At 63.9% G+C, this 54,762-nt stretch carries 55 protein-coding genes, 1 tRNA gene, 1 pseudogene and 1 riboswitch (1 of these 58 only partly in view); of the genes and pseudogenes, 31 read left to right on the top strand and 26 right to left on the bottom strand.

The window, feature by feature from the left end; all coding sequences use genetic code 11:
- The 4 genes in view from AC0L2L_RS27855 to AC0L2L_RS27840 are tightly spaced (at most 35 nt apart) and all read left to right on the top strand, a layout consistent with a single transcriptional unit that may run on beyond the window.
- Positions 1-99 carry the end of an HK97 family phage prohead protease gene (locus AC0L2L_RS27855; protein WP_473583058.1) on the top strand. Its footprint begins 456 nt before the window's first position, so the window shows 99 of its 555 coding nt (coding positions 457-555); its start codon lies beyond the left edge, outside the window; the stop codon is at positions 97-99.
- A gap of 2 nt (positions 100-101) precedes the next feature.
- A complete protein-coding gene (locus tag AC0L2L_RS27850; protein ID WP_473583056.1) occupies positions 102-635 on the top strand; it encodes a hypothetical protein in 534 nt (177 codons plus the stop codon).
- Between the two features lie 35 nt (positions 636-670).
- Positions 671-1,723, top strand: a complete 1,053-nt coding sequence (locus AC0L2L_RS27845; protein ID WP_473583054.1) for a phage portal protein — start codon at positions 671-673, stop codon at positions 1,721-1,723.
- 18 nt (positions 1,724-1,741) lie between these two features.
- Positions 1,742-2,656 carry a hypothetical protein gene (locus AC0L2L_RS27840; RefSeq protein ID WP_473583052.1) on the top strand — a complete coding sequence of 305 codons (915 nt, stop codon included), beginning with the start codon at positions 1,742-1,744 and terminating at the stop codon, positions 2,654-2,656.
- Here AC0L2L_RS27840 and AC0L2L_RS27835 read toward each other — a convergent pair whose 3' ends face one another.
- From AC0L2L_RS27835 to phaC, 5 genes are all read right to left on the bottom strand, one after another.
- A complete protein-coding gene (locus AC0L2L_RS27835; protein ID WP_473583050.1) occupies positions 2,657-2,923 on the bottom strand; it encodes a hypothetical protein in 267 nt (88 codons plus the stop codon).
- Between the two features lie 27 nt (positions 2,924-2,950).
- Positions 2,951-3,184 carry a hypothetical protein gene (locus AC0L2L_RS27830; protein WP_473583048.1) on the bottom strand — a complete coding sequence of 78 codons (234 nt, stop codon included), beginning with the start codon at positions 3,182-3,184 and terminating at the stop codon, positions 2,951-2,953.
- Positions 3,185-3,339: 155 nt separating this feature from the next.
- Positions 3,340-3,414, bottom strand: a tRNA-Glu gene (locus AC0L2L_RS27825).
- Positions 3,415-3,568: 154 nt separating this feature from the next.
- Complete coding sequence (locus AC0L2L_RS27820; protein ID WP_473583183.1) at positions 3,569-4,726, bottom strand: YcbK family protein; 1,158 nt, start codon at positions 4,724-4,726, stop codon at positions 3,569-3,571.
- A gap of 325 nt (positions 4,727-5,051) precedes the next feature.
- On the bottom strand, positions 5,052-6,887 hold the full coding sequence (phaC, locus tag AC0L2L_RS27815; protein WP_473583046.1) for a class I poly(R)-hydroxyalkanoic acid synthase: 1,836 nt from the start codon (positions 6,885-6,887) through the stop codon (positions 5,052-5,054).
- A gap of 97 nt (positions 6,888-6,984) precedes the next feature.
- On the opposite strand from phaC, the gene AC0L2L_RS27810 reads away from it, so the two are divergent.
- From AC0L2L_RS27810 to recJ, 6 genes are all read left to right on the top strand, one after another.
- The gene (locus AC0L2L_RS27810; protein WP_473583044.1) at positions 6,985-7,392 is read left to right on the top strand and encodes a hypothetical protein; all 408 of its coding nucleotides are present in this window, start codon (positions 6,985-6,987) and stop codon (positions 7,390-7,392) included.
- 41 nt (positions 7,393-7,433) lie between these two features.
- Positions 7,434-8,651 carry an LL-diaminopimelate aminotransferase gene (locus tag AC0L2L_RS27805; protein WP_473583042.1) on the top strand — a complete coding sequence of 406 codons (1,218 nt, stop codon included), beginning with the start codon at positions 7,434-7,436 and terminating at the stop codon, positions 8,649-8,651.
- 144 nt (positions 8,652-8,795) lie between these two features.
- Positions 8,796-10,109 (top strand): homoserine dehydrogenase, encoded by a 1,314-nt coding sequence (locus AC0L2L_RS27800; protein WP_027167328.1) that lies wholly within the window; start codon positions 8,796-8,798, stop codon positions 10,107-10,109.
- A 179-nt stretch (positions 10,110-10,288) separates the two neighbouring features.
- Entirely contained in the window at positions 10,289-11,272 is a 984-nt protein-coding gene (glpX, locus tag AC0L2L_RS27795) for a class II fructose-bisphosphatase (RefSeq protein WP_027167329.1), read from the top strand.
- Between the two features lie 99 nt (positions 11,273-11,371).
- Positions 11,372-11,596, top strand: coding sequence for a DUF6434 domain-containing protein (locus AC0L2L_RS27790; RefSeq protein WP_473583040.1), 225 nt, complete (start codon positions 11,372-11,374; stop codon positions 11,594-11,596).
- 5 nt (positions 11,597-11,601) lie between these two features.
- Positions 11,602-13,386: a single-stranded-DNA-specific exonuclease RecJ gene (gene recJ / locus AC0L2L_RS27785; RefSeq protein ID WP_473583038.1), complete on the top strand. Its 1,785-nt coding sequence runs from the start codon at positions 11,602-11,604 to the stop codon at positions 13,384-13,386.
- A 16-nt stretch (positions 13,387-13,402) separates the two neighbouring features.
- On the opposite strand, the gene AC0L2L_RS27780 is transcribed toward recJ, so the two are convergent.
- The 3 genes from AC0L2L_RS27780 to folE all read right to left on the bottom strand — a co-directional run bounded on the left by AC0L2L_RS27780 (position 13,403) and on the right by folE (position 15,657).
- Positions 13,403-14,368, bottom strand: coding sequence for a patatin family protein (locus AC0L2L_RS27780; protein ID WP_473583036.1), 966 nt, complete (start codon positions 14,366-14,368; stop codon positions 13,403-13,405).
- A gap of 84 nt (positions 14,369-14,452) precedes the next feature.
- Positions 14,453-14,911, bottom strand: a complete 459-nt coding sequence (hisI, locus tag AC0L2L_RS27775) for a phosphoribosyl-AMP cyclohydrolase (RefSeq protein ID WP_473583182.1) — start codon at positions 14,909-14,911, stop codon at positions 14,453-14,455.
- Between the two features lie 116 nt (positions 14,912-15,027).
- On the bottom strand, positions 15,028-15,657 hold the full coding sequence (folE, locus tag AC0L2L_RS27770; RefSeq protein ID WP_473583034.1) for a GTP cyclohydrolase I FolE: 630 nt from the start codon (positions 15,655-15,657) through the stop codon (positions 15,028-15,030).
- 236 nt (positions 15,658-15,893) lie between these two features.
- On the opposite strand from folE, the gene AC0L2L_RS27765 reads away from it, so the two are divergent.
- The gene (locus AC0L2L_RS27765) at positions 15,894-16,340 is read left to right on the top strand and encodes an iron-sulfur cluster assembly scaffold protein (RefSeq protein WP_040981567.1); all 447 of its coding nucleotides are present in this window, start codon (positions 15,894-15,896) and stop codon (positions 16,338-16,340) included.
- Here the strand turns inward: AC0L2L_RS27765 and AC0L2L_RS27760 are convergent.
- Positions 16,337-17,245, bottom strand: coding sequence for a LysR substrate-binding domain-containing protein (locus tag AC0L2L_RS27760; protein ID WP_473583032.1), 909 nt, complete (start codon positions 17,243-17,245; stop codon positions 16,337-16,339). The two genes, AC0L2L_RS27765 and AC0L2L_RS27760, sit on opposite strands and share 4 nt — an antisense overlap.
- Positions 17,246-17,558: 313 nt before the next feature.
- Here AC0L2L_RS27760 and yidD point away from each other — a divergent pair, with 313 nt between their 5' ends.
- Both yidD and blaOXA read left to right on the top strand, forming a co-directional pair.
- The gene (yidD, locus tag AC0L2L_RS27755) at positions 17,559-17,933 is read left to right on the top strand and encodes a membrane protein insertion efficiency factor YidD (RefSeq protein WP_473583030.1); all 375 of its coding nucleotides are present in this window, start codon (positions 17,559-17,561) and stop codon (positions 17,931-17,933) included.
- 145 nt (positions 17,934-18,078) lie between these two features.
- Positions 18,079-18,891: a class D beta-lactamase gene (gene blaOXA, locus AC0L2L_RS27750; RefSeq protein WP_473583028.1), complete on the top strand. Its 813-nt coding sequence runs from the start codon at positions 18,079-18,081 to the stop codon at positions 18,889-18,891.
- Positions 18,892-18,897: 6 nt separating this feature from the next.
- Here blaOXA and AC0L2L_RS27745 read toward each other — a convergent pair whose 3' ends face one another.
- Entirely contained in the window at positions 18,898-19,791 is an 894-nt protein-coding gene (locus tag AC0L2L_RS27745) for an SAM-dependent methyltransferase (RefSeq protein ID WP_473583026.1), read from the bottom strand.
- Positions 19,792-19,956: 165 nt separating this feature from the next.
- Here AC0L2L_RS27745 and thrS point away from each other — a divergent pair, with 165 nt between their 5' ends.
- Together thrS and AC0L2L_RS27735 are read left to right on the top strand one after the other, a co-directional pair.
- Entirely contained in the window at positions 19,957-21,930 is a 1,974-nt protein-coding gene (thrS, locus tag AC0L2L_RS27740) for a threonine--tRNA ligase (protein ID WP_473583024.1), read from the top strand.
- 82 nt (positions 21,931-22,012) lie between these two features.
- On the top strand, positions 22,013-22,954 hold the full coding sequence (locus tag AC0L2L_RS27735) for a lysophospholipid acyltransferase family protein (protein ID WP_473583022.1): 942 nt from the start codon (positions 22,013-22,015) through the stop codon (positions 22,952-22,954).
- 10 nt (positions 22,955-22,964) lie between these two features.
- On the opposite strand, the gene AC0L2L_RS27730 is transcribed toward AC0L2L_RS27735, so the two are convergent.
- Entirely contained in the window at positions 22,965-23,930 is a 966-nt protein-coding gene (locus AC0L2L_RS27730; protein ID WP_473583020.1) for a hypothetical protein, read from the bottom strand.
- Between the two features lie 162 nt (positions 23,931-24,092).
- On the opposite strand from AC0L2L_RS27730, the gene AC0L2L_RS27725 reads away from it, so the two are divergent.
- Complete coding sequence (locus tag AC0L2L_RS27725; RefSeq protein WP_027167343.1) at positions 24,093-24,677, top strand: nitroreductase family protein; 585 nt, start codon at positions 24,093-24,095, stop codon at positions 24,675-24,677.
- On the opposite strand, the gene AC0L2L_RS27720 is transcribed toward AC0L2L_RS27725, so the two are convergent.
- Positions 24,674-25,411, bottom strand: coding sequence for a TetR/AcrR family transcriptional regulator (locus AC0L2L_RS27720; RefSeq protein ID WP_473583018.1), 738 nt, complete (start codon positions 25,409-25,411; stop codon positions 24,674-24,676). The genes AC0L2L_RS27725 and AC0L2L_RS27720 overlap by 4 nt on opposite strands.
- 140 nt (positions 25,412-25,551) lie before the next feature.
- Here AC0L2L_RS27720 and AC0L2L_RS27715 point away from each other — a divergent pair, with 140 nt between their 5' ends.
- On the top strand, positions 25,552-26,226 hold the full coding sequence (locus AC0L2L_RS27715; RefSeq protein ID WP_473583016.1) for a methyltransferase family protein: 675 nt from the start codon (positions 25,552-25,554) through the stop codon (positions 26,224-26,226).
- Positions 26,227-26,232: 6 nt separating this feature from the next.
- On the opposite strand, the gene AC0L2L_RS27710 is transcribed toward AC0L2L_RS27715, so the two are convergent.
- Both AC0L2L_RS27710 and AC0L2L_RS27705 read right to left on the bottom strand, forming a co-directional pair.
- A complete protein-coding gene (locus AC0L2L_RS27710) occupies positions 26,233-27,114 on the bottom strand; it encodes an HpcH/HpaI aldolase/citrate lyase family protein (RefSeq protein WP_473583014.1) in 882 nt (293 codons plus the stop codon).
- A complete protein-coding gene (locus tag AC0L2L_RS27705; RefSeq protein ID WP_027167347.1) occupies positions 27,114-27,566 on the bottom strand; it encodes a MaoC family dehydratase in 453 nt (150 codons plus the stop codon). Before AC0L2L_RS27705 ends, AC0L2L_RS27710 begins: the two co-directional genes overlap by 1 nt.
- Before the next feature lie 151 nt (positions 27,567-27,717).
- On the opposite strand from AC0L2L_RS27705, the gene AC0L2L_RS27700 reads away from it, so the two are divergent.
- Genes AC0L2L_RS27700 through AC0L2L_RS27690 form a run of 3 tightly spaced genes read left to right on the top strand, consistent with a single transcriptional unit; the run spans position 27,718 to position 29,693 of the window.
- Positions 27,718-28,839: a DUF2336 domain-containing protein gene (locus tag AC0L2L_RS27700; protein WP_473583012.1), complete on the top strand. Its 1,122-nt coding sequence runs from the start codon at positions 27,718-27,720 to the stop codon at positions 28,837-28,839.
- A gap of 58 nt (positions 28,840-28,897) precedes the next feature.
- Positions 28,898-29,239 carry a nucleotidyltransferase family protein gene (locus AC0L2L_RS27695; protein ID WP_473583181.1) on the top strand — a complete coding sequence of 114 codons (342 nt, stop codon included), beginning with the start codon at positions 28,898-28,900 and terminating at the stop codon, positions 29,237-29,239.
- The gene (locus AC0L2L_RS27690; protein ID WP_473583010.1) at positions 29,232-29,693 is read left to right on the top strand and encodes a HEPN domain-containing protein; all 462 of its coding nucleotides are present in this window, start codon (positions 29,232-29,234) and stop codon (positions 29,691-29,693) included. Before AC0L2L_RS27695 ends, AC0L2L_RS27690 begins: the two co-directional genes overlap by 8 nt.
- Position 29,694: 1 nt before the next feature.
- Here the strand turns inward: AC0L2L_RS27690 and AC0L2L_RS27685 are convergent, their stop codons facing one another.
- Entirely contained in the window at positions 29,695-31,779 is a 2,085-nt protein-coding gene (locus AC0L2L_RS27685; protein ID WP_473583008.1) for an FUSC family protein, read from the bottom strand.
- Between the two features lie 39 nt (positions 31,780-31,818).
- A complete protein-coding gene (gene parE, locus AC0L2L_RS27680) occupies positions 31,819-33,873 on the bottom strand; it encodes a DNA topoisomerase IV subunit B (protein WP_473583007.1) in 2,055 nt (684 codons plus the stop codon).
- A 254-nt stretch (positions 33,874-34,127) separates the two neighbouring features.
- Here parE and cpaB point away from each other — a divergent pair, with 254 nt between their 5' ends.
- From cpaB to AC0L2L_RS27635, 9 genes are all read left to right on the top strand, one after another.
- Complete coding sequence (gene cpaB / locus AC0L2L_RS27675) at positions 34,128-35,042, top strand: Flp pilus assembly protein CpaB (RefSeq protein ID WP_473583005.1); 915 nt, start codon at positions 34,128-34,130, stop codon at positions 35,040-35,042.
- Between the two features lie 107 nt (positions 35,043-35,149).
- Positions 35,150-36,517, top strand: a complete 1,368-nt coding sequence (locus AC0L2L_RS27670) for a type II and III secretion system protein family protein (protein WP_473583180.1) — start codon at positions 35,150-35,152, stop codon at positions 36,515-36,517.
- Between the two features lie 4 nt (positions 36,518-36,521).
- Complete coding sequence (locus tag AC0L2L_RS27665) at positions 36,522-36,797, top strand: hypothetical protein (RefSeq protein ID WP_473583003.1); 276 nt, start codon at positions 36,522-36,524, stop codon at positions 36,795-36,797.
- Positions 36,798-36,810: 13 nt separating this feature from the next.
- Positions 36,811-38,025, top strand: a complete 1,215-nt coding sequence (locus AC0L2L_RS27660) for a CpaE/TadZ family protein (RefSeq protein ID WP_027167354.1) — start codon at positions 36,811-36,813, stop codon at positions 38,023-38,025.
- Positions 38,022-39,443, top strand: coding sequence for a CpaF family protein (locus AC0L2L_RS27655; protein ID WP_473583000.1), 1,422 nt, complete (start codon positions 38,022-38,024; stop codon positions 39,441-39,443). Before AC0L2L_RS27660 ends, AC0L2L_RS27655 begins: the two co-directional genes overlap by 4 nt.
- Before the next feature lie 4 nt (positions 39,444-39,447).
- Positions 39,448-40,413 carry a type II secretion system F family protein gene (locus tag AC0L2L_RS27650; RefSeq protein ID WP_473582998.1) on the top strand — a complete coding sequence of 322 codons (966 nt, stop codon included), beginning with the start codon at positions 39,448-39,450 and terminating at the stop codon, positions 40,411-40,413.
- 1 nt (position 40,414) lies between these two features.
- The gene (locus tag AC0L2L_RS27645) at positions 40,415-41,377 is read left to right on the top strand and encodes a type II secretion system F family protein (protein WP_473582996.1); all 963 of its coding nucleotides are present in this window, start codon (positions 40,415-40,417) and stop codon (positions 41,375-41,377) included.
- A gap of 440 nt (positions 41,378-41,817) precedes the next feature.
- Complete coding sequence (locus tag AC0L2L_RS27640; RefSeq protein WP_473582994.1) at positions 41,818-42,291, top strand: tetratricopeptide repeat protein; 474 nt, start codon at positions 41,818-41,820, stop codon at positions 42,289-42,291.
- 175 nt (positions 42,292-42,466) lie between these two features.
- Complete coding sequence (locus AC0L2L_RS27635) at positions 42,467-43,642, top strand: GGDEF domain-containing protein (RefSeq protein WP_473582992.1); 1,176 nt, start codon at positions 42,467-42,469, stop codon at positions 43,640-43,642.
- Between the two features lie 14 nt (positions 43,643-43,656).
- Here AC0L2L_RS27635 and gcvP read toward each other — a convergent pair whose 3' ends face one another.
- From gcvP to gcvT, 3 genes are read right to left on the bottom strand one after another with little or no spacing between them, the layout of a single operon-like run.
- Positions 43,657-46,464: an aminomethyl-transferring glycine dehydrogenase gene (gene gcvP / locus AC0L2L_RS27630; protein WP_473582990.1), complete on the bottom strand. Its 2,808-nt coding sequence runs from the start codon at positions 46,462-46,464 to the stop codon at positions 43,657-43,659.
- A gap of 16 nt (positions 46,465-46,480) precedes the next feature.
- On the bottom strand, positions 46,481-46,849 hold the full coding sequence (gcvH, locus tag AC0L2L_RS27625) for a glycine cleavage system protein GcvH (RefSeq protein WP_473582988.1): 369 nt from the start codon (positions 46,847-46,849) through the stop codon (positions 46,481-46,483).
- A gap of 7 nt (positions 46,850-46,856) precedes the next feature.
- Positions 46,857-47,957: a glycine cleavage system aminomethyltransferase GcvT gene (gene gcvT / locus AC0L2L_RS27620; protein ID WP_473582986.1), complete on the bottom strand. Its 1,101-nt coding sequence runs from the start codon at positions 47,955-47,957 to the stop codon at positions 46,857-46,859.
- Between the two features lie 149 nt (positions 47,958-48,106).
- Positions 48,107-48,193, bottom strand: a riboswitch (glycine riboswitch).
- Positions 48,194-48,403: 210 nt separating this feature from the next.
- Between gcvT and AC0L2L_RS27615 the strand changes: the two genes are divergently transcribed.
- Positions 48,404-49,408, top strand: coding sequence for a hypothetical protein (locus AC0L2L_RS27615; RefSeq protein ID WP_473582984.1), 1,005 nt, complete (start codon positions 48,404-48,406; stop codon positions 49,406-49,408).
- 47 nt (positions 49,409-49,455) lie between these two features.
- Here the strand turns inward: AC0L2L_RS27615 and AC0L2L_RS27610 are convergent, their stop codons facing one another.
- Entirely contained in the window at positions 49,456-50,346 is an 891-nt protein-coding gene (locus tag AC0L2L_RS27610) for a transporter substrate-binding domain-containing protein (RefSeq protein ID WP_473582982.1), read from the bottom strand.
- A gap of 87 nt (positions 50,347-50,433) precedes the next feature.
- On the opposite strand from AC0L2L_RS27610, the gene AC0L2L_RS27605 reads away from it, so the two are divergent.
- On the top strand, positions 50,434-50,997 hold the full coding sequence (locus AC0L2L_RS27605) for a DUF3011 domain-containing protein (RefSeq protein WP_473582980.1): 564 nt from the start codon (positions 50,434-50,436) through the stop codon (positions 50,995-50,997).
- Between the two features lie 50 nt (positions 50,998-51,047).
- On the opposite strand, the gene AC0L2L_RS27600 is transcribed toward AC0L2L_RS27605, so the two are convergent.
- The 6 genes and pseudogenes from AC0L2L_RS27600 to AC0L2L_RS27575 all read right to left on the bottom strand — a co-directional run.
- Entirely contained in the window at positions 51,048-51,479 is a 432-nt protein-coding gene (locus AC0L2L_RS27600) for a GNAT family N-acetyltransferase (protein WP_473582978.1), read from the bottom strand.
- On the bottom strand, positions 51,476-52,267 hold the full coding sequence (locus AC0L2L_RS27595) for a molybdopterin-binding protein (RefSeq protein ID WP_473582976.1): 792 nt from the start codon (positions 52,265-52,267) through the stop codon (positions 51,476-51,478). The genes AC0L2L_RS27600 and AC0L2L_RS27595 overlap by 4 nt, the downstream gene beginning before the upstream one ends.
- Before the next feature lies 1 nt (position 52,268).
- The gene (locus tag AC0L2L_RS27590; RefSeq protein WP_473582974.1) at positions 52,269-53,141 is read right to left on the bottom strand and encodes a cytochrome b/b6 domain-containing protein; all 873 of its coding nucleotides are present in this window, start codon (positions 53,139-53,141) and stop codon (positions 52,269-52,271) included.
- Positions 53,142-53,243: 102 nt separating this feature from the next.
- Complete coding sequence (locus AC0L2L_RS27585) at positions 53,244-53,921, bottom strand: DUF1345 domain-containing protein (protein WP_473582972.1); 678 nt, start codon at positions 53,919-53,921, stop codon at positions 53,244-53,246.
- 27 nt (positions 53,922-53,948) lie between these two features.
- Positions 53,949-54,416 carry a YaiI/YqxD family protein gene (locus AC0L2L_RS27580; protein WP_473582970.1) on the bottom strand — a complete coding sequence of 156 codons (468 nt, stop codon included), beginning with the start codon at positions 54,414-54,416 and terminating at the stop codon, positions 53,949-53,951.
- A gap of 64 nt (positions 54,417-54,480) precedes the next feature.
- A pseudogene (locus tag AC0L2L_RS27575) lies at positions 54,481-54,762 on the bottom strand (S-(hydroxymethyl)glutathione synthase); the annotation flags it as partial.

Genomic DNA, 54,762 nt, shown 5'->3' with positions numbered 1-54,762 from the left:
GATCAAGCCCAGATCGCGGCCCGCAACTGGCAGCCGGTTCCCGTCTCCGAGCCTTCCGACGCCGGCTTGCGGCGCGCGCTCGTCCGGTGGAGGGCATGACCATGGCCGAGACGTTGAAGCAAACGGAGAGCGCACCGGAGGCCTATCCCGTGCCCCCGGACGGTCTTTCTGCCGCCGCCGCGGCGATCGACGCGGACGTTATTTGGCAGCGGCTCGAAGCCTACACGGCATGGCGTTGGAGCGAGCGCGCGGTTGAGTGGATTGTCGAGGGCTGCGGCGAGTGGAGCCCGCCCTTGGCGCCGGCCACCATCGCCACGGTAGAAGTCTGGCAGGGCGATGCCTGGGAAACCGCGACGCTCTCCCCGTCGCCTGTGGGCGGCTACTGCCTCCCAGGCGGCACCTATCGCTTAGTCGGCACCGTGGGCGGTGATGTTCCCGCTGCCGTTCTGGAGGCCTTCCGGCGCCTCGCCGAATACATGGCCGCCGATCCTGGCACTGCCGGCGCCACTTCGGAGCGCATCGAGATACCCGGCGTGCAAACCACGGAAGTGAGCCGCACGGCGTCATGGATGGCCCGAGCGATGCAGAATTCAGGCGCTGGCGACCTCCTGCGCAACTACAGGAGGGCCGCTTGATGCTCGGATGGCTGTTCAAAAAACAAACGGCAAATTTGCCAGTTGAAGCTCGCTCCAGCGCGTCCGGCCTGACGGCGGAAATCATCGCGGCGCGCGAATCCTACATTTCCGGCCGGCGCGGCCTCGCCGAACTGACCGCCACGGCACAGTCATGCGTAAGCCTGTGGGAGGGCGCCTTCGCCCTTGCCGACGTGTCCGGCACTGATCTGCTCGACCGGCGCACATTGGCGCTCACGGCTCGTTCCGTGGCGCTGCGGGGCGAGGCGCTGTTCCTGATCCGCGACACCGGGCTTGTCCCGTGCAGCGATTGGGATTTGAGCACTCGAGGCGGCGTTCCTCGAGCCTACCGGGCCAGCGTATCCGAGGCGGGCGGCGGCACGACGCAAACCGTCCTGGCTGGCGAAGTTCTGCATCTGCGCATCGGTTCCGATCCGGCGGCGCCCTGGCTCGGCTCGGCTCCTTTGAAGCGGGCAAGCCTCACGGCGGGATTGCTCCATGCGGTCGAGAGTGCGCTTGCCGAAGTGTTCGAGAATGCGCCGATCGGCTCGCAGATCGTGCCGTATCCTGAGAGCGCTGAAACCGACATGACGACGCTTGGCCGATCCTTCCGTGGCCAGCGCGGCCGTGTCCTGTTGCGCGAGAGCGTCAACGTCTCGGCCGCCGGCGGACCGGCTCCCGCCGTCGACTGGAAACCGGCCGACGTGACGCCGGACCTGGAGCGGAGCATGAGCATAGAAAGCCTTGCAGCGGGCCGGGAAGCGATTGCAGGCGCGTTCGGAGTGCTCCCGGCGCTGTTCGCCGCTGCTGCGCAAGGTCCGCTTGTGCGGGAAGCGCAACGGCATCTGGCAAGCTGGACGCTCCAGCCTATTGCGATGCTGCTTGCCGAGGAAGCGAGCGCGAAGCTCGGCGCCGACGTGGCGATTGACGTGCTGCGGCCTGTCCAGGCGTTCGATGCCGGCGGCCGGGCGAGGGCGCTTGCGACGATCGTCGGGGCGCTCGCCCAAGCCAAGGAAGCGGGCCTCGCGCCGGGCGATCTGAACGCCGCGCTTACGCTGGTGAACTGGGGCAACAACGACAAAGCAGCCTGAAAATAGCGGGGACCGGCCATGCTCGCGCGGACGCCTTACACCGACCTCTACCTTCGGAAGATCCAGGCCGAGAGCGACGAGAAGATGCGCCGCCAGCGCATCGCCGCCGCAAAGCCGAAGCTGCGGCAACTCAATCGCGATCGGTATAAGCACCTAGTCGAGAGCGTCGCGGACATCCTGCGGACCGGCTTGCCGACGCATTTTGCTTTCGAAGGCCCGTGTCGACATGGCATCCGCAGTGCGCTTTGCATCGATGGCTGGGACTGGACCTCCGCCGACACTGCCGCCGCTGATGTCGTGGGCGCCGCGTTGCGCCAGATCGGCGCCATCCGCCCGACCTGGCAGGCGGGGCAGATTTCCTACACCGAGGAGGCCACGGCCGAGCACACGCGGTGCGCCAACACCGACTGCGGCCGGCCTGTCATCATCGGCCTGAACGGCAGGCCGCGCAAATACTGCTCGTCCGAATGTCTGGGTCGCCACCATGCCAAAATGGGCTCCAGGCATGGCTTCCAGCGCAGCAAGGCCGAAATCATGGCGCACTGGGCCGCGCTGCGGGAAAAGAAGGCCACCGCACAACGCGATTGCGCTTGGTGCGGCAAGATGTTCATTCATCTCGACCGGCGCGCCGAGCCTATGTCCTACTGCAGCGATCCCTGCCGCAATGCCGCGCGGGCCATGGCGCAACGGCGTCTCCGGGATCGCCCCTGCCTCCAGTGCGGCGAGATGTTCTACCCTCGCTATGCAGATGCGAAATTCTGCGGCCGCGCCTGCACGGCGCTGGCGTTCAGCCGGCCGGAAAAGCAGTGCGAGTGCTGTCAAAGGATGTTCCGACCGAAATCCCGCAACGCGCAGCGCTTCTGCGGCGATGAGTGCAAGTACCGCTCCTATAGCCGCAAGCCGCGCAGTTTCCAGTGCGAGGCGGCGGAGTAGCTATTGCGGTGTTGTCGGGTGTGGAGTGGCTTCTAGCTTCTCCGCTCCTCGCAACAGCGAAGCGCTCAGTTCGCGCAACTGAACGGGCGTGAGTGTCAACTGAACAGCCGACAGATTGCCCGACTTCATGTCGGCCGGCGTCTGCGGGTATTCCAGTCTAGCGATGCAGAACATGCCATCTACCTGCACGAGGCTGAAACCCATAAGCGGTCGGACACTGATGTTCCCGTCGTCGCCGATGTCAAAGCCGTTTCGATCTTTCTTCATTCTTCCCCATCTCTCCGGTGGAATGACCTAGCCGGTGAAGCTTTGGCTAAAGGCAATCGCGCTCTTCACCGATTGAATCGCGCTCCCATGAAGGGCGAGCTTTTCTAGGTCTCGATCGTCGTAGCCCTTGTCGCTTTGGGCGATGATCGCTTCGACCAGTTCTAGGCGAGCGTGCTCAAGCATTTCCAGAAAGCCCTTCATTTCCTCGATGTCGGCTATCGGCGGTCGTGGCATTGTTCCCCCTTCTATGTCGCGTTTCATGTCGCGCGGACTAGCCGAGTGTCGCAGGAAACCCTTGGGAAAATCAACGGTTTGCAAGGCGGCTGCGGCATGCTTTGTCCACCAAAGTTCGCAGGCGTTTATTCGTCCAATATTCGATGATTTGAGATAGACAGCAGCTAAGTGCTTGAAAAGACTGGTACGCCCAAGGGGAATCGAACCCCTGTTACCGCCGTGAAAGGGCGGTGTCCTAACCGCTAGACGATGGGCGCGCTCAGACGAAGCGGCTTATAATTGCGTTGTTGCCAACCGGCAACCCATCCGCAGCCACATGCGACAACTTTTTTCACGGCGCCGTGAAACGTGTGACTTTTAGACGAAAAATTGCGTTGCGCGCGTGCGGAGGCGGCCGAAGGGCAGGCGGGCTCAGCCGTCCTCGCCACCGCCGCTGCGCCGGCGGCAACGCCAGTTCCAGTCGCGCTCGGGGCCGACGTCGACATGGATGGATTCGGTGTGGCAGTAGGTGCCGACGCCGCCGCGACCGGGCATCGAGCGGACATAGCTTGCCAGCTCCCACTTCGACACGCCGGGCAACTGGATGTCGGCGGCGGCGCAGTACATGTGCAGCGAATTCTTGGCGCCGTTGGCGCGGCGGTTGCGCGAGGGATCGCGATAGCCGGAGGTGACGATCATCTTGCGGCCGAAATGGCCCTCGATCGTCTTCAGCACCCGCACCAGCGACGGCTTGAGGCAAGCGACGTCGACGCTTTCGTTCTGCTTCAAAAGGCCGTTCGGCGCGAGCCTTGCCATGCCGGCGGCCGACGCCACCTGGTAGGACCCGCCGCTGCCCTCATCCTCGTTGAGGTCGACGTCGCTCTCGTCGTCGATGCCGGACTTGCGCTTGATCTCGAACAGCGCGGTCTGGCGTACGCCGGGCAGGGCGTCGGCGCCGGTGATGTGATAGCTTGGGTCGTCGAGCGAGGCCAATTGCGCGGGCTTTTCGCCCGGCGTCGCCGAGGCCAGCGTCACGATCGGCTTGGCCGGCGGCGTGGTCTTGGCCTGCGCGGCGGGCTGGTCGCCGGAACGCGCGTTGTTGATCAGCGGCGCGGGCGCGGCGGAGGCCGGCGTGGTGCTGAACAGCGAGGCGAACAGGCTCTTCTTCGGCGCGGCGATCTGCGGCTGCGCCGGTTCGCTCGCGGTCACATAGACGCCATTGCTCATGGCCTGCGTGGTCGCCTGCGCCTTCGATGCAACGGCGGCGGCATCGCCGGCGCCGGCCCGCTGGGCGACGGCTTGTGTCTGTTCCGCGGTTTGCGCCTGCTGAACCAGCGGTTGCGGCGTGCTGCCGGCAATGGCCTGGGCGCCGGCAGGGATGGCGACGGGGAAGGTGCCGCCCGGCCGCGTCTCCGGCACATAGGCGACCTTCTCGGGCAGCGGCTTGTCGCCCTCGCTCATCACGGTCGAGGCCGCTTCGGCGGGCGCGGATGCCTGAAGCGACGAATCGGCCGCGGTCGCGGTCTTGGCGCTGGATGTCGCGCTCATTTCGCTGGCGGTTGAATTGTAGGCGGGCGAAACGACCGACATCGTCGGGTCGCTGGTCGAGGTGCAGGAGGCCAGAAGCACGGAGAAAAGCGCCGCCGCAATGCTGCGACTTTCCCTTCGTGCAAGACGCCAACCTGCTGATTTCAAAATAAATTCCCCCTCGATATCCGGTCGGTTCGTCATCGCTACGCCGCTTCAGCACCGCGTCGCGATAACCCCCCAGTTCCCAACCGGAACGGGACGTGTGTCGAATCTGCAAGCCTCGGAATTATTCAGCGTCGGAACGTGATTTGAGGCCGTGAAACGATTGACGCCTCCATTTCGCCCTGTTTTGGCGGCCCGTCAACTCACCAGACATTACAGTCCGTTACACACGCACCTTGACATAGGTGCCCGGCGCATCTCCCAAGGTTTTCATACGCTTGCCGGGTTTGCGGGCAGGTACGTGGATGTTGTCTTGGTTCTCGATCCAGTGCTGCCAGTGCGTCCACCAGGAGCCCTGGTGTTCGTGAGCGGCAGCAAGCCAGGTGCTGAAGTCGCCCACCGGCTTGCCGCCGGTCCAGTACTGATATTTCTTGGCGGCAGGCGGGTTGACGACGCCGGCGATATGGCCGGACCCCGTCATTACATATTCAACGTCGCCGCCGAAAAACTGCGATCCCTGGAACACCGAAAGCGCCGGCGCGATGTGGTCCTCTTTCGTGGCCAGGTTGTAGACAGGGATCGTGATGTCGGCCAGCGAGACGGTGCGCCCGGCAAGCTCCATCGTGCCGCGCGAGAGATTGTTCTCGAGATAGCAGTTGCGCAGATAGAAGGAGTGGTTGGCCGCCGCCATGCGCGTGGAATCGGAATTCCAGTAGAGCAGGTCGAAGGGCAGGGGCTCCTTGCCGCGCATGTAGTTGTTGATGACATAGGGCCAGATCAGGTCGCCCGAGCGCAGCATGTTGAAGGCCGTCGCCATCTTGGTGCCGTCGAGATAGCCTTTTTCGCTCATCGAGCGCTCGACGGCGGCGATCTGGTCCTCGTCGACGAAGACCTTGAGATCGCCGGCATAGGTGAAGTCGACCTGTGTGGCGAAGAAGGTGGCCGATTTGATGCGGCGGTCCCCTTCTTGCGCCAACAGCGCGAGGGCCGCGCCAAGCAGCGTGCCACCGACGCAGTAGCCGATGGCGTTGACTTCCTTTTCGCCGGTCGCCTTCTCAACCATGTCCAGACCGTATTGCAGGCCTTCCCGGATGTAGGCTTCCCAACCCTTGGCTCCGTGGCGCTCGTCCGGGTTGATCCAGGAGATGACGAAGACGGTGTGGCCCTGCTCGATCGCCCAGCGGATGAAGGATTTCTGCGGGTTGAGGTCGAGGATGTAGAATTTGTTGATCCATGGCGGACAGATCAGCAGCGGCCGCTTCAGCACGGTTTCGGTCACCGGATCGTATTGGATGATCTCGGCGACATCGCTGCGGCCGATGACCTTGCCGGGCGTGGTGGCGATGTTCTTGCCGATCTCGAAGGGCGCGTAGTCCGCCTGGCGCAGCTTCAGGTCGCCGCGGCCGGCGGCGATATCCTCGGCCAGCATCTTCATGCCGCGCACCAGGTTCTCGCCGTTCGAGGCCACGGTCTCGCGGAACAGCTCCGGATTGGTCAGGATGAAGTTTGACGGCGCAATCGCGTTCGACACCTGCTTGACGTAGAAGCTCGCCTTGTGGCGGGTGTGCTCGTCCAGGCCCTCGGCGTGCTCGACAAGCTCGTTCGCCCAGCGCGAGGTGACGAGATAGGCCTGCTTCAGGAAATCAAAGAAGGCATTGCGGCCCCATTCAGGGTCCTGGAAGCGCTTGTCGCCGCGCTCCGGGCTGACCGCGTCGCCGGGAGCCTCGGCGCTAGGCGTGACCTTCTGGATGGCGTTCGCCCAGACGGTCATATAGCCGGCGAACAGCCGCGTCTGCGCCTCGAGCGCGCGTTGCGGGTCGCCCAGCCAGTACTCCGAGAGCTTGGAGAAGGTCTTGACCATGTCGACGACGGGTTCGGCGACATGATCGCGTACTTCGCCTTTCTCGCGCGGTTCGGCCCAGGCGGAAGCCGCCTTGCCGGCCTGCTCGATCATGCGCGCCATGTTCAGGGCGAAGCGCTCGGGGTCCTTCACCAGATATTGCTCGACGGTCGAAGGTCCGCCATTCTCCGCTTTGTCCGAATCGTCAGGTTTGGACATGGTTCGCGGGGTTCCTCCCGGAGCGTTTTCTTGACATATTACCATGGGACATCTGACCGGGTCCAATTCGCTCTAACCCGGCTGCCAGGAAAACAATATGACGATTAATGTCGGCGGGACTTTTTTTCTCGGCGTGGGTTCGATTTGCCGCATGGCCGCAGTGGCGGGGCTGGTTGGCGTGCTGCTGCCCACGGGCGGCTGCACGAGCACCGGCACGAACAACGCGGCGCCGACGGCCTTGAGCGATGGTCCGAAGGACACAGGCTCCTATCCGAACCTCAACGTCCCCCCGCAGGTGGCCGCCAAGCAGCTCACCAAGGAAGAGACCGCGGCGAACCTCGCCCAGCTCAAGGCCGAGGAACAAGCGCAGATTGCCAAGGGTGGCAGCGTCAAGGCACCGGCGAATTCGGCGGCGCTCAACACGCTCGCCAAGACGCATGGCGCCGACACGCTGAAGCAGATCGAGGGCAAATGCGACCCTGCCCTCGACCCTAGCTGCAATTAGGTTTATATCGCGCGCCGAAACTTTGATGGTCTGGAACTGAAATGGAAGAATTTCACAAGGTCCGCCGGCTTCCGCCTTACGTGTTCGAGCAGGTCAATCGGCTGAAGGCCAGCGCCCGCTCGCGCGGCGCCGACATCATCGACCTTGGCATGGGCAATCCGGACCTGCCGACGCCGAAAGCCATCGTCGACAAATTGTGTGAGGTGGTGCGCGATCCGCGCACCCATCGCTATTCGTCCTCGCGCGGCATTCCGGGCCTGCGCCGCGCCCAGGCGAACTATTACCAGCGCCGCTTCGGCGTGAAGCTCAACCCCGACACGCAGGTGGTGGCGACGCTTGGCTCGAAGGAAGGCTTCGCCAACATGGCGCAGGCGATCACCGCGCCCGGCGACGTCATCCTGTGCCCCAATCCGACCTATCCGATCCACGCCTTCGGCTTCATCATGTCGGGCGGCGTCATCCGCTCGCTGCAGGTCGAGCCCGACGATGGCTTCATCCCTGCGCTCGAACGCGGTGTTCGCCACTCGATCCCGAAGCCGCTGGCGCTGATCCTCAACTATCCGTCGAACCCGACGGCGCTCGTCGCCTCGCTCGACTTCTACAAGGACGTGGTCGCCTTCGCGAGGAAGAACGACATCATCATCCTGTCCGATCTTGCCTATTCCGAGATCTATTTCGACGGCAATCCGCCGCCTTCGGTGCTGCAGGTGCCGGGCGCAATGGATGTCTGCGTCGAGTTCACCTCGATGTCGAAGACCTTTTCCATGCCCGGCTGGCGCATGGGCTTCGCGGTCGGCAACGAGCGGCTGATTTCGGCGCTGACGCGCGTGAAGTCCTATCTCGACTATGGCGCCTTCACGCCGATCCAGGTTGCGGCGGCGCATGCGCTCAATGGCGACGGCGCCGATATCGCCGAGGTGCGCGAGGTCTACCACAAGCGCCGCGACGTGATGGTCGATTCGTTCAGCCGGGCCGGCTGGACCATTCCCGCGCCGGCCGCCTCGATGTTCGCCTGGGCGCCGATCCCCGAACAGTTCCGCCATCTCGGTTCGCTCGAATTCTCCAAGCTGCTGATCGAGCATGCGGATGTCGCGGTGGCGCCGGGCGTCGGCTTCGGCGAGCATGGCGACGACTATGTGCGCCTGGCGCTGGTCGAGAACGAGCACCGGATCCGCCAGGCCGCGCGCAACATAAAGCGCTTCCTGACCTCGACCGCCAAGCAGCCCAACAATGTGGTGCCGCTTACCGTTCGGCGTTGAGTTTGCCTGACATTTTTCGCTAGGGCAGCTCAGCGTTTGCCGGAATCACCGGCCTGCTCTAACTATTTGTTTTTATGCAATTCCGAACGGAAAACCGCTTCGCGCTTTTCCCGGAATTGCTCTGGTTGAGGGGCGTCGCCGGACATGGCTGAAGCGTTGCGTATTGGAATTGCCGGCCTCGGCACGGTTGGCGCCTCGGTGGCGCGCGTGCTGCGCGACAAGGCGACCGAGCTCACCCGCCAGTGCGGCCGCGACATCGTGGTGACTGCCGTTTCGGCCCGCGATCCGAAGCGCGATCGCGGCATCGATCTGAGCGCCGCGAAATGGTTCGACGATCCCGTCAGGATGGCTGAAAAGGCCGATATCGATGTCTTCGTCGAGCTGATCGGCGGTGACGAAGGGCCGGCGCGGCTGTCGGTGAAGGCGGCGCTCGAGGCCGGGCGCCATGTCGTCACCGCCAACAAGGCGCTGCTTGCCAAGCACGGCGTGCAGCTGGCCGAGATCGCCGAGAAGAAGGGTGTGCTGCTCAACTACGAGGCGGCGGTGGCCGGCGGCATCCCGGTCATCAAGACGATGCGCGAGGCGATGGCCGGCAATGCGGTGACGCGTGTCTTCGGCATCCTCAACGGCACCTGCAACTACATCCTGACCCGGATGGAAGCCGAAGGCATCTCCTTCGACGCCTGCCTGAAGGACGCGCAGCGGCTCGGCTATGCCGAGGCCGATCCGACCTTCGATATCGAAGGCCACGACACCGCGCACAAGCTGTCGATCCTGACCAGCCTTGCCTTCGGCACGAAGATCGCCGCCAACGACATCTACATGGAAGGCATCTCCAACATCACCCAGGCCGACATCCGCGCGGCCGGCGATCTTGGCTATCGCATCAAGCTGCTCGGCGTCGCGCAGCGCACCGACAGCGGCATCGAGCAGCGTGTCCATCCCACGATGGTGCCGACGGCGTCAGTCATCGCGCAGGTGCATGGCGTCACCAACGCCGTGGCGATCGAGACGGACATTCTGGGCGAGTTGCTGCTTTCAGGCCCCGGCGCCGGCGGCAACGCCACCGCGTCGGCGGTGATCGGCGACATTGCCGATATCGCCAAGAGCCGGCCTGGCTTCCAGCACGCTCCGGTGTTCGGCTGGCCGGCGAAGGAACTGAAGCCTTACAAGAAGGCGCGGATGCGCAGCCATGCCGGCGGCTACTTTATCCGCCTTACCGTGCATGACCGCACCGGTGTCTTCGCGGCCATCGCCAAGCGCATGGCCGACAACGACATCTCGCTGGAATCGATCGTGCAGCAGGCGGCCGGCACCGAAACACAGGCGCAAAAGACGGTGATCCTCGTCACCCATGAGACGACGGAAGCGGCGGTGCGCAAGGCCGTCGAAGGCATCACCAAGGACGGTCATCTGACCGACAAGCCGCAGGTGATCCGCATCGAGCGGGCGGAATAAAACCAGTCCGATTCCACCTTCAATCGATTGATTTTGCTGTCATTTCGAAAAATCACCCGGCAAGTCTTGCCGTTGTCATGGAGCTTTGCCAGAAGAAGCCGGCCTCTGGCGGGAGGCGGATCAATTCCGATGCTCAACCGTTCTGGAATTGCTCGAAGCAAACAGAGGAATGCCCATCCATGAACATCGCCCAAGACATCGCCGCCGGTCTCGACCGGATCCTGACCATGGAAGTCGTGCGCGTCACCGAGCGGGCCGCGGTCGCGGCTGCAAGGCTGCGCGGGCGCGGCGACGAGAAGGCCGCCGACCAGGTGGCGGTCGACGCGATGCGCCAGGAGCTCAACCGGCTGGCCATCAAGGGCACTGTGGTGATCGGCGAGGGCGAGCGCGACGAGGCGCCGATGCTCTATATCGGCGAAGAGGTCGGCAGCGGCAAAGGCCCGGCCGTCGACATTGCGCTCGATCCGCTCGAAGGTACGACGATCTGCGCCAAGAACCTGCCCAATGCGCTAGCGGTCATCGCCATCGCGGAAAAGGGCAGCCTGCTGTTCGCGCCGGACGTCTACATGGACAAGATCGCCATCGGCCCAGGCTATCCTGAAGGGCTGATCGACATCGACGCTTCACCGGCCGAGAACCTCGCCAACCTGGCCAAGGCCAAGGGGGTGGCCGTTTCCGACATCACCGCCTGCATCCTCGACCGGCCGCGTCACGCCAGGCTGATCGACGCCGTGCGCGCTACGGGCGCCGCGATCCGGCTGATCGGCGACGGCGACGTCGCCGGCGTCATCCACACCACCGATCCGGACGAGACCGGCATCGACATCTATCTCGGCACCGGCGGCGCGCCGGAGGGTGTACTGGCTGCCGCTGCTTTGCGCTGCACCGGCGGGCAGATGCAGGGCCGGCTGATCCTCGACACACCGGAGAAGGTAGCGCGGGCCGAAAAGATGGGCATTTCCGATCCGAAGCGCGTCTATCGCGCCCAGGACATGGCGCGCGGCGACGTGCTGTTCGCGGCGACTGGTGTCACCGACGGCAATCTGCTCGACGGGGTGAAGTTCGGCCGCACCTTCATCACCACGCACACCATCGTGCTGCGCTCGTCTTCGCGCACGGTGCGCGAGATCAAGGCCAGACATCAGGATCTGGATAAGTTCTAAAGGGCTCATCGTTTCACGGAAACGGTGAACCCCTTGCGAGGCCGGACCGCAGTTGTTAGCCATTTCGGCGACAACGATACTGGCCGCAAGGATCTGACGATGAAGGCGTTCGACTGGCACGCGGATCCGATTTCGCGTGCCACTCCCATCACGAAATCCTATCGCAACACCCAGAATGTGCGCCGCTTTCTCACGCGCGAATGCGGCAGTGCATTCAGGTTCGACCGCCCTTTCATGGCCTGGCTCAAGGATGGTACGGAAAGGACCATGGGTGATGCGGCGGACGAATGGCTCCGCCGCCAGGCTGAAAAGCGGAAAGCGTAGTTTTCTTGGCGGGCGAGAAACGGTTCTTCCTCGATGTCAGGCAGTCGGCGACCGGTGTTTCCTGGGAACACCGGCTGACTGAGCGGCAGGATATGGCCGCTTTGGCCATCGCGCAGGGCCATGGCGTGCCCGATATCGTGGCGCGGGTGCTGGCCGGGCGCGGCGTCAGCGTGGAGCAGACCGAGAGCTTCCTCGATCCGACCATTCGCGAGCTTCTGCCGAATCCGGCATCGCTGACCGATATGGACAAAGCGGCGGCGCGGCTGGCGGATGCGATTGTGGCCGGCGAAAAAGTGGCGATCTTCGGCGACTACGACGTCGACGGCGCCGCCTCGTCGGCGCTCATCAAGCGCTTTCTCACGCATTTTTCGGTGCCGTCCGAAATCTACATCCCGGACCGTATCTTCGAAGGCTACGGACCCAATCCGGAAGCGATGCGGGAGCTGATCTCGCGCGGCGCGAAGCTGATCGTCACCGTCGACTGCGGCACCAATAGCGCGACCTCGATCGACGCGGCCAGAGAAGCCGGCGCCGATGTCGTGGTGCTCGACCATCACCAGGTAGGCGGCCCGCTGCCGGCGGCGCACGCCGTGGTCAATCCCAATCGCGAGGACGACCTGTCGGGACAGGGGCACCTGTGCGCCGCCGGCGTCGTCTTCCTGTGCCTTGTCCAGACGGCAAAGGTGCTGCGCGAAAGGCTTCCGAGCGCCGCGCCGGTCGATCTGCTTTCGCTGCTCGACCTCGTCGCGCTGGCGACGGTCTGCGACGTGGTGCCGCTCACCGGGGTCAACCGCGCCTTCGTCGTCAAGGGGCTGCAGGTGGCGCGCCAGCAGAAGAATGAGGGGCTGGCGGCGCTGGCGCGGGTCTCGCGCATCGGCGAGCCGATCAACACCTTCCATCTTTCCTTCCTGATTGGACCGCGCATCAATGCCGGCGGCCGCATCGGCGATGCAGCGCTCGGCGGCCGGCTTTTAGCCACCGACGATCCCGTCGAGGCGGCGAGCATTGCCGAGACGCTCGACCGGCTGAACCAGGAACGGCAGCAGATGGAGCAGGAGATGCTGGCGCAGGCGCGCGCCGAAGCCGATGCGGAGCTTGCCGGCGGCAATGGTCCGGCCGTCATCGTCACCGCCAGCAACACCTGGCATCCAGGCATCGTCGGGCTGATCGCTTCGCGGCTCAAGGACCATGCGCGCCGGCCCGCCTTTGCCATCGCCTTCAATTCGACCGGCATCGGCACGGGGTCAGGGCGTTCGGTGACCGGCTTCGACCTCGGGCGGCTGGTGCGCGAGGCGGCCGATGCCGGGCTGATCGTCAAAGGCGGCGGCCATGCAATGGCGGCCGGCATCACCGTCGAGCGCGCCAAGCTCGGCGAGCTGCGCGCCTTCTTCGAGGAGCGCGCCGCGGCCGACGTTTTCCGGCTGCAGAACGAGGAAAGCCTGGCGATCGACGGCGCTTTGGCGGCCGAGGGCGCCACGATCGCGCTGCTCGACGCGCTGGAGAAGGCCGGCCCGTTCGGCGCCGGACACATTGCGCCGGTGTTCGTGCTGCCGCGTCACCGGCTCGCCGACGCACGTGCGGTCGGCACCAACCACATTCGAGTGGACCTGCAGTCGCAAAGCGGCGGCAACATCCAGGCGATCGCCTTCCGTGCCGTCGACACGGCGCTCGGCGAATTCCTGTTCAGGAACAGGGGCAGGACGGTGCACATCGCCGGCTCGCTGTCGGGCAATTACTGGAACGGCAACCGCACGGTGCAGTTTCGCATCAGCGATGCGGCGCTGGCGTAACAACGAACTGGGAAAATCACACCAGAACGGACTGCAGCCGGGTCAGCTCGTTGATCTGCGCTTTGGTCGCCTGGTAGCCGAGGCTGATCGCCTCGTCGGCGCGATGGAATTCGGTCAGGCCGATATGGCTGAGCTTCGGCTGCAGCGACATATCGGGCGGATCGCCGGCGAGCCTTGCCCGCGAAATCCGGTCCTGGATGATGTTGAAGGCCTCGACCATGACGCCGGTGATGCCGAGGCGCGTCTGGTGCGATTGGGGATTGACCTGGCCGGGGCGCGGCGCATCGCTCTCGACGAGAAGCTCGCCGGCGCTATGCTTGATGACGGCGGCGCGTCCGAACAGGTCGTAATGCAAGTTGACCGCCACGACGAGCGGCTGCTCGTAAGCGCGGCAGACCGAGACCGGCACCGGATTGACCAGCGCGCCATCGACCAGCATGCGGCCATTGCAAGCTACCGGCTCGAAGACGCCCGGCAGCGCATAGGAGGCGCGCATCGCGGTGACCAGCGAGCCGCTCGACAGCCAGATCTCATGGCCGGTGCGGATTTCGGAGGCGACGGCGACGAAGGGTTTCGGCAAATCCTCGAAGCGGGCACCATTGAGGTGCTCGCGCAGGCGCTGATCGAGCCTCAGGCCGCCGAACAGGCCGCTGCCGCGCAGATTGAGATCGAGAAGGCCGAAAATGCGCCGCTTGGTCAGGCTTCTGGCGAACTCTTCCAGCTCGTCGAGCTTGCCGGCGAGGTAGCAGCCGCCGACCAGGGCGCCGATCGAGGTGCCGGCAATCATCGACACTTCGATGCCGGCCTCGTCCAGCGCGCGCAGCACGCCGATATGAGCCCAGCCCCTGGCGCAACCGCCGCCGAGCGCCAGCGAAATGCCGGTTTTCTTCTGAGATTTCTGCTCAGACGCGCCGCCGGACGATGCGGGGCCGTTGGCCTCCCGAACGTCAGGTCTGCTGCGCAATGACGCCCATTCGAGCATCATGATCTCCCTTGTCCCATATCCCTTCTACCGCAAGGATATTTGAGAATAGTGAATGTGAGTGGTTTGTGAATATTGAATGGTTCACACCGGCTTCCGATACGTTTGGTCCGCATCGAACAGCGGCTTGCTGCCGTCGTCGGCAAGCACCGCCTTGCCGTCGCTGAGCCCCACCATCCGATAAAAGCAGGAACGTCTGCCGGTGTGACAAGTTGCGTCGTGGCCCAACACTTTGACGCTCAACCATATCGCGTCCTGGTCACAATCCGTGCGCATCTCGACGACGTGCTGGAAATTGCCGGAGGTCTCGCCCTTCTTCCACAGCGCGTTGCGCGAGCGCGACCAGTAGTGGGCAATGCCGGTCTCGAGCGTGAGCGCCAGCGCCTCGGCGTTCATATGCGCGACCATCAACAGCATGCCGTCGCCGGCATCGGTGACGACGACGGTGACGAGGCCCGCGGCATCGAAGCGCGGGGAAAGAACGGCGCCTTCCTCCAGCGCTTTCTTGTCTGACGGGGCTTCGGGAAATTGCAGTGCCGACATCGCCGGTCCATCTTTCTGGTTGACCATGATCTTATCCGAAAACCGGTCTCCAATTTTCGCTGACGCGGTCCTTCGGTTCGGGATCATGGTCTGATGGGCCGGCGACGGCCGGCAGATCAGCCGGCACGCACCATGGTGACGAAGCGCACCTGTTCCTCGGGCGTGTCCTTGAAGACGCCGGTGAAGGTCGAGGTCAGCGTGGTCGAGCCCTGCTTGCGGATGCCGCGCATGGCCATGCACATGTGCTCGGCTTCGAGCATGACGGCGACGCCGCGCGGATTGAGCACGTCCTGGATGACGCCGGCGATCTGCGCCGTCATCGCTTCCTGCGTCTGCAGGCGATGCGCGAAGATGTCAACGACACGCGCGATCTTCGACAGGCCGACGACCTTGCCGTCCGGCAGGTAGCCGACATGGGCCTTGCCGATGATCGGCACCATGTGGTGCTCGCAATGCGAATGAAAGTTTATGTCCTTGACGATGACGAGATCGTCATAGCCTGCAACTTCCTCGAAGGTGCGGCCAAGCTCGTCGGCCGGGCACATGTCATAGCCGTTGAACATCTCGCGGAAGGCTTTGGTGACACGCTTGGGCGTGTCGACCAGGCCTTCGCGGTCCGGGTTGTCGCCGGTCCAGCGCAAAAGCGTGCGCACGGCGGCTTCGACCTCGGCCTCGCTCGGCCGGTCGGTGACGGGCTTGTCCATATAGTCGGAGGGGGGCATGATTTTCTTGATGACGGCATCCATAAAGGCGTCTCCCGTAGTCCCACTCAAAGGTGGAACGAGTTGAACGGACCACGACCTTTTGGGTGAAAATCGCCCATTTCCATCCCGCAAGCGGCGTGAACGTATGGGCAAGGACAACGGTTTGTAGTCGCCTTGTCGATGCCCGACTGCGACCATTATATATGGTTGTAGCTGAGCGAAAGGAAGACGCGAGAGCGGCAAAGCCTGTTCGCTGGGCGGCGACGGATTGGAAAAATATGATCGACGACGTCTACAATGCGAAAATTCTCGGCTTCGCCGGAAACATAGGGCGGATCGGCCGGCTCGACGATGCCGACGCGACGGCCAGGGCGCATTCCAAATTGTGCGGCTCTACCGTCACCGTCGACCTCAAAATGGACGGCGATGTGGTGACCGATTTCGCCCACGACGTGAAGGCCTGCGCGCTCGGCCAGGCCTCGTCGTCGATCATGGCGCAGCATGTGGTCGGCGCCAGCGCCGACGAATTGCGCGCCGTGCGCGAAACCATGCTGAAGATGCTCAAGGAGAACGGCGCGCCGCCGGAAGGCCGTTTCGCCGACCTCAAATATCTGGAACCGGTGCGCGACTACAAGGCGCGCCACGCCTCGACCATGCTGACCTTCGACGCCGTGGTCGATGCGATCGGCCAGATCGAGAAGAAGCGCGCCGGACAGGCCGCCTAAGTTTTGCCTTCTCCGGGATTGTCGCTCAACTCGTCGACGAGCCAGTCTGAAAAGGCTTTCGCCGGCCAGCTGAGATGCTGAAGGTCAGGAGCGACAAGCCAGTACGCGCCAAATGGCACTTCCATTTCGAAGGGCCGTATAAGGAGGCCCGCCCGTAGGTCCGCGCCGTTCAGTATTCGATCGCCCAAGGCGACACCATGCCCGAGCTTCGCCGCCTGCATGGCAAGCGCTGCATCGGTGAATAGCGGCCCTCTTTGCAGCGCGAGGTCCGGAAGGCCCATCGCCTGAAACCATCTAGCCCAGCCATCACGATTGTAGTCATGCAACAGCGTGTAGTGCTGCAGGTCGGCAGGTGTCGCCAGCGGAACTCCGGATGCGAGCAGACCAGAAGCCAGGACCGGCGTTACCAGGACATCAACCAGATGCTTTGCCTGTGTGCGCGGCCATGAGCGAGCTACCGCTCCGTAGCGAATGGCAAGCTCTGCTTCGTTGCCCCGAAATTCTATAAGGCGAGACTCTGCATCGACCGAGATGTCGATCTGCGGATAGTGTTGCCTGAATGAATTGAGACGCTGAATGAGAAACTCTCCGGCAAAAGACGGTTCGACACTGACCCGTAGCGGACTGTGATCTGGCCTGCTGACAATTTGCGATAGACGGCGATCGATATCGTCAAAGCTGGTTGTCAATTGACCGAGTAGGGTCTCTCCCGCCTCGGTCAACTCAACCTTGCGATGGAGCCGTTCGAAAAGCGGCCGGCCGATCAAGGCCTCGAGTTCCCTGATCTGGCGGCTGATCGCCGCCTGCGACACATAAAGCTCCTCGGCCGCCCGGCTGAAGCTCAAATGCCGGCCGGCCGTTTCGAAGCTCCTGAGCGCCGTGAGCGGCAGCCGTCCTCGCTTCATCTCGCATAACCTCAAGTTATCCGAGGCGGAAATTATACTCGTTTGAGGAGGAAGACCAGCAGCAGTCTAGTCGGCGTTCAAAGGAGCGCTGCCATGTACCAGTTTCTGGACATTCTGAACGAGGTCATGCGGATCGCGACATTCCAGTGGCACGGGATCCGGCGCCGCGGTTGCGATGACCATCGCTGCCACCACGCACCGTTGGCCGATAGGCATCCCACGCGCCGCTACAGGCCATGACGGGAAGAAGAAACATTGCGTTTCAGCGCCAAAGCCCACATCTATCGCGCAGTGAAACAGGCCGCGGAGACAGATGGGCGACCATCCTGGACATACACATGGCATCCAGCCGACCCAGCACGGGCGCAACTGGCCGGGGCCGTGGCGCAAGACGCCTGGGCGCATCCTGGGCACGTCGCTCGTGCGCCTCTACCAACTGACGCTCTCGGGCTTTGTCGGCAACAGCTGCCGGCACCTGCCGACCTGTTCCGAATATGCGCATGAGGCCATCGCCCGTCACGGTCTGTGGGCCGGCGGCTGGATGGGGCTGTTCCGAATCTTGCGCTGCGGGCCGTTCGGAACGCATGGTATAGACCGCGTGCCGGAGACGCTTGCTGCGCGCTATGTCTGGTTCATGCCGTGGCGTTACTGGCGGATCGGCAAAAGGCGCGGCCAACCCGGAATCTGATTGCTTCGCGGTCACGGATCAGCGAGTTTTTACGATCCGGTAGGGTTAACGCGAAGCTGCACAAACACTGCCAATTTGAGACAAAATCGAGACAAGACGCGCCGCTAAGCCGCTGCCTGCAATCCCGTTCAGGAGTGACTTCGCCATGCGCCAGATGGACCGCTATCCCTTCATTTTTGCCATCGTCCTTTTCCTTCTGGCCTGGATGCTGGGCCTGCCGGTGCGGGCGCAATCGGCGCCGCTCGACGACATCCACTGCACACTGATCCAGGATCAGCAAAGCGGCGAGACGCTCTATCAGGATGGTGTCTGCGACAAGCGCGTCAGCCCGGCTTCCACCTTCAAAGTGCCGCTTGCGCTGATCGGCTACGATGCCGGGATACTGAGCGATCAGCACACGCCGAGCTGGGACTACAAGCCGGAGTTCAAGGCGGCAAAGCGCGACCGGAAGACCGTCGATCCGACGATCTGGGAACGCGATTCCATCGTCTGGTACTCGCGTGAGATCACGCGACGGCTCGGCGCTGAAAAGTTTGCCTTCTATGTGTCGAAACTTGGCTACGGCAACAAGGATGTCTCGGGCGATGCCGGCAAGGACAACGGGCTTACGCAATCCTGGATAAATTCCTCGCTCGAAATATCGCCGGTCGAGCAGACCGCCTTCCTGCGCCAGCTGCTCGCCGGCAAGATGCCGGTGTCGGCGAAGGCGCATGAGATGACAAAGGCGATCCTGCCGACCTTCGCGGCGGGGGACTGGACCGTGCAAGGCAAGACGGGCAGCACGAGGCTCGGCCAGGACGGCAAGCGCTCGCTCGGCTGGTTCGTCGGCTGGGCCGAGAAGAACGGCCGCCGCATCGTCTTTGCAAGACTGGTTGTGGATGCCAAGCGTACCGACAACCCGAAGGGCCTCGCAACGCGAGCGGCCTTCCTGAAGGATCTGCCGCAGCTGGTGAAGTAGCTTCTCTCAGACGCTCCGGCGGGCGCGCAGGATGTGCCCGCCGGAATTGCCTCGGGAGCCGGGGGACCTGGCAAAACGGGCGGCGATCTCGCCGCTTTCGAGATCCTCGATTTCGTCAAAGCCGAGGTCGGTGAGCGACTTCGTCAATTCATCGGGAACGAAAAAGCTGATCCAGGGTTCGCCGACGGCCGCGACGCGCGCCGCATGGAAGGCCAGGGCGGCCTGTCCCACGCTGTCGCGGTTCTCGGCCGGTTCGCTGTAGTCGAACACTATCTCGGAGCCCGGAATGCCGGCAATATAGGACAACGTGGTGAAGATCGCATCCTGCGTCAGATAAGGCACGACCCCCAGCCACATGAAGAAGCCCGGTTTGGTCGCTTTCAGGCCCGCCTCGGCCAGTTCTTCGGCCAAGCGCTGCCGCTCGAAATTGACCGGCACGAAAATGGCGCCGGGTGGTTCGGCCAGACCGGCTTCGGCGATGCGTTTGCGTTTCCATGCCTGCGTCGCCGGGTGATCGACTTCGAAGACCGTGAGGCCCGGATAGGGATTGCGCAACGAAAACGTGTCGAGCCCGGCGCCGAGCACGACGAGCTGGCGAACGCCGCGCCCCACCGCTGCCGCCAGCCAATCCTCTGCGAGGCGCGCGCGTGCGGCCACGAACAGGCGCATGCGGCGGCTATGCTCGTCTTCCTGTTGGAGTTCCTTTGGCACGGGTGCGGCATCGCCCAGGATTGCGCTCGCATAGGGATCGCGAAACAGCGCGGCCTGGTGCGAAAACTGATGCAACGCCCGCAAGCGTGCGACGCGAAGGGCGGTTCGGCTGGGGGATGCGTCTTCCATGCTTCTATACAAGCCGCGCCGCGTTGCGTTCACAAGCCCTTCGCGAGGCGCCTGCGACATCGCCGGCGACATTTCCTGACGGCCGCTCTTTACCTGACGCGACACTGCCTCTAAAACCGCGCCGCTGCTGGATGCCTCCGGCTAACCCTCTGCATGCCGCGCCGCATCCTGCGACATGCATTTTACCACCCGCGCTCGTTTGCGGGACTGGATAGGAGAACACTGATGCCGAATTCCGTTTCCCTGACATTTCCCGATGGCTCCGTCCGCGATTACGATGCGGCGCTGACCGGTGACGGCCTAGCCGAATCGATTTCCAAGTCGCTGGCGAAGAAGGCTGTCGCCTACAGCCTCGACGGCACCGTTCGCGATCTTTCCGATCCGCTCGGCAAATCCGGCAAGGTCGAGATCATCACCCGCGATGATCCGCGCGCGCTGGAGCTTATCCGCCACGATGCCGCACATGTGCTGGCCGAGGCAGTGCAGGAGCTTTGGCCGGGAACGCAGGTGACCATCGGGCCGGTCATCGAGAACGGGTTCTACTACGACTTCGCGCGCAATGCGCCGTTCACGCCGGATGATTTCCCGGTGATCGAGAAGAAGATGCGCGAGATCATCGCGCGCAACAAGCCGTTCACCAAGGAAGTCTGGTCGCGCGAGAAGGCGAAGAAGGTCTTCGCCGAAAAGGGCGAACGCTACAAGCTCGAGCTGATCGACGCTATTCCCGAGGACCAGGATCTCAAGATCTACGCCCAGGGCGACTGGTTCGATCTCTGCCGCGGTCCGCACATGGCTTCGACCGGACAGATCGGCAACGCCTTCAAGCTGATGAAGGTGGCGGGCGCCTATTGGCGTGGCGATTCCAACAATCCGATGCTGACGCGCATCTATGGTACGGCCTTTGCCGACCAGGCGCAGCTCGAGGCCTACCAGACGCTTCTGGAGGAAGCCGAAAAGCGCGACCATCGCAAGCTCGGCCGCGAGATGGATTTGTTCCATTTCCAGGAGGAGGGGCCGGGCGTCGTCTTCTGGCACGCCAAGGGCTGGAAGATGGTGCAAAACCTGATCAACTACATGCGCCGCCGCCTCGACGAGCACGGCTACCAGGAAGTCAACGCGCCGCAGGTCCTGGACAAGAGCCTGTGGGAGACCTCGGGACATTGGGGCTGGTATCGCGACGCGATGTTCAAGGTGACGGTCGCCGGTGACGACACCGACGACGACCGCGTCTTCGCGCTGAAGCCGATGAACTGTCCCGGCCATGTGCAGATCTTCAAGCACGGGTTGAAGTCTTACCGCGAATTGCCCGTCAAGCTTGCGGAATTCGGCAATGTGCATCGCTATGAGCCATCGGGCGCGCTGCACGGGCTGATGCGCGTGCGCGGCTTCACGCAGGACGACGCCCATATCTTCTGCACCGAGGAGCAGCTTGCGGCCGAATGCCTGCGCATCAACGACCTGATCCTTTCGACCTACGCCGATTTCGGCTTCGACGAGGTCGCCGTGAAGCTGTCGACGCGTCCGGACAAGCGCGTCGGCACCGACGAGGCGTGGGATCATGCCGAGGCGATCATGAGCAACGTGCTGGAGACGATCCGCACGCGCTCCGGCAACCGCATCAAGACTTCGATCAATCCGGGCGAGGGCGCCTTCTACGGCCCGAAGTTCGAATACGTGCTGAAGGACGCGATCGGCCGCGAATGGCAATGCGGCACCACCCAGGTCGACTTCAACCTGCCGGAGCGTTTCGGCGCCTTCTATATCGGCTCGGATTCGGAGAAGAAGCAGCCGGTCATGGTGCATCGCGCGGTATGCGGCTCGATGGAGCGCTTCCTCGGCATCCTGATCGAGAACTATTCCGGCCACTTCCCGCTGTGGTTCGCGCCGCTGCAGGTGGTGGTGGCGACCATCACCTCCGATGCGGATGACTATGCAAGGAAGGTGGTCGAGCGGCTGAAGGCGGTAGGGCTGTTGGCCGAAGCCGATCTGCGCAACGAGAAGATCAACTACAAGGTGCGCGAGCATTCCTTGGCCAAGGTGCCGGTGATCCTCGTTTGCGGCAAGCGCGAAGCGGAAGAAGAAACCGTCAATGTCCGCCGGCTGGGTTCCCGCGACCAGGAATCGCAGAAGCTCGACGATGCGGTGAAATCCCTGGCCGACGAGGCGGTCTCGCCTGACCGCAAGCGTCGCGCCGCCTGACTTTCCAACCTGTCCTAAATGGCGGTGGCGTGTCCACCGCCATTTTCATAAGCCTGTCACGCCAGCCTTGTAACGAGCCGCCATGCTCAAACTGAAACTACGGGAAAGACGTTTTCCCGAGCTCTCCTACGCCAACCCGCATCAGCCGGTGCTGACACGCTGGTTCATCCATTCCGTCGAGGGCCTGTCGGGTCGCGACCGCTTCGCCGTGCTTTATGATTTCTGGCGCCGCCAGGTGGTTCCGACCGGCGATCGCGTGTTCAGCCGCATGCTGGAACTGATCGACGTCAAGGTCCGCAACGCCGTGCAATGGCCGCCGGCAGCGCTACCGGACACGCCGCTGGTCATCGTCGCAAACCATCCGTTCGGCATCGGCGACGGCATTGCGGTGCTGTCGCTTGCCGAGCAACTGGGCCGGCCGTTCCGGGTGATGATCCACAAGGACCTGCTCAGGATCCGCGAGATGGAGCCCTATTCGCTGCCCATCGATTTTTCCGAGACCAAGGAAGCCCTGAAGAACAACATGGCCGTGCGCCATGAAGCGGTGCGGCTGTTGAAGGAAGGTGTCACAATCGTCGTCTTTCCGGCCGGCGGCGTCGCGACGGCGCCGAAAGGCTTCGGCCGCGCCATCGACCTGCCGTGGAAGATGTTCCCGGCCAAGCTCATCCAGGACGCCAGGGCCTCGGTCATTCCGATGCATTTCTCTGGCCAGAACGGCCGTCTGTTCCATCTCGTCAGCGGCCCGATGAACATGGCCGAGCGCGACAACCGCGTGGCAAAATTCATCGGCAAGGCATCGCTGACGCTGCGCACTTCGCTGCTGATCCGCGAGTTCGCCCGCCTGTCGGGCAAGGCGATCGAGGTGCGCGTCGGCGACTTGCTGAGGTGGAGCGACGACCTTGAACCCTTGCGCGATCGCAAGCTGCTGCTCGATCGGCTCTATCGCTCGGTCTTCGACCTGGCGATGCCGGCTGCGCCGCGTGGCGTGCCGTTCCTGCCGAAGCGGATGCGTAAAGCCGCTTGAGTAAAAGCGATTAGTCGGCGCCTTCCTCGGGGTCGATGGCCGAGGACTCATTGGCCACGACCTCGATTTCCTGGTTCTGGCCGGCAACGACCGTGAAATCCTTCTGGTAGATGCGGTCGCGGTTCTTGGCGATGATGGTGTACTGGCCCTCGGCCAGCACCATCGAGGCGAAGGCGCCGACCGCTTCCTTGATCGGATCGCCGCTCTCGTTGAGCAGCGACCAGGACGTGTCTGCAATGGCTTCGCCGCCGGGCTCGCGTACCAGCTTCATCGTCATCTCGGCGGCGCGGTGCTCGACGGTCGCTTCGGTCAGCTTGCCGGCCTCGACGCGGATGTCGGAGCGGATCACGGCGTTGACCGCGCCATAGGTGGAGACGACATGGTAGGTGCCGGCGTTGAGCCGCACCACGGTGTTCGGCGCGACGTCGGGGGCGATCAGCGGGCGGTCGCCATTGGCCGCAGCCTGGCCTTCATAGATCGAGAAGCGCAGTTTCTTGGACTGGATTGGCGCGCCGCCCGATGTCACCGCATCGAGCTTCAGGCCGCCGGCATCGAGCACAAGGCTTTCGCGCCTGGCTTCCTTGCCGACGGTGATGCGCTTGGTGGCGCCGGCGCGCCCGTAGGAGGCATGGACGAGATAGCTGCCGGGGTCGAGTTGGAAAACCGCCGTGCCGCCATGCGCGGATGCCACCATCGGCAGCTTGCCGTCGCTGGTAGGCTGCGGCCTGAAGACCCGCCAGACGATGCCGCGGGTGATGTCGGCGCCCTTGTCGGTCAACTGCGCCGACAGCGTGATGGCGCCGCCATTGCCGAGCGCCAGCGGTCCCTCGGTCTTCGGCGTCGCGTAGCTTGAAATGCCTGGAAGTTTGATGTCGCCGATATCGTTGGCATTCTGGGCCAGCGCGAAGGAAACCGGCACCGCGAACAACGCAGCGACCAGTGCGATCACGAAAAGGCGCAGGGTCCCCTCAAACATGCCTTGCGTTGAAGCCCAAGGCGGTGGCAATTTCAAGGCCTAGGAGTGCGTTGCTTCCCGCAGCGGCTCCTTATCCGGCACAAAACGCCACCGCCCGAGCCACCCGACCTCCCGATGGCGTGCTTCAGCTCAAAATCGAATGCTTTCCAGGAGACTTGCGCCATGGCGTCGCCGATCATCGACTTCCTGCTCACCCGCAATTCCGCGCCGATCCCCGACCTCAAGGAGCCGGCGCCGAGTGATGCCGAGATCGCGACGATGATTGCGGCGGCCTCGCGCGTTCCCGACCACGGCCGGCTCGAACCCTGGCGCTTCATCCTTTACCGCGGCGAGGCGCGGGTCGAGATCGGCAAGAAACTGGCGGCGCTTGCCGAGCAGCGGGAGGGGCCGCTGCCGGAGGGCCGGCGCAACCAGGAACTGGCGCGCTTCTCGCGCGCGCCGCTGGTGATCGGCGTCGTGTCGGTGCCGAAGGAGAACCCGAAGATCCCGCAATGGGAAATGTTCCTGTCGGGAGGCATGGCGGCCATGAACCTGATGACCGCGGCCAACGCGCTCGGCTACGGCACCAACATGATCAGCAACTGGTATTCCGACGTTGCCGAGGGCAGGGCGATCCTCGGCCTGTCGCCGCAGGAGCGCGTCATCGGCTTCGTCCATATCGGCTCCTATCAGGGGCCGGCCCCGGAACGGCCGCGGCCCGATCCGGCGAAGCTCTATGCCGATTACACCGGTCCTTGGGCCGGTTAGTCACGTGCTGCGCGCTTGGAAGCCGCGGCCGGCCCGGCAGGATTACCGCGGCGCGCAGTCATGACGGCGCGCACGAAGCCTGGCTCGCCGATCCGGATGCTGCCGTCAGGAAGGCCGAGGATGCGGTCGAGCGCGATCTCATAGAGCCGCATCCGTTTCTCCAGGGTTTCGATGGCGATATCCATATCGGCATCGCCGCCTGCGAGCGCCTTGGCGGTGACATCGTATGTCGCCAGGCCGAATTGCATGACAATTTCGGCGACGCCTTCCGGGTCGAAAGTGCGGAAGGCGCCATCCTCGACGCCTTGCTTGATGATCTCCACCAGCACGGGTGAGAAGGATTTGCTGGCGGCCAGACTGATGCGATGAAAAAGCACGAGATTCTCAGGCCGGAACAGCGTCTCGAAGAGCGCCCATGCTTCCGGCGCGGTATCGATCTTGGCTTGGCGAGACGCAGCCAGCAGGGCATTCAAGCGTCCAAGCGGATCGAGGTTTGGATCATCGACGACCTTCTGGACGCCGGCGAGCGCCTGTCTGGCGAAACGCTCCGCCAGTGCCTCCAGCAGGGCCTCCTTGGAGGCGAAGTAGTGATAGAAGGCGCCTTTTGAGATGCCGGCGGCCGCGATGACGTCGTTGAGGCTCGCTTTGTCGTAGCCATGCGTCAGGAACAGGGCCTGGGCGTAGTCCAGCAATTGTTCGCGCCTGAGTTCCGGGTGCCTGATGATGCGGGGCATGGCGAAACCTTGTGCACGCGGCGGCCGTTTCCGTCCAGAGTGCCGAAGCGTCTTGAGATGTAGACCGATGGTCGGTATAATAGACCACTGGTCGGATTCGGCCAAATTGCGGCTGGGGCGAAACGTCGTGGAAGGTGGTCATGATCTCGAGATTGATTGTCCAGACATTCCTGTGGTTCGGCTTCATGGGCGCACTGCTCTTCGCGTCGGCCGGCACGCTGCGCTGGCCGGGAGCCTGGGTCTATCTGGTGTTGATGGTCGGGCTCAGCCTGACGCTTGGCGTGGCGCTCGCGCGGCGCGATCCCGGGCTGATGAATGAGCGGCTGAGCCCTCCCATCCAGAAGAGCCAGACCGCGGCCGACAAGATCCTGCTTTCCATCCTGCTCGCCGGCATTTTTGCCTGGCTGATGCTGATGGGGCTCGACTTCCGCTTTGGCTGGTCGGCCGTTCCGCTATGGCTGCAAGCGGCCGGCGCGATCGTCCTGCTGCTCGGAATCTGGATCTCCTACCTGACGATGATGGAAAACAGCTTCGCGGCGCCTGTCGTGAAGATCCAGGACGAACGCGGACAGAAGGTCATCACCACAGGGCCTTACGCTTACGTCCGTCACCCGATGTATGCCGGCGCCATTTTCTTCTTTGCCGGCACGGCGCTGCTGCTTGGTTCCTGGTGGGGCCTGGCATCCGTGCTCGTCTTCATCGTCCTGCTCGGCATCCGCACCTTCATCGAGGAGCAGACCTTGCGGACCGGCCTGCAGGGCTATGACGACTACGCCGCGCGTGTTCGCTACAAGCTGATCCCGATGGTCTGGTAGCAGGCTTCAGGCAGATATGCGGGCCGCCTTGGCGCGGGCCAGCAAGCGCTCGGCCAGCCGCAGATGCGGCCGGTCGTACATCTTGCCGTCGATGCCGACGACGCCCGGGTTTCCGGCAGCCGCGAAGGCGTCGACGATCGCCTGCGATCGCTCGACCGCTTCGGCCGATGGCGTGAAGGCGGCGTTGATGACTGGCACCTGCGCGGGATGGATCGCCATCTTGCCGGTGAAGCCATCGCGCTCCGCTTCTCTGCACTCCTCCTCGAAACCGGCCATGTTACGGAAATCCGGAAAGACGGTATCGATCGCAGCGACTTCCGCCGCTCCCGCAGACAGAATGGTCATGGCACGCGCCAGGCGGAAGACATCGGTGTAGCGGCCGTTTTCGTCGCGGGCCGAGCGTGCGCCGATCGCCGCCGACAAATCCTCCGCTCCCCAGGTCAGGCCGGCGAGGCGCGCGCTCGTCCCGGCATAACTTGCCGCCGCCAGCACGCCTGCCGCGGTTTCGGTGATGATCGGCAGGACCCTTATGCCGCCATCCGGCAACCCGCTTTCGGCCTCATGGACCCGAAGCTTCGCCGCCAGCTGCTGGACGTCCTGCCCGCTGTTCGACTTGGGCAGCATGATGCCGTCGGGTTTCACCGGGACAAGAGCCGCGAGGTCATCGTCGGTGAGGCCGGTGGAAAGGTCGTTGACCCGCACATAGATGGCGCAACGTGTGTGGCGCCTTTGGCTCGAGATGAAATCAGCCGCGGTCGCGCGTGCCGCCGCCTTGTTGGCGGCAGCAACGGAATCCTCGAGATCGACGATGACCACATCGGCCCCCGCCCCGAAGCCTTTTTCCAGCTTCCGTTCTGAATCGCCGGGCACGAAGAGCAACGAGCGCATCAGGCCGCCTTTTTCAGCATCATCGCCTGCCTTGTGCATTTGGCGACAAGAACGTCGTTCTGATTGTAGGCGCGATGTTCGAACTCGACGATGCCGCGGTCGGGCTTCGACCTGGACTCGCGCACCGAGACGACCGTCGTCTCGACCCGGATTGTGTCGCCGTGAAAGACCGGGTGCGGGAACACGGTTTCCTTCATGCCGAGATTGGCGACAGTGGTTCCGACGGTGATGTCGTTCACCGAAATGCCGATCATCAGGCCGAGCGTGAACAGCGAATTGACCAGCGGCTTGCCCCACTCGGTTTTCGCGGCGAAGTCGAAATCGATGTGCAAAGGCTGTGGGTTCAGCGTCATCACCGAAAACAGCATGTTGTCGCTTTCGGTCACGGTCTTGCGAAGCGTATGGCGGAAGACATGGCCGACGGCAAATTCTTCCAGATAAAGCCCGGCCATGGTCGATCTCCTCCGATTTCCTTGCTTGATAGGCGTTGGTCGCGGCTCCATCAAGCCGGTTAAGAAACATGGTGAACCGTTCGTAAACCATTTGCAGCCTACCGTTCATAACGGGGTCGGGAACATTCCGGCAGGGGCGTAGCTGGTTGGCATGGTTGTTTCGCACTTTCTGAAATGGATCGATACGGCGAGGGTTTCCGAGCGTGCCGCCGCCGCGAGCGCGCTGGCACGCGCCTATATCGATTCCGATCTGCCGTTCGAGGATCGCTGCGCCGCCGAGGCAGCGCTCACGCTGCTTTTGGATGACGCTTCCTCCAAGGTGCGCCTGGCGCTCGCCGAGGCGCTGTCGATGAGCCATCACGCGCCGCCGCAGGTGATCAGCGCTTTGGCCGCCGACCAGCCGGAAGTGGCGGCGCTGGTGCTGGCGCGTTCGCCGCTGCTTACCGACGCCGATCTGGTCGAGCGCGTCGCCTGCGGCCAGAAGGCGACGCAGAAGCTTATCGCCAACCGTCCGGTCGTCTCGATGTCGCTGGCGGCGGCAATCGCAGAGATCGGCGAGCCGGAAGCCTGTGCCGCGCTGGTCGGCAACAGTGGCGCCGAGATTGCTTCGCTGAGCTTCCGCCGCATGGCCGAGCGGCATGGCCATCTGCCGCTGGTGCGCGAGGCGCTGATTGCCGATCGGCGCCTGCCCGCCGACTGCCGGCACATGCTGCTGGTCAAGCTCGGCGAGTCCCTGAAAGGTTCGCCGCTGGTGCTGGCGATGATGGGCGCCGCGCGCGCCGATCGCGTGACGCGCGATGCTTGCGTGAAGGCCTCGGTGACGTTGATCGAGGGAACGCACATGGAAGAGCATGCCGCGCTGATCGAGCATCTGAGACTGCGCGGCGATCTCACCGCAAGCTTCATCATCCGCACCATCGCGCATGGCAAGGTGGACTTCTTCGGTTCGACGCTGGTGGCGCTCGCTCAACAGTCCGAGCAGCGGGTAACGGCGCTTCTCGCCGGGGGGCATGACGTGGCGCTGCAGGCGCTGTTCCGCAGCGCCGGACTTGCGCCGGCGACCCATGGCATCATCCTGCGCGCGCTCAAGATCTGGCGTGAGGTCGCCAATGGCCGGCGTGTCGCCGGCGTGCAGGAAGTGAGCTGGCTGATGTTGAAGGAACTCGGCGGCCAATCCGCCGAGGGCGATCTCGCCGGGCTGGTGAAGTCGATCCATCTCGACGCATTGCGCGAAAACGCGCGCGGGCATGCGCTGGCGATAGCCGCCGCCTAGCCAGTTCGATGGGCTACGGTGCGTTGTACCTTGAAAAATCTGGTACTATGTCTTGGTGATGCGCAATTTTTCCAGAACGCGAAGTGCTAAGGTCCCGGCCGAAATTCAACCTTTGATTGATGCGATCAAGGTACGCTTGAATCCGGAGTCTATCTGGCTGTTCGGTAGCCGAGCGCGAGGGGACAACCGGCCAGATAGCGACTGGGATATCCTCGTTGCTCTGCCAGACGATGCTGAGCCCGAATTGCTCGATCCGTTGGTAGCTTGGGCAATAAAGAGCGAAGTCGGTATTCCCGCTACAATCCTTTCCACGAAATCCGGAGAGTTGGCCGCGAGCTGGGACTCAAAGAACACGATTGCGTATGACGTGGCCCGAAACGGCTATCGGCTAGATGTCTGACCAGTGGACCATAGCCAGTGCCCTTCGGCTAGCGAACGGGTGTATCAGCGATGCACTTATCCTGGCTGGCTCAGGTTCTCGGAATAGCGCCTATCTGAGCGAGCAGGCGCTTGAGCAGGTTATTCGAGCCCTGGCAACATCCGAAGCCATTCATATCGAGCGTCATGACGCCCATCAACTGGATAAGGTGATAAGGCGATTTCCGGAAGACAATGCGGAGAGACCTGCACTGAAATCTTTCTCGTGGCTGGAAGCCTATGCGACGACCTTTCGATATCCGTCGCCGTCGGGGCGGATACCTCCGGCTCCGAATAAGCAAAAGCTCCAAGAAGCTATCGATGGCATTTCAAAACTGATCCTGCGGGCTGCGAGCCACTTCGAGGTTGACCTCGCGGACGATACCAAGCCGGCCAAGGTCGTCGCCCCGATGAGAAAGCCGCGAAGCGCGGAGTAAGCTATCCTCCTCGGCTCCTGGCAAAGAAATCCGGGTAATCTTCCATCGCCGCGGCGATGATGCGCAGCGAGGCGGCGATCTGCAGCATCTCGAGCCGGTCGCTGCGTTCGGCGATGCTGGCCGCATATTGCCTCGCCACGGCGACTGTCGCGGTCTGCGGCTCGCCCGGCCGTCGGAACAGCAATTCGCGCGCCAGGCCGCGCAGGAAATTGCCGACGGACTCGACCGTTTCGTGCGGGATGGCGGAGTTCAGTTGCGCGTGGCGCAGCCGCAGCACCTCCAGCCCGACGGTGACGGCCGCGATGCTGCCGCCCAGGACGGGGTCGCCCTTGCGGCCCGTCTGCTGCACCTGGGGCATCAACTGGTTGATCCGGTCATAGGCCAAGCTTTCGAAGGCCGAGCGCCGGGGTATTCGCTCATGCAGGCAAAGTCGCGCCAGATCCTCGCGCATGGCTTGCGAGATACGCTCCACGGTGACCCACGGATCGGCAGGCAGCACGACGATGAAGACGCCGATGGCAATCAGGATGCCGACCAGGATCGAGGCGGAGCCAGCGAAGAACGGCCCGGGATCGTAGATCATCTGCTGATGCGGGCTGAGGAAGGCGAGGAAGTTGATGGCGAAAGCGGTGGCGACACCGACATGGCGTGGATTGGCCATGCCGAGCGCCGCGGGTACCAGGATCGGTACGACGAAGAGCGTGAACCAGCCGAAGCCTGGCAGCGCCGGCAGCGCGACCTGGCCGACGAGAAAGGCAAAAGGCAGCGCGATCAGCGTGCCGGTGAAGAAACCCCAGGCGGACTGCACGGGATCGGGGCGCGCCGCAAACAGGCTGGAGACGACGGCGACGAGGATGACGGTGCCGGCCGCTTCCGACCATTTGGTCGTCAGCCAGAAGATTGCCACAAGCAATGTCGCGAGCGCGGCGCGCAAGGCGTTGCGCCATGCGGCCTGGTAGTCGCGGTGGACGACCAGCGCCGGCTGGCCTCGCTCGCTCGATTTGCGGGAGACGGGCGACCGAAGCGCGTCCAGCCCGCGCATCACCTGCTTCAGCGCCTCGGCGAAATCGCCGGCGATTGTCAGGCGGGTGATTGTGCCGACCTTGTCTTCGCCAGTATCGTTGGGGCCGGTGTCGTCGGGGAGGGCCGGAACTTCCCTTGCCTTGCCGGCAATCCCGTCGAGCCGCGCCACCCAGGGGCCGGTGTCGTCGAGCGCGCCGGGCGTCGCCGCCAATTCGGCGACAAAGGCTTTCAACTCGCTGCGCATGGGAATGAGCGCCGCGTTCTTGGGCCTGCGATGGCTATGCAACGCGCGCGCCGCCGAAAGCGCCCACAGGAGTTGACCGATGGTGCGCCGCACCGGGTGGGCGCGGGTGGCGAAGCTCGGCGCCTCCAGCCGCGCATAAGTGCGCATTTCGGCGAGCGTCTGGGCGTCAGTGATCAGCTTGCGCTGGAGCGCGGCAAGGCTTGCCGGATCGCCTCCGGAAAAGGCGCCGCCGGCATATTCGGCGAGGTCGAGGATGCTACGCTTCAGCCTGGAGATGATGGCGTCGGCCGCCAGCTTCGGCAGGATCAGCCGGCTGGTCACGCCGGCGCAGACGATGCCAAGCACGATCTCGGCGCAACGCGCGACGGCAAGGTCGACGACGACAACCGGCTGCCCGAGGGCCGGCAGGCTGATGATCATCGCCGTGTAGCCGGCAAGTGCCGCGCCATAGGCTTCCGGGTTGCGCAGCAATGACGAGACGAGCGTGCAGACGCCGATCCAGAGCGCCAGCACCGTGACCAGCAGCCAGGGATTGGCGCCGAACAGGGATGTGATGCCGACCGCGGCCAGGCCGCCGGCCAGCGTGCCGAGCAGCCGGTAAAAGCCCTTCGCCAGCACCATGCCGGCCACCGGCTGCGCGACGATGAACACCGTCATCATCGCCCATTGCGGATGGTCGAGTTTCAGCGCGTAGGCGGCAAGAAGCGCGATCAGCCCGGCCGAAACCGTGCGCAGGGCGAAAATCCAGTCCGAACGGGTCGGCTGCGTCAGACCGCTTAACGGTGTCTCGACAAGCTCTTTCAGCCGCGTCCAGGTCACAATCGTCTCCGTACCGGCCTGTTATGGACCAGCAGACGATCAGATATCCAGCACGTCCGTCTCGGCGAATTCGGCGCGCTCCTGGATGAAGCGGAAGCGCGCCTCGGGCTTGGTGCCCATCAGCGCGTCGACGGCATCCTTGGTCGCCTGCTCGGCCTCGCTCACGTCGACCCTGAGAAGCGTGCGCTTCCTTGGATCCATCGTGGTTTCCTTGAGCTGTGCGGCCATCATCTCGCCGAGGCCCTTGAAGCGGCCGATCTCGACCTTGCCGCGCCCGGTGAATTCGGTGCGCAGCAACTCGTCCTTGTGCGCGTCGTCGCGGGCATAGCCGACCTTGCCGCCTTGCCTGATCGAATAGAGCGGCGGCACGGCCATGAAGAGATGGCCGCCGCGGATCAGGTTCGGCATCTCCTGATAGAAGAAGGTGATCAACAGCGACGCGATATGCGCGCCATCGACGTCGGCGTCGGTCATGATGATCACGCGGTCGTAGCGCAGGTCCTCATCGCGATATTTCGAGCGCGTGCCGCAGCCGAGCGCCTGGATCAGGTCGGAGATCTGCTGGTTGGCGGCAAGCTTGTCGTTGCCGGCGCTGGCGACGTTGAGGATCTTGCCGCGCAGCGGCAGCACCGCCTGGCTGGCGCGGTCGCGCGCCTGCTTGGCCGAGCCGCCGGCGGAGTCGCCCTCGACGATGAAGATCTCGGCGCCGGCTGCGGCATTCTGCGTGCAATCGGCGAGCTTGCCCGGAAGGCGCAGCTTGCGCACCGCGCTCTTGCGCGAGACTTCCTTCTCCTGGCGGCGCCGCACGCGCTCGTCGGCGCGCGCGATGACCCACTCGAGAAGCTTCGAGGCTTCTTGCGGATTGTCCGCCAGCCAGTGATCGAACGGGTCGCGGATGGCGTTTTCGACGATGCGCATCGCCTCGATCGTCGCCAGCCTGTCCTTGGTCTGGCCGACGAATTCAGGCTCGCGGATGAACACCGACAGCATGCCCGCTGCCGAGATCATGACGTCCTCGGTGGTGATGACCGAGGCGCGCTTGTTGCCGATCAGGTCGGCATAGGCGCGAAGTCCGCGCGTCAAAACGTTGCGGAAGCCGGCCTCATGCGTGCCGCCTTCCGCGGTCGGAATGGTGTTGCAGTAGGAGTTGAGGAAGCCATCGCCGCCGAACCATGTCACGGCCCATTCCAGCGAACCGTGACCGCCCTGCTTGTCGCTCTTGCCAGCGAAAATCTCGCGCGTGACCTGGAAATCGTCGCCGAGGGACGCCTTGAGATAATCCTTCAGGCCGCCGGGGAAATGGAATTCGGCCTTGGCCGGTGTCTGGTCCTTTTCCTTGATCAGCGACGGATCGCAGGTCCAGCGGATCTCGACGCCCCCGAACAGATAGGCTTTCGAGCGCGTCATGCGGTAAAGCCGCGCCGGTTCGAAGGCGGCCCCCTTGCCGAAAATCTGCTCGTCGGGATGGAAACGGGTCTTCGTGCCGCGGCGGTTGTGGACCTCGCCGAGATGCTCAAGACCGCTGACCGGGATGCCGCGCGAAAAACGCTGGCGGTAAAGCTGACGGCCGCGCGCGACTTCGACCTCGAGGTGGTCCGACAGCGCGTTGACGACCGAAATGCCGACGCCGTGCAGGCCGCCGGAAGTCTCATAGACTTTCGAGTCGAACTTGCCGCCCGAATGCAGCGTCGTCATGATGACTTCGAGCGCCGGTTTCTTGAACTTCGGATGCGGATCGACCGGGATGCCGCGGCCATTGTCGGTGACGGTCAGGAAGCCGTCGGCGGAGAGTTCGACGTCGATGAAGGTGGCGTGGCCGGCCACCGCCTCGTCCATCGAATTGTCGATGACCTCGGCGAACAGGTGATGCATCGCCTTGTCGTCGGTGCCGCCGATATACATGCCTGGACGGCGTCGGACCGGCTCGAGCCCTTCCAGCACCTCGATATCGGCGGCGCTGTAGCTTTCGCTGGCGTCGCGGGCGGCGGCCGGACGCTTGGCGGCCTGCACGAGCGGATCGGCGGGGCGCGACGGCGCGCGCACCGGCTGCGCCGGCTTTTCCATCTTGCCGAAAAGGTCGTTGCTGTCGTCCATGCTGGGCCTAGCGTCCGGTAATGCGAATCACTCGCCGATACTGCCACGCTTTTGGCGGGCGAACGAGTTCCTGTTCCGTTCAGGGATCAAACTGTCTCTTATTCCAAAACCATTCGATAACCAAGCCGGCCGAAATAGGGCGGTCCGGGCGCCTCGGTATTCCTGATTCTTTAACAATGATGCCTAGCGTGAAGCCCAACTAACAAAAGATCACGGGCGTCAGGGGTTTCGTTGTGAGGGGCAGGGCCATAACCATGATCGGCATCGCCGCCGTCTTCGGCGCGATCTCGATCTTTGCGGCGGACTTCTGGGTCAAGAGCCAGGCAAGGGCCGAACCCGAGGTCAAGGTCGTCGCGGCGCCGCAGCAGCCCAAGATCGAGTTCAAGACCATCGTGGTGGCTCAAGCGCCGCTGCGCTACGGCATGGAGCTCGCTCGGCCGCAACTCGCCGAGATCCCGTGGCCGCAGGATTCGTTGCCGCAAGGCTCCTTCCCGACCATCGACAAGCTGCTTGCCGACGGCAACCGGGTGGTGCTGTCGCCGATCGAGGTCAACGAGCCGGTACTGCTCACCAAGCTGTCGGGACCGAACGGTCGCGCCACGCTTTCCAATATGCTGTCGGCGGGAATGCGGGCCGTCACCGTCCGCACCGACGAGATCGCCGGTGTCGGCGGCTTCATCACGCCGGGAGATCGCGTCGACGTCGTCCTGACGCGTGACGCGGGGGACATCCAGGAAGTGTCCAAGAATGCGCAGGGCGCTGCCGGCTCGACGGTCACGTCCGAGGTCGTCGTCTCCGACGCCAAGGTGCTTTCGGTCGGACAAGGCGCCGACGAGCGCAAGACCGAGCCGCAGGTCGCCAATTCCGTCACCCTCGAGGTGACCAACGAAGGGGCGCAGAAAGTGGCGCTTGCCCGCACAGTCGGCACGCTGTCGTTGTCTCTGCGGTCGGCCGCGGACGCAACCGCCAGCAATAGTGGGCTTACGACCATCTCGTCCTTCGGCGGTTCGGTTGCCGCAAACGCGCAGGCGAGCGCCGCCTCGCTGGTCAATGCGGTGACCAAGGAATCGGACGAGCCGAAATTCAAGACAGTGATCGTGACGCGTGGCGAAAAGGTCGAGGAATACAAGGTTCCCTCACGGGAACCGCCGCAGGAACTGCAGCAATAGCCGGTGGGGACCGGCGGGGACGGGGCAAGATGTTTGGGTTTGATGCATTTCGGACGACCGGAGGATGGCGCCTTCTCGGCGCGATCACGCTGGTGGCGTTGCTGGCGATGCCTGGCTTCACCGCGCCGGCAAGGGCGGACAACGATGTCGTCTACGTTTCGGCGAACAAGAACAGCTCGATCAAGGTGGCCAAGGGCAAGCCGAAGACGATCATGACGAGCGCCGCCTTCTACCAGATCGTCATCGGCGATCCGGAGATAGCCAACGTCAACCCGCTGACCGACAAGTCCTTCTATGTGCTGGGCAACAATCTGGGCACCACCGGTATCGCCCTGTTCGACCAGAACAAGCAGCTAGTCGGCACCATCGATATCGAGGTGACGCTGGACACCGACCAGCTGGCCAGCACCATCCGCGCCAGCGTGCCCGACGCCAAGATCAAGGTCGGTTCGGCAAACGGCCGCGTCGTGCTGTCGGGCGAGGCCGACGATGCGGTCGCCGCCGACAAGGCCAGCAAGATCGCGTCGCGCTTTTCCGGCAACGAGGAAGTTATCAACTCGGTCAACATCTCGTCCTCGCAACAGGTGCAGCTCAACGTCCGCTTCGTCGAGATCAACCGCCAGGCCGGCCAGGATCTCGGCGCCAAATATGCAGCCAATTTCGCCTATGGCATCGGCAACCGCAAAGTCGTGCTGAACCCGGGCGGGGGAGATCTGACGGCCGCCGGAACAGGCGAGATTATCGGCAGCCTGCTGTCGAACGGCGTGTCAATCGACATCGCCATCAAGGCGCTCGAGGAACGCGGTCTGGCGCGGCGGCTTGCGGAGCCGAACCTGATTGCACGTTCAGGCCAGACGGCGAGCTTCCTTGCCGGCGGCGAGTTCCCGATCCCGGTTTCCGAAGAGAATGGCAAGATCAGCGTCACCTACAAGAAATACGGCGTCGGCCTGGATTTCACGCCTACGGTGCTGAAGGACGGGCTGGTAAGCCTCGACATCGCGCCGGAAGTGTCCTCGATCGACCCGTCTGCTTCCATCCAGGTCAGCAGCGGCATTTCCATTCCGGCCTTCATCGTGCGCCGAGCCAGGACATCGGTCGACCTCAAGAACGGCCAGAGCTTCATGATCGCCGGTCTTCTTCAGTCGCAGAACGACATCACGACATCGCGGGTGCCGGGCATAGGCAGGCTGCCGGTGCTCGGTCCGCTGTTTTCCTCGAAATCCTACCAGCGCCGCGAGACCGATCTGGTGATCATCGTCACGCCTTACCTGGTCAAGCCGGTCGATCCGTCGAAGAAGATGGCCATGCCGACCGATGGCACCCAGCCGGCAAGTCCCGCCGACTATTTCCTCAACAACACCGACGAGGTGGACGCCTCGGCGCCGAAGCGTCCGGTGGCGCTGGCCGACGGCAGCGCCGCCCGCCCGGTGGCCGCCAGCACGTCCGGCCACTTCCTCGATTTGCCGAAGGACTAAGGCCATGCGCACCGCCCTTTGGACTGTTCTATTGCTGACCGGGTTCGCCAGCGGCTGCACCAGCGACGACTATGTGCGCACCGAAGGGGTGACGCCTGGCGTCGGCAACGCGCAGGCGGCCAACACGGCCATGCAGATGGTCGATCCCTGGAAGTACGGTGTCCAGAACACCAGGCTTCTGGTGCCGGCCCAGCGTCCGGGTTCCGAGAGCGCTGCCGTCGGTGCGAAAGCCGGCTCCGGGCCGGCACCGACGGCATCATCATCAACGACATCGGACTGATGGGCTGACGACGATGGCATCTGGTACCAAGACCAAGAAAATCCTGCTCGTTTCCACCGACAGGGCGTTTGTGCAGGACACGCGCACGGCCTTCACCGCGTCCGAGGTCATCGAGCTTCTGACGGTCGAGAAAAGCATCAACGAGCTGCGCGGCGAGATCCTCGAGGCGGATTTCGGCACGGTCATCGTCGACATGGATGCGGCGAAGCTCGAAGAGATCGAGTCGCTGCAGCGCGTCATGCGCCGGCTGGAAGGCCGCATTCCGGTGGTCGTCGTCACCCAGGAATTCAACGCGGCGGCTGTGCGCATCCTGGTGCAGCTCAAGGTCGCCGATTTCCTGGTCAAGCCGATTACGACGGCAGACCTCGTGCGCTCCGCCATCCGTGCGCTGCAGGGGCCGGGGCGGGAAGAAAACACCGAATCGCACATCTATACGTTCATGCCGGCCGCCGGCGGCGTCGGCACCACCACGCTCGCCCTTCAGACGGCCTTCCAGCTGCATCATTCAGTGACGCGCGGCGCCTCGACATGCGTGGTCGACCTCAATTTCCAGCAGGGCGCCTGCGCCGAATATCTCGACCTCGAACCGCGCTTCGACATCACCGAAATCGAGAACCAGCCGGAACGCCTCGACCGGCAGCTGCTCGACGTGATGCTGTCCAAGCATGCGAGCGGGCTGTGCGTGCTTGCAGCGCCGACGCGCCCCTCGGACATGCGCTCGTTCAAGACCGATGTGGTGGTGCGCATGCTCGACCTGGTGGCGGCTTATTTCGACAATGTCGTCATCGACATGCCGCGCACCTGGTTCCCGTGGACCGAGACGGTGCTGCTGGGTTCCAACAAGCTCTACATCGTCGCCGAGATGACGGTGCCTTGCCTGCGCCATACGCAGCGTCTCATCCAGGCCGTCTATGAGACCGCCGGCAAGGAAGTAAAGCCGAACGTCATCGTCAACCGCTTCGAGCAGAAGATGTTCGACAGCGGCATCAAGGCGGCCGATGTCCAGGACATACTCGGCGAGCATTTCGTCGGCGGCATCTCCAACAATTACCGGCTGGTGCGCGAGGCCGTCGACCGCGGCGTGCCGCTGCACGCCATCGACCCCAACGCCAATGTCGTCAACGACCTGAAGAAGATCATCCTGCCGGAAGAGGCCGTCCAGACCGCGGTCAGGTCGAAGTCGCTGTTCGGCCTGGGCAAGGGCTTGCTGAAGAGGAAGGCAGGATGACCAGTCGTTTTTCCAACCTGCAGAGCCGCGACGTCCGCCCCCTGCGGGCGCCCGAACCAGCGCCTGTCGCACACCATGCCGTGATCATTCCGACGACCCGCAAGCCAGCGCCGCCGAAGCCTGAAGCCGCGCCGGCAAAAAGCGCCAACAAGGTGCTAGATGCGCGCGTGCGTATCCATCGCATGCTGCTCGAAGAGATCAACCTCGTGGCGCTGGAGCGGCTGCCCAAGGATGAGATGCGCCGGCAGGTGCATGAGTTCGTCTCGGAAAAGACGCGCGAGGAGCGGATGGCGATCAACATCGCCGAGCTCGACTCGCTGGTCGACGACATCGTCGACGAGATGGTCGGCCTCGGCCCGCTGGAGCCGCTGCTCAAGGACCCTGAGATCAACGATATCCTGATCAACGGCCACCAGAACTGCTTCGTCGAAAAGCGCGGCAAGCTGCAGCAGGTCCATATCCCATTCAAGGATGAAGCGCATCTGCTTCGAATCATTAATAAAATCGTCGCGGCTGTCGGCCGCCGCGTCGATGAATCGCAGCCGATGGTCGACGCCCGCATGCTCGACGGTTCGCGCTTCAACGCCGCCATCCGCCCGGTCGGCGTCGACGGCCCTCTGGTGTCGATCCGCAAATTTTCCAAGAACAAGCTCGGCCTGCACAAGCTGGTCGAATTCGGCGCCATCACCCAGAACATGGCCGAGGTGCTGGCGGCGGCGGTGCATGCCCGCAAGACCACGATCATCTCTGGCGGCACCGGCACCGGCAAGACGACGATGCTCAACGCACTGTCTGCTTTCATTCCCGAAGACGAGCGCCTGATCACCATCGAGGACGCGGCCGAGCTGCAATTGCAGCAGCCGCATGTGGCACGCATGGAGACGCGCCCGGCCAACATCGAGGGCCATGGCGAGTTGAAGCAGCGCGACCTGGTCAAGAACGCGCTGCGCATGCGTCCTGACCGCGTCATCCTCGGCGAGTGCCGCGGTGAGGAAGCCTTCGACATGCTGCAGGCGATGAACACCGGCCATGAAGGCTCGATGGCCACCATCCATGCCAACACGCCGCGTGACGCCATCTCGCGTCTGGAACAGATGCTCGGCATGACCGGCATGCCGATGACGGTGCAGTCGATCCGCAGCCAGATTTCCAGCGCCCTCGACATCATCGTCCAGCTGACACGCCTTTCCGACGGCAAGCGCAAGGTGACCAGCGTTGCCGAGGTGACCGGCATGGAAGGCGACGTCATCCAGATGCAGGAGATATTCCGCTTCGTGCGCACCGGCATGGAGGCGGACGGCAAGATCCTCGGCCACTTCGAGGCGACCGGTATCCGTCCGCGCTTCCTCGAGGACCTGCGCAACATGGGCATCGAATTCCCGGGCAGGTATTTCGAGCCCGGCCGGCCGCAGGACTAGGCCGGTGTTGGAGGGTTTCAGCCCGATCTACGTCGTGTACGCAGCGGCGGCGCTCACCGGCATCATGATCGCCGAGGGCTGCTACCTGCTTTATGCCGGGCGCAGCGACAAGCGCACGGCGATCAACCGCCGCATGAAGCTCGCGGAGAACAAGATCAGCCAGGAGCAGGTGCTGATCCAGCTTCGCAAGGAGCGCGGGATCGACGGTGCCACCTCCATCTTTTCGCCGGACCGCTTCCGCGCCCTGCGCACGCAGTCCGGCATGACCACACCGCTGCCGAAGTTCCTGATGATCACATCGGGGATCGCTCTCGCGCTGGCGCTTTTGGCGATCTGGAAGGGCTTGCCGCTCTTGTTCGGCCTGATCCTGCTTCTGGTGTTGCTGCCGGTGCTTCCAGTGATGGCAATGCGCTTCATGCGCAAGCGCCGGCACAAGCGGTTCGGCATCCAACTGCCCGAGGCGCTTGAATTGATCACGCGCGGCCTGAAGGCCGGCCATCCGGTGCCGGTGGCCGTTGCCATGGTGTCGCGCGAGATGGCCGACCCGATCGGCACCGAGTTCGGCGTCGTCGCCGACGAGGTGACCTATGGCTCCGACCTGGTCTCGGCGCTGAACAACCTGTTCGACCGCGTGGGTCACGAGGACCTGCCGCTGTTCGTCACGGCGGTGTCTATCCAGAGCAGTTCGGGCGGCAATCTGCGCGAGATCCTGGACGGCTTGTCAGCGACGATCCGGGATCGCGGCAAGCTGCGCCGCAAGGTGCGCGCCATTTCGACGGAAGGCCGCATGTCGGCCTATATCCTGACCGCGGTGCCGGCGCTTCTGTTCACCGCCATCATGGTGCTGATGCCGCAGTTCTACCGAGATGTCTGGGACGTGCCGAAGACCTGGTACATGCTGAGCGGCTCCATCATCTGGCTGCTGCTCGGCAACGCCATCATGTTCAAGATGTCGAATTTCAGGTTCTGAGATGGAAGATGTCATCCGATTCCTCGCTTCGCTCGCGCCGGCCTCGTTGATGCCGGTTGCCGTGCTGCTTCTTGTGCTGGGCGGCGGCGCTGTCGCCTGGCCGCTGGTGCTTGCCAAGGGCGATCGCAGCGACGTCAAGCGCCGGCTGAAGGTGGAGGCAGTGCGGCCGGTCGAGCAGGTCGAGCCCACGCCTAAGAAGAACACCAATGCCGTGCGCGAGAAGGCGATGAAGCGGGCACAGGAATTCTATGCCAAGAGCGACCCGGAAAATGTCGCGCGGCTGCGCATGAAGCTCATCCAGGCCGGCTATATGGAGCCGCGCGCCGTCGGCATGTTCTTCCTGGTCCGTTTTGGCACCCTGGTCGGCGGGGCGATAGGCGCCTTCCTCATCAATCATTGGGCGGCGAGCGCCGAGTCGACCATGACCAGCCGCTGGACCTTCATTATCCTGTCAGGCGCCGGCGGCTATTTCCTGCCTGGCCTGGTGCTGACGCAGAAGGTTCGGGAAAAGATGCGCGAATACCGCAACGGCTTTCCCGACTTCATGGATCTGATGATCGTCTGCTCCGATGCCGGCATGAGCATGGAGGCGGGGATCGAGCGGGTCTCCAAGGAGCTTGCCAGGACCTATCCGTCGCTCAGCCAGAACCTGATGCTGGTGTCGCTGGAATTGCGGGCCGGACGCAGCCTCGACGACGCGCTGAAGGCGCTTGCCGACCGCCTCAGCCTCGACGAGGTGCGCTCCTTCGCCACGCTGCTGCAGCAATCCAAGGAGCTTGGCACCAGCCTGTCGGGCTCGCTGCGCGTCTTTTCCGACGAAATGCGGCACAAGCGCATGTCGCTGGCCGAGGAGAAGGCACATGCCTTGCCGGCCAAGATGTCGGTCCCGGTAACGGTCTGCATCCTGCCGGTGGTGCTGATGATCGCCATCATACCGATCATCGTGAAACTGACGGCGCACTAAAGCGTGTCGCGCCGAAAACAGATTCAGGCGATACGCTTTAAGTCTTTGTTTTTATGCATGTCGTTGCCCCAGAACCGCTGCGCACTTCTGGGCGACATGCATTAGGGATTCAGGTGAGCCCGGTCTGCAAACGGCGGCTTCCTGCGCTTCCGGACTTCGCCGGCCGAAGCACTCGCGGGTGGCGTGCGCATAAATTGAGGCTACAGCCGGCGTGGGCCGGTGCTCACGTACTTCAAGTACGCTCCGCTCCAGTTCTCGGAAACCACCGTTTTCGACTCGGCCTGACCTGAATCCGGGCATGGCTCAGGGCGCCAGCACTGGTTAACGCATCCTTGGCATACAACCGAAATTTAGCTGCGTTTCGGCACCGAAGCTTAATCGCTCCCTTGTATGGTCTTTTCTGAAGAACGACCCGGCAAATCGGGCGATGGGGCAGGGGCATGCGTCAGAGACTTCCCAGGGCAGCGGCGGCGTTGGCAGCCGTCTTGATGATCACCGGCTGCACGACGAACGCAAACGTCGACACGACCAAGACCACAGCGATCCAGCCGGTGGCCAAGGATGTCAGCGCCAGCGACCTCGTCGAAGGCAAGGCGCAGTTCCGCGAGGCGAATTTCGGCCTTGCCGAACAGCATTTCCGCAAGGCGGTCGAACTCAAATCCGACAATGCCGAGGCCTGGATGGGGCTTGCCGCGTCCTATGACGAGCTCGGCCGTTTCGACTTCGCCGACCGCGCCTATGCGCAGCTGCTGAAGGTCGCCGGGCGCAAGCCGCAGATCGTCAACAATATGGGCTATTCGCAGCTTCTGCGCGGCAACAGGAAAAAGGCGCGCGCGCTGCTGCTCGAGGCCAAGGCCGGCATGGCCGACCAGACGGTGGTCGATGCCAATCTGGCGCTGCTCGACAAGGGCTGATAGCGTTCCAGATTCTCGTATCCCGTGTACTGTCAAGGGATTTCGCCTCACGTGTCGACGCTTTGTAAACCCTGTATCGAGGTAGCGTTGGGCATCCGCCGAAAACGGTTTGCGCCCACCGCCGCCTGCCTACATTGAGGGGCGACGGGCACTCGCTAGAGGCAGTTCTTCACCGATGTTGGATTTCAGTTCGCTCCTGCTCGCGGCGGCACTGTCGGGCACCTGCCTCAGCATCACCATGTTTGCGATCTGGCTCACCACGCCGCGGGCGCGCTTCGTGCTCACGGTTGCCTGCGGCATCTTCGTGCTCGTCGCCCACGTCGTCGCGTTCTGGCGCTACACCAGGGATGCCAGCCCCTGGCTGTGCCAGGTCGTGCTCGCGCTGCTCACCCTGGGGTTCCTGGTCATCTGCATGTCGGCCATGCAGTATCTCGGCTTCCGCAACTTCCGCCGCGCCATCGCGCCGACGCTGGCTGCGATGGCCGTCTGCGCGATCGTCACTTATCTCGGTTTCGATGGCATCGGCTTCCAGATCACCTACGCGGCCGTGACGGCGCTGCTCGCAGCGATCGGAGCGATGTTCTGGATGAAGGGCGATCACGACCGCCGCATCCTCCTGGTCGTCTCCTTCCTAAGCGGAGCCTGCGGCCTGTCCTTCGCGCTATGTGCCCTGGAGCTGCTCGTCCACGGGCAATGGGTGCTTGGCGCCGCGCCCGACAACTGGGCGGAGCGGTTGAACTCCGTTATCGCGGTCGCCTGCATGACCGGCCTCGGCGCGCTGACGCTTTCGCTGCACCATCTGCAGGCGCAGATCGAGCTCAAGGCCGAGACCATGACCGATCCACTGACCGGCCTGATGAACCGCAGGGCGCTCAACGAGCTTTACGGCGATCGAAGCTTCGGTCCGTTCATGGCGATCGCGATGTTCGACCTCGACCATTTCAAGACGACCAACGACGTCTTTGGCCATCCCGTCGGCGATCAGGTTCTTTGCCGCTTCGCGGTGGTGATCAAGAAGTACGGCAAGGCGGGGATCGATGCCTTCCGGCTGGGAGGCGAGGAATTCGCGCTCGTCATGTCGCGCGTGACGCCGGAAAAGGCGCATGACATGGCAAGCCGGATCGGCGTCGCTTTCGGCACCGAGGTCGTCGCGACCCATCGCGGCCCGCTGCGCAGCAGCGTCAGCGGCGGCATGGGGTTTGGCTCGGCCGCGGGCCGCTCCCTGGACGAGGTGCTGGCGCAAGCCGACGCGGCGCTTTATGCGGCCAAGCGCGCAGGGCGCAACCGGGTCATCGCCCAGGACGACAAGGCGGACCAGCCCGATGCCGGGCCGGCGCTACGTTCGGCCTGAGCAAACGTCAGCGTCTACTCTGCGGCGCCGAGATATTCCGACAGCGGCGGGCAGGAGCAGACGAGATTCCGGTCGCCGGCGACATTGTCGATGCGCGATACCGGCGGCCAGTATTTCGCCGCCAGATCGGCGTCGCCCGTCGGATAGGCCGCCTCCAGCCGTGAGTAGGGATGCTTCCACTCACCGGCAAGCGCTTCGGCCGCGGTGTGCGGAGCGTTGACCAGCGGGTTGTCGTTGGGCGGCCACTCACCCTTGGCCACTTTCGCCGCCTCGCCGGCGATGGCGATCATCGCCTCGCAGAAGCGGTCGAGCTCGCGCTTGGGCTCGGACTCGGTCGGCTCGACCATCAGCGTGCCGGCAACCGGGAACGACATGGTGGGCGCGTGGAAGCCGTAGTCGATCAGGCGCTTGGCGATATCGTCGACGCTGATGCCGGCGCTCTCCTTCAGCACGCGGGTGTCGAGAATGCACTCATGCGCGATGCGGTCGCTCCGGCCCTTGTAGAGGAGCGGGAAGTGCGGCGCGAGCCGCGTCGCCACATAGTTGGCCGAAACGATCGCCGTCTCGGTCGCCTGCTTCAGGCCGGAGCCGCCCATCATGCGGATATACATCCAGGTGATCGGCAGGATCGAAGCGCTGCCGAAGGGCGCGGCCGCCACGGCATGCGCCGTGCCTTCCGTGACATGACCCGGCAGATAGGGCTTCAGATGCGCCATGACGCCGATCGGACCGACGCCCGGGCCGCCGCCGCCATGCGGGATGCAGAAGGTCTTGTGCAGGTTCATGTGGCAGACGTCGGCGCCGATATCGCCGGGACGGGCGAGGCCGACCAGGGCGTTGAGGTTGGCGCCGTCGAAATAGACCTGGCCGCCATGCTCGTGGATCAAGGCGCAGAGGTGACGCGCGCCTTCCTCGTAGACGCCGTGCGTCGAGGGGTAGGTGAACATCAGCGCCGCGAGGTTCTTGGAATGCTCGTTGGCCTTGGCCCTCATATCGTCCATGTCGATACTGCCGTCCTCGGCGCAGCGTACGACGACGACGCTCATCCCGGCCATCGCCGCGCTCGCCGGATTGGTGCCATGCGCGGAAGACGGGATCAGGCAGACGGTGCGATGGCCTTCGCCACGCGCGCGGTGATAGGCGCGGATGGCGAGCAGGCCGGCATATTCGCCCTGGCTGCCGGCATTGGGCTGCAGGCTGACGGCGTCGAAACCGGTGATCTCCGACAGCCAGGCTTCAAGGTCGCCGGCCATGGCGCGGTAGCCGGCCGAATGGCTGGCCGGCGCGAAGGGATGCAGGTTGGCGACATTCGGCCAGCTCACCGGCATCATCTCGGCGGCGGCATTGAGCTTCATGGTGCAGGATCCGAGCGGGATCATGGCGCGGTCGAGCGCGAGGTCCTTGTCGGCCAGCCGGCGCAGGAAGCGCATCATCTTGGTCTCGGAGTGGTTCTCGCGGAAGACCGGCTGGGTCAGGAACTCCTTGCCGCGCGGCTTGCCGGGCATCGAACCGCGTTCCGCGCCCGGCTTGGCGCCGAAGAGGCCGGCGATCGCCTCGAGATCGGCTTGCGTCGAGGTTTCGTCGAAGGCGATGCTGACATGGTCGGCATCGATGACGCGCAGCAGCCGGCCGGTCTTCTCGGCGGCTTGCGCAAGCGAAGCGGCCTTGCCTTTCACCTGCGCCGTCACCGTATCGAAGCGGCTCGCGCCGAGCACGGCAACGCCCGCGGCCTCGAGGCCGGAAGCGAGGCGGTCGGCCAGCCCGTGGACGTGACTGGCAATCGCCTGCAGGCCGGCGGGGCCGTGCCAGATCGCATAGGCAGTCGCCATGTTGGCCAGCAGCGCCTGCGCCGTGCAGATGTTGGAGGTGGCCTTGTCGCGGCGGATATGCTGCTCGCGCGTCTGCAGCGCCAGCCGGTAGCCCGGGCGGCCCTTGGTGTCGGTGGACTGGCCGACGAGGCGGCCGGGCATCAGGCGGGTCAATTTGTCGGAAACGGCGCAGTAGGCGGCGTGCGGACCGCCGAAGCCCATCGGCACGCCGAAGCGCTGCATCGGGCCGACGGCGATATCGGCGCCAAGCGCTGCCGGAGCGTCGGTCAGGGTGAGCGCCAGCGGGTCAGCGATGAAGACGACCAGCGCGCCTGTGGCGCGGGCCTTTTCGATCGCCGCCTTGTGATCGCCGTAGACGCCGAACGTGTCCGGCCAGGAGACGAGCAGGGCCGCGGTGTTGTCGTCGATCGTCTCGCCGTCGACCTCGATGCCGAGCGGCTCGGCGCGGGTGCGCACGACATCCAGTGTCTGCGAATGCGGCGTTCCGGCAAGTGCTACCTTGGTGCGCTTGTCGCGGTGGTGACGCAGCGCAATGCCGACAGCTTCCGCGACGGCGGTGGCTTCATCGAGCAGCGAGGCCGACGCCACCGACAGGCCGGTGAGTTCGGCGACCAAGGTCTGGAAGTTGAACAGCATTTCCAGCCGGCCTTGGCTGATCTCGGCCTGGTAGGGTGTGTAGGCCGTGTACCAGGCAGGGTTCTCGAACAGGTTGCGCTGAATGACCGGCGGCACGAAGACGCCGTGATAGCCGGCGCCGATGAAGCTCTTAAGCACCGTGTTCTTCGCCATGATCGCCGACAATTCGGCCAGCGCTTCCGCTTCGCTCGCTGGCGCGGGCAGGTCGAGCGGCAGGTCGAGGCGGATCGATCTCGGCACCGCCTGGCTGATCAGCGTTTCGACGGATGGAACGCCGATGGTGGCGAGCATTGCCCTGACGTCGCTGACGCCGGGGCCGATGTGGCGGGCGGAGAAGGGAATAGGTGCTGCGGTCATTTCCAAAATCCTGATATCAGCCGATATGGGCTTTGTAGGCGGCCTCATCCATGAGGCTGTCGAGCTGGCTTTCGTTGGCCAGCTTCATCTTCCAGAGCCAGCCGTCGCCGGTCGCCGCCGAATTGACCAGCGAGGGGTCGGCGGACAATGTGGTGTTGGCCTCGGTGATCTCGCCGTCGACTGGCGCGTAGACGTCCGATGCCGCCTTGACGGATTCGACGACGACGGCGGTATCGCCCTTGGCGAGCTTGCGGCCGATTTCCGGCAGCTCGACGAAGACGAGATCGCCGAGCTGTTCCTGCGCATAGTCGGTGATGCCGACAGTGGCGACGCCGCCTTCGACGCGGAGCCATTCATGATCTTCAGTGAAATAGGTCTTTGCCATCTGGAAATCATCCTTTGCGGTAGCGATGCTGGGTGAAAGGCAGGGTCGTGACGTCGACCGGGATTTTCGTCCCGCGGACATCGGCGAACAGTTTTGTGCCGGGTTTGGCAAGTGCAGTGTTGACGTAGCCCATGGCGACCGGATGACCGGTCGAAGGGCCGAAACCTCCGGACGTGACATGGCCGGCCGGATGGCCGTCGGCATCGATGAGTGCCGCGCCGGCGCGCACCGGCTGGCGCCCGTCCGGCTTCAGGCCGACGCGCTTCTGCGCCGGCCCGCGCTCCAGGATCGAGCGCAGCGCGTCGGCGCCGATGAAATGGCCGGCGGCGCGGACTTCCTTGGCGATCGCCCACATCAGGCCGGCGCTTGCCGGATCGATCTCGGGCGTCAAGTCCTGGCCATGCAGGCAGAGCCCGGCCTCGAGGCGCAGGCTGTCGCGGGCGGCAAGGCCGATCCACTGCACGCGCTCGTCTTCCAGGAGCCTGGCGACGAGATCGCGGGCATCCGATTCCGGCAGGCCGATTTCGAACCCGTCCTCGCCGGTGTAGCCGGAGCGGCTCATGAACCAGTTTTGCCGAGGCTCGATACCATGCATGAAGAGCAGCGAACCGGTCTCGATGCCGGCCCGTGCAAGGGCTGCCCAGGCGTCTGGCCCCTGGATCGCCAGGAAAACCCGGTCGAGCGGTTCCACTCTGGCGTCGAAATCCGCGGCCAGCGCCAGAAGGTGCTTTTCGTCTTCGACAGCGTTGCCGGCGTTGGCCACCACCATGAAGCGGTCGTCGCCAAGGCGCGTCACGATAAGGTCGTCGATGATGCCTGCCGCCTCGTTGAGGAAGAAGGTGTATTTGGACTGCGAGATTTCCAGCGCGCCGGCGTCAAGCGGGCAGGCGCGGTTCAGCAGCGCCGCGGCGCCCGGACCGCTGAGCGCAAAGAGCTTCATATGCGAGATGTCGAACAGGCCGGCACGCTCGCGCGTGTGCAGGTGTTCCTTCATCACGCCGGGCGGGTAGGTGAGCGGCATCGACCAGCCGGCGAAGGCGCCGAAACGCGCGCCTGCGGCCTGATGAAAATCCTCGAGGGGTAGATGCTTGGTGTCTTCGTCGGTCATGTCTTCTCCAGAGTCGCACGACAATCGACCGCGAATGGCGGCCTAGTCGTGCCCCTCTGTCTGAAGCCTGAGAGACTTGCGCCCCGTAACTCTGTCGGCAGCGCTTACACCTTCGGCGCGGGAAGATTCCCGACTTTCCAGAGTTGTCTTCCCCGTCCACGGTTCTTTTGCCTGAGAGATTTCGGGCGATTTCCCCTTCGGCGACAGCTTGCGCTGCTCTCTCCCACAAACAGGTAGGACTCAGTCGCCTGAGCCCTCGACGCGCCATCCATAGCCTGTCGGCGACACCTTGTCACCTCCCAGCGACATGTTGCCGACAAGTCTTCGCTAACCACGCCATTTGCCGGTTTCTCAAGACAATGCTGATAAAGCTCGGTGGGGCTGATAAAGCTCGGTGGGCTAATGCACTGGGTTCGCCGGCAACGGGCGACGGGCAGGGGCGGCAGATGGGCGAATTGATCATGAGCGCTCCGGTGGCGGGGCTGACCTCGAAGAACAAGATCACGGCCGAGGACGTGACGATGCTGCGGCGCGAGGTTTTCGCAGACGGCCTGGTGAGCCGCGGCGAGGCAGAGGCGCTGTTCGCGCTCGACCAGACGGCGCGCGACAAGTGCGGCGAATGGGCGGCGTTCTTCGTCGAGGCGGTGACCGACTACATCGTCCGCCAGGAAAAGCCGGAAGGCTATATCTCCGAGCAGAATGCCGACTGGCTGGTGCGCACCGTCTCACGCGACGGCATGGTCGACAGCCGCACCGAGCTGGAACTGCTGGTGCATGTGCTGGAGGAAGCGAAATCCTCGCCAGGACAGCTTTCGGCCTATGCGCTGGAGCAAGTCGCGCATGCGGTGGTCGAAGGCAAGGGTCCGCTTATGCACGGCGGCAGCCTGGTTCCCGGCCATATCGCCAAGGCCGAGGTCGATCTCCTGCGCCGCATCCTCTATGCTTACGGCGGCGACGGCAACATAGCCATCAGCAAGGTCGAGGCGGAGGTCCTGTTCAGGATCAACGACCGGACCGCGGCCGCCGACAACGACCCTTCCTGGAACGACCTCTTCGTCAAGGCGATCGCTAACTATGTCATGTGCTCGGCCGGCTACGAACCGCCGACTCGCGAAGCGGCGCTGCGCCACGAAAACTTCCTCGATGAGGCCGCGCCGACGCTTGGCGGTTTCTTCAGCCGGATGGTCTCGGGCGGGTTTGCCGCGATCCTCGAACCCTATCATTCGCCCGGCGATATCGAGGCTGAATGGGAAGCCAAGAACCGGGCAGCCGAAGCGCTTGCCCGCCGCGCCGAGACGGTCGACGCCGACGAGGCCGAATGGCTGGCCGAGCGCGTCGGCGGCGGCCAGCGGCCGCTGCGCGACAACGAACGCGCCCTACTGACGCTGATCAAGCACGCTTCGCCGGAAATCCATCCGGCGCTAAAGCCGCTGCTGGATAAGGTGGCTTAATGCGTGTCGCCCAGAAGTGCGCACCGGTTCTGGGACAACGACATGCATCAAAACAATGACTTAAGCGCGAAGCCTGAATCCGGTTCAACGCGACGCGCTTTAAGCTTACTGCTTCGGCTTGGTCTGTTCCGGCTTGGCTGAAGTGTCGAAGCGCGACATCCATTTGAAGCCGCCGAACCAGTAGCGGCGGACACCGGCGATGGTGCCATCGGCGGTGCGCGCGCCGATCCAGTTGTTGACGTATTGGACAGGCGGACATCGTCCGGCCGCAGGGCGAAGGCTTCCGGCGTGCGCAGCAGCGGGCCTCCGACCAGCCTGAATTTCGCATCGTAGAGCCTCGCCGCCATCTGCGGCGTCGGCGAGGTGGCGACCATCGCCTGCGCGTCGCCGCCGATGATCGCGGCAAAGACATCGGCGGTGTTGTCGAACGACAGGATGTTCGCCCTCGGAAAGGCTTCCCTGGCAGCCGCCTCGTCCGTTGAATTGGACAGCACTGCGATCTTATACCCCGGCGCTGTCAGCGCCCGTCCGGGCCTTTTGCCCAGGCCGGCGATCGAGGCCACCATGCGGATGTCGGCGGTGCCAGTCGGATTGGAGAACACGACCTCGCGGGCGCGCTCCGGCGTGCTGGCATAGCCTGCGGCGATCAGGTCGAAATCGCCCTTGAGCAGACGTGTCTTCAGGTCGTTCCACGGCACTTCGACCAGCTTCAGGTCGACGCCGAGATCGGACGCCAGGGCGCTGGTCAGGTCGACATCGTAGCCCGCGAATTTGCCGTCCGCGTTCTTGAGGATCCATGGCGGGTTGAGCGCCACGCCGACCGTCAGTGTCTTCTGGTCGATAACGCGCTTCAGGCTGTCGTCCGCGCGGGCTGGCAGTAACGCCAACCAGGCGGAGAGAACAAGTATGATCGCCGCGATCATTTTGTTAGCGCGCATGAATATATCCTCGCTGCACCTTGTCTGGTTGTAAGACTTACACAGAGGTGCCATTCTGTCGATAGCGAACCCAATTGGAGACTTGCGATGTCGGCGCGGATGGCGGTGATCGGTTCGACGGTGTTGCTGGCCAGCTTCCTGGGCAATCCGACGCAACTGTCGCTGCTACCTGATGCCGCGCGGGCCGCGGGTCCCATGCGCGTGGTCTGCTCAAGCTCCGACTACCGCTACTCCTATTGCGGGGTCGACACCCGTGGCGGCGTACAACTGACCAACCGGCTGTCGAAGTCGCGTTGCCAGTTCGGCACAAGCTGGGGCTATGACGGCGGTGGCATCTGGGTGGACAAGGGTTGCTCGGCGCAATTCCTGGTTGCCGGCTCCGGCCGCAGGCCGTCTCCAGGCGATGCGGCGGCCGCGATCATCGTCGGCGGCATTGTCGGCGCCATCCTCGACAGCAATGACAGGCATGGCCGCCATTCTGACAATTACTATCCGAGGCCGAGGCCGCGCCGCGACGACCAATGGATCGACCCGACGCCGCAGTTCGACAAGGACGGCAATTCCAATTTCGATACTCACGGCAACTATCAGGGATGCCACGGCGTCGGCTGCATGGTGGATAATCCGGACGAGACGCAGGACGACGAATGATCGCGCCGCCAAGGTCTGCATGCTGAACGCCAGACCTGTCCGGCTGCTGCTTATCGGGGAACTACCGTCTTGCAGAAGATGATGTTGGAATGGCCTTCCGGCCATCCTGTCAATTCGGCCATGCGCTCGAAGCCGGCTTTTTCGTACAAACCCGGCGCCTGGAAGTCATGGGTCGAAACCCATATTCGCCGCACGCCGCGCGCGGCCGCCTCCGTGACAAAGGCGTCGAGCAGCTTCCTGCCGTGGCCGCGGCCTCGATAGGCCTCGTCAACCCACATCAGCTCGAGCTCGGCGATGCCGGCCCAGGAATAACCGGCGGCCATACCGATCGCGCGCCCCGCTTCGTCTCGCAGCACATAGACGAAGCTGCGGTCGTCATTGCGCCCGGTTAGCCGCCGGTTGTCGCTGTTGAGCTGTTCCTCGATGGCGCCAAGCTCGGCTGCCGGAAGATCGTGTTCGGCCCGCAGGCGAGGGGCCGTCAAATCCCGCCATACCAGTCGTAGCCGTTGTCCTCCCAATAGCCGCCGCGGCCACCGCCGATAGTGGCGAAGCTGTCGACCAGCTCTATTTTGTAGAGGTATTTCGGCATCTTGTAGCCAAGCTGGCGCTCGACGCGCACGCGCAGCGGCGCGCCGTTCTCCACGGGCAGCGGCTTGTCGTTCACGCCATAGGCCAGAATCGTCTGCGGATGGCGGGCGTCGATCAGGTCGATCGTGCCGTAATATTTGATGTCGCCGGACAGGCTTTGCTCGATCGTGTCGAGGCAGTGGAACATCACGTAGCGGGCCTGCGGCTTCACCACTGCCTGGTCGAGCACCAGCGACAGCGGCGTGCCGGTCCATTTGGCGATGCAACTCCAGCCTTCGACGCAGTCATGGCGGGTGATCTGGGTGCGGCTCGGCATGTTCTGGAGCTGCTCGCGTGTCAGCGACAGTGGCTTCTCGACAAGGCCGGTGACCTCCAGGCGCCAGTCGGCGAAATTGTTGGCGAGCAGGCCCTTGTAGGTGTCATCGTCGGGCGCTGTGACACCATTCGGCCGCTGTGGCTGGCGGATATCAGCCTCGGTGAATTCCGGCGCCAGCGCGTCGCGACCGGCAAGCAGGCGTTGCGCGCGCCAGGTCAGGCCATTGGCATTTTCGAGGAAGCTGCGCAGCCCGCCGCCGATGCCGAGGCCGCTGTCGAAGGCATCACAGCCGGACAGCGCGATGCCGGACAGGCCAAGGCTGCTGGCGGTCAAGAACTTGCGGCGGCTGATCTGGAATTTTGCCATGTCAGACGCTCCTCTCGGTTGGCTGATCATGCTTTGCAGGCGGGTCAGTGCGATACCAGCCGGTGATGATCGAGCGCAGTTCGTTGATCGGGCCGGCGGCGAGGATCATCAGGATGTGGATGACGAAGAAAAGCACGAGCAGCACCATGACGGTGAAGTGGATGGTGCGCGCCGTCTGCCGGCCGCCAAGGATTTCGTTGAGCCAGGGCAGCACCGAATCCATGCTCGGCGACATGGCGAGGCCGGTGACGATCATCAGTGGCAAGAGCACGAAGAGCACGCCGCCATAAGCCATCTTCTGCAGCGTGTTGTATTCGCGCGTGTGATGGAATTTCAGCTTCGCATGGTCGACGATATCGCGCCGCAGCTTGCGCAAATCCTCGACGCGCGGCGCCAGATCGCGACGGATATGGCCGTTGATAAGGCTCGCGACCAGCCAAATAAGCAGCGTTGCGCTCAGCACCCAGGCGAAGAAGAAATGCACGACGCGCGCTGTGCCGAGGTCGTAATAGGACGGGATCGTCGCCCAGGCCGGGAAGGCGCGCGGCGTCTCCTGGCCAGCGGGGCCCGACCAGCCGAGCACGCCGGTGGTGTCGAAGCGATGCCCGAAGATTTCGGTGAAGCCGCGCGGTCCCTTATCGGTGTTCTCGGCCCCGATCTGGAGGATGGTGTTGTTATATCCGAAGCCGGACTCCTTGCCGACATAGAGCTGCGGGCGCGCGTTGAAGATCTGCAAACCGGACAGCAGCATGAAGAACAGCGCGAGTGCCCACAGCCAGTGCGTCAGCCGTGTCCAGAGCGACTGCCGGTAGATGAGGGTCGCGTTCTTCGCGTCCTTCTGGGCGGCGGGTTGGCTCGTGGGAGCAGAGTCCATTATCGTCCTCCAGCCGCGTTATCGCTCGCGGCCTCTTCAGGTCATTGTCTTCCTCTCAATACGTCACCGCACAAGGCAATGTTTCATGCGATCACGGTTTTATTACGAGGCGCCCAGGCTGACCGCGAGATTGACCGCCGCCGCAACGATCACCGTGTTGAAGAAAAAGGTCAGGATCGAATGGACGAGCACGACAAGGCGCATTTGCGAGGTGGTGACGGCCGTGTCGGCGGTCTGCGCCGTCATGCCGATCACTGTCGCGAAATAGAGGAAGTCCCAACCTTCCGGCCGCTTGCCGCCGGGAAAATCGAGGCCGCCGACCGGTATCTTCTTCTGGGTCTTCTCATCGATCCCGTCGCCATCCTTCCAATAGACATGCGCGTAGTGCAGCGACGCCATGGCATGGATGGTGAACCAGCCGAGCGGGATCGACAGCATGGCAAAGGCGAGTTGCAGGGCATGCGCGGCATCCTTCTGGTTGATGAGCAGGAACAGCGAGACGATGGCCGCGCCGACGACGAAGAGCGTGACGGCGAAGATCAGCAATACGGGCAGATCGGTCGCGCGCGCGTTCTTGCTGAGATAGCGGCCGGTAAGGCTCGGCATCAAGGCGAGCACCAGAGCGATATAGCTCACAAAGAACACGTTGGCGCCGATCGAGTAGGGCAGCGGCGCGCGCAGCAGCAAGGCAAGCAGCAGCGCGACGATGCCGATGGCCGCGGCCAGAGCGAACTGCATGTGCCGATGCATCGGCGTCTTGAGGGATGTATCGTCACCCATGGCCCGGCCTCCTGAAAGGCGTTCGGATCAGTCCGGTGTGACGGATTTCAAGGCACGCCGCAAGATGCGGTCGAGCTCACCGAGAAACTGCGACCTGTCCTTTGGCGTGAAGCTGGCGTTGAAGCCCCGGCTTTCACCGGTCTCGCGCAGATGCTGCTTGAGGTCGCGCATCGCCACCGCCATGCCGATGGTCTCCGGCGTGAAGGGGCGTCCGGTGGGACCAAGCACATGCGCGCCGAGCGCAACCGTGCGCGCGGCAAGCGGTATATCGGCCGTCACCACGATGTCGTTGGTCCTGGCGTTCTCGACGATCCAGTCGTCCGCGGCATCCGCGCCCTTGGAGACGACGACGTTGCGGATCATCGGATCGCGGGACGGGCGCAGGCCGCCATTGGAGACATGGGTGACGACGACGCCATGGCGCTCCGCGACCTTCTCGACCTCGGCCTTGACCGGACAGGCGTCGGCGTCGACATAGATGACAGGTGCAGGCAATTGTCGCTCCAAATGTGCAAAAAGGGCCGGCGCTGGCCGGCCCTTTGCATGAAATTCGCGATTGTCAGGCCGCCAGGGCTCCCGTCTTCTTCGCGGTCCAGGTGGCCATATAGTCCATCAGGCCGGGGTTGAGGCAGTCATAGGGTTCGAGCCCGATCGACTTCAGCTGGCCGCGGATACCGGCCATGCGGCTCGGGTCGACGCCGGATTCGATGATCGAGGAGACGAACGCGGCAAAGCCCGGCGGCGACCAGCCATCCTCCTCGAAGCGCTCGGGGTGGATGAAGGACAGGCCCTTGAAGGCATGGTCGCGCTCGACCGGGCCGTACATGTGGACGCCGCAGCC

The organism is Mesorhizobium sp. WSM4832 (assembly GCF_055811115.1).
Note: the sequence above shows the minus strand (reverse complement) of the source record. Positions and strands in the feature narration are given on the sequence as shown.

What these genes read in the sequence shown, in the direction of transcription:
- AC0L2L_RS27850 (WP_473583056.1), top strand. Translation starts at nt 102, where the DNA reads ATGGCCGAGACGTTGAAGCAAACGGAGAGCGCACCGGAGGCCTATCCC.
- AC0L2L_RS27840 (WP_473583052.1), top strand. Translation starts at nt 1,742, where the DNA reads ATGCTCGCGCGGACGCCTTACACCGACCTCTACCTTCGGAAGATCCAG.
- AC0L2L_RS27835 (WP_473583050.1), bottom strand. Translation starts at nt 2,923, where the DNA reads ATGAAGAAAGATCGAAACGGCTTTGACATCGGCGACGACGGGAACATC.
- AC0L2L_RS27830 (WP_473583048.1), bottom strand. Translation starts at nt 3,184, where the DNA reads ATGAAACGCGACATAGAAGGGGGAACAATGCCACGACCGCCGATAGCC.
- AC0L2L_RS27820 (WP_473583183.1), bottom strand. Translation starts at nt 4,726, where the DNA reads ATGTCGGTCGTTTCGCCCGCCTACAATTCAACCGCCAGCGAAATGAGC.
- phaC (WP_473583046.1), bottom strand. Translation starts at nt 6,887, where the DNA reads ATGTCCAAACCTGACGATTCGGACAAAGCGGAGAATGGCGGACCTTCG.
- AC0L2L_RS27810 (WP_473583044.1), top strand. Translation starts at nt 6,985, where the DNA reads ATGACGATTAATGTCGGCGGGACTTTTTTTCTCGGCGTGGGTTCGATT.
- AC0L2L_RS27805 (WP_473583042.1), top strand. Translation starts at nt 7,434, where the DNA reads ATGGAAGAATTTCACAAGGTCCGCCGGCTTCCGCCTTACGTGTTCGAG.
- AC0L2L_RS27800 (WP_027167328.1), top strand. Translation starts at nt 8,796, where the DNA reads ATGGCTGAAGCGTTGCGTATTGGAATTGCCGGCCTCGGCACGGTTGGC.
- glpX (WP_027167329.1), top strand. Translation starts at nt 10,289, where the DNA reads ATGAACATCGCCCAAGACATCGCCGCCGGTCTCGACCGGATCCTGACC.
- AC0L2L_RS27790 (WP_473583040.1), top strand. Translation starts at nt 11,372, where the DNA reads ATGAAGGCGTTCGACTGGCACGCGGATCCGATTTCGCGTGCCACTCCC.
- AC0L2L_RS27780 (WP_473583036.1), bottom strand. Translation starts at nt 14,368, where the DNA reads ATGCTCGAATGGGCGTCATTGCGCAGCAGACCTGACGTTCGGGAGGCC.
- hisI (WP_473583182.1), bottom strand. Translation starts at nt 14,911, where the DNA reads ATGTCGGCACTGCAATTTCCCGAAGCCCCGTCAGACAAGAAAGCGCTG.
- folE (WP_473583034.1), bottom strand. Translation starts at nt 15,657, where the DNA reads ATGGATGCCGTCATCAAGAAAATCATGCCCCCCTCCGACTATATGGAC.
- AC0L2L_RS27765 (WP_040981567.1), top strand. Translation starts at nt 15,894, where the DNA reads ATGATCGACGACGTCTACAATGCGAAAATTCTCGGCTTCGCCGGAAAC.
- AC0L2L_RS27760 (WP_473583032.1), bottom strand. Translation starts at nt 17,245, where the DNA reads ATGAAGCGAGGACGGCTGCCGCTCACGGCGCTCAGGAGCTTCGAAACG.
- yidD (WP_473583030.1), top strand. Translation starts at nt 17,559, where the DNA reads ATGGGCGACCATCCTGGACATACACATGGCATCCAGCCGACCCAGCAC.
- blaOXA (WP_473583028.1), top strand. Translation starts at nt 18,079, where the DNA reads ATGCGCCAGATGGACCGCTATCCCTTCATTTTTGCCATCGTCCTTTTC.
- AC0L2L_RS27745 (WP_473583026.1), bottom strand. Translation starts at nt 19,791, where the DNA reads ATGTCGCAGGCGCCTCGCGAAGGGCTTGTGAACGCAACGCGGCGCGGC.
- thrS (WP_473583024.1), top strand. Translation starts at nt 19,957, where the DNA reads ATGCCGAATTCCGTTTCCCTGACATTTCCCGATGGCTCCGTCCGCGAT.
- AC0L2L_RS27735 (WP_473583022.1), top strand. Translation starts at nt 22,013, where the DNA reads ATGCTCAAACTGAAACTACGGGAAAGACGTTTTCCCGAGCTCTCCTAC.
- AC0L2L_RS27730 (WP_473583020.1), bottom strand. Translation starts at nt 23,930, where the DNA reads ATGTTTGAGGGGACCCTGCGCCTTTTCGTGATCGCACTGGTCGCTGCG.
- AC0L2L_RS27725 (WP_027167343.1), top strand. Translation starts at nt 24,093, where the DNA reads ATGGCGTCGCCGATCATCGACTTCCTGCTCACCCGCAATTCCGCGCCG.
- AC0L2L_RS27720 (WP_473583018.1), bottom strand. Translation starts at nt 25,411, where the DNA reads ATGCCCCGCATCATCAGGCACCCGGAACTCAGGCGCGAACAATTGCTG.
- AC0L2L_RS27715 (WP_473583016.1), top strand. Translation starts at nt 25,552, where the DNA reads ATGATCTCGAGATTGATTGTCCAGACATTCCTGTGGTTCGGCTTCATG.
- AC0L2L_RS27710 (WP_473583014.1), bottom strand. Translation starts at nt 27,114, where the DNA reads ATGCGCTCGTTGCTCTTCGTGCCCGGCGATTCAGAACGGAAGCTGGAA.
- AC0L2L_RS27705 (WP_027167347.1), bottom strand. Translation starts at nt 27,566, where the DNA reads ATGGCCGGGCTTTATCTGGAAGAATTTGCCGTCGGCCATGTCTTCCGC.
- AC0L2L_RS27700 (WP_473583012.1), top strand. Translation starts at nt 27,718, where the DNA reads ATGGTTGTTTCGCACTTTCTGAAATGGATCGATACGGCGAGGGTTTCC.
- AC0L2L_RS27695 (WP_473583181.1), top strand. Translation starts at nt 28,898, where the DNA reads ATGCGCAATTTTTCCAGAACGCGAAGTGCTAAGGTCCCGGCCGAAATT.
- AC0L2L_RS27690 (WP_473583010.1), top strand. Translation starts at nt 29,232, where the DNA reads ATGTCTGACCAGTGGACCATAGCCAGTGCCCTTCGGCTAGCGAACGGG.
- parE (WP_473583007.1), bottom strand. Translation starts at nt 33,873, where the DNA reads ATGGACGACAGCAACGACCTTTTCGGCAAGATGGAAAAGCCGGCGCAG.
- cpaB (WP_473583005.1), top strand. Translation starts at nt 34,128, where the DNA reads ATGATCGGCATCGCCGCCGTCTTCGGCGCGATCTCGATCTTTGCGGCG.
- AC0L2L_RS27670 (WP_473583180.1), top strand. Translation starts at nt 35,150, where the DNA reads ATGCCTGGCTTCACCGCGCCGGCAAGGGCGGACAACGATGTCGTCTAC.
- AC0L2L_RS27665 (WP_473583003.1), top strand. Translation starts at nt 36,522, where the DNA reads ATGCGCACCGCCCTTTGGACTGTTCTATTGCTGACCGGGTTCGCCAGC.
- AC0L2L_RS27660 (WP_027167354.1), top strand. Translation starts at nt 36,811, where the DNA reads ATGGCATCTGGTACCAAGACCAAGAAAATCCTGCTCGTTTCCACCGAC.
- AC0L2L_RS27655 (WP_473583000.1), top strand. Translation starts at nt 38,022, where the DNA reads ATGACCAGTCGTTTTTCCAACCTGCAGAGCCGCGACGTCCGCCCCCTG.
- AC0L2L_RS27645 (WP_473582996.1), top strand. Translation starts at nt 40,415, where the DNA reads ATGGAAGATGTCATCCGATTCCTCGCTTCGCTCGCGCCGGCCTCGTTG.
- AC0L2L_RS27640 (WP_473582994.1), top strand. Translation starts at nt 41,818, where the DNA reads ATGCGTCAGAGACTTCCCAGGGCAGCGGCGGCGTTGGCAGCCGTCTTG.
- AC0L2L_RS27635 (WP_473582992.1), top strand. Translation starts at nt 42,467, where the DNA reads ATGTTGGATTTCAGTTCGCTCCTGCTCGCGGCGGCACTGTCGGGCACC.
- gcvP (WP_473582990.1), bottom strand. Translation starts at nt 46,464, where the DNA reads ATGACCGCAGCACCTATTCCCTTCTCCGCCCGCCACATCGGCCCCGGC.
- gcvH (WP_473582988.1), bottom strand. Translation starts at nt 46,849, where the DNA reads ATGGCAAAGACCTATTTCACTGAAGATCATGAATGGCTCCGCGTCGAA.
- gcvT (WP_473582986.1), bottom strand. Translation starts at nt 47,957, where the DNA reads ATGACCGACGAAGACACCAAGCATCTACCCCTCGAGGATTTTCATCAG.
- AC0L2L_RS27615 (WP_473582984.1), top strand. Translation starts at nt 48,404, where the DNA reads ATGGGCGAATTGATCATGAGCGCTCCGGTGGCGGGGCTGACCTCGAAG.
- AC0L2L_RS27610 (WP_473582982.1), bottom strand. Translation starts at nt 50,346, where the DNA reads ATGCGCGCTAACAAAATGATCGCGGCGATCATACTTGTTCTCTCCGCC.
- AC0L2L_RS27605 (WP_473582980.1), top strand. Translation starts at nt 50,434, where the DNA reads ATGTCGGCGCGGATGGCGGTGATCGGTTCGACGGTGTTGCTGGCCAGC.
- AC0L2L_RS27595 (WP_473582976.1), bottom strand. Translation starts at nt 52,267, where the DNA reads ATGGCAAAATTCCAGATCAGCCGCCGCAAGTTCTTGACCGCCAGCAGC.
- AC0L2L_RS27590 (WP_473582974.1), bottom strand. Translation starts at nt 53,141, where the DNA reads ATGGACTCTGCTCCCACGAGCCAACCCGCCGCCCAGAAGGACGCGAAG.
- AC0L2L_RS27585 (WP_473582972.1), bottom strand. Translation starts at nt 53,921, where the DNA reads ATGGGTGACGATACATCCCTCAAGACGCCGATGCATCGGCACATGCAG.